This is a genomic window from Crenothrix sp., assembly GCF_043729335.1.
In the GTDB taxonomy this organism is placed as follows: Bacteria; Pseudomonadota; Gammaproteobacteria; order Methylococcales; family Methylomonadaceae; genus Crenothrix.
Genome location: NZ_JAYTLQ010000059.1, coordinates 1 through 40,743, shown reverse-complemented (window position 1 = coordinate 40,743; position 40,743 = coordinate 1). Strand labels below are relative to the sequence as shown.

Sequence of the window (40,743 nt, the reverse complement as noted above, 5' to 3'; positions counted from 1 at the left end):
CCGCTATTGCATATCAGGTAGTCCGTGTATAACTCGTGTTTATTTTTTCCATACGGAAATGATACGCTTATTTGCTGGGGGCTGCGTAACATCAGTTATTAAAAAACGTTGTATGGTTTTAGGCCATACAACGCTAAATAATTAACGATTTTTATAGGCGACTAGAAGATGGATGGGCACAAAATTAATCTATTTTTTTAATGTGACCATTGCCTTTAACTTCATTCTCTCTTTTGACGTCATTCTTATTCTGATGTTTAGCTTCATTTCGATTCACTTTTTGTTTATCAGCTTTATGCTCGTTTTTTACAAGCCTCAATAACGGGTTATCCTTTTTTACGCTATTGGAAAGATTGTCCCGGGCATTCAGAGCCGAGGTTATATTTGCTCGTATGGATGCCAAGGTACCGATTGTAGCGGGCAATGGGGCACTTATCATTCTAGCTAAAGCATTAATGGTAGCATTTTGTACAAACCAGTTTTGGGACACGCTTTCATCTCTAAAAGCAGTATCTAATCCCCAGACCCATTGTAAGCTTCCGGCTGCAAAAACGGTTGAGACACTATTTTTGCAAGGTGTAATTGTACAGGGCTGAGTATAAACAGTAGCATGCGATTTCGGTGCGGCGGGATTATAATTGGTGGATAGCGGGCTATCATGATCAACCACACCGAGCGGGACTGGTGATGCTGCTATAGTCTCAAGGCTTGAGGGTGTAAAACCGTTGTCGAACACTCTGTCAGCCTCATAACCTAAAAAACCTTGAAAGACTCCTGTCTCCAATGATCCTATAAGCGTACCGCTGGCTGTATAAATCCAGTTTGCATTGACAAGGGTTTGCCATGGGTCATTTTTGGATGCCAGAATATCACTATTAAGTTCAAAATTGCCTTTCGGCCCAAATGCGTACATAACACCGATTAATGCATTTTCAGGCCGGTTAGCATAGTCAGGATTCCTCCATCGAGAAGTAACCAAATTGTTATTAGTGACATTGGCATCAATAGCCAAAGGATCTTCTGCGGCTGCAAAATCTTTGTAGCCGACAATAGTGCGATTTTGTAGTGTGGTAAGCGGAGCGACGGCATTTTCCATTCTAATTTGCCAATAAGCATCGTTAGCACCGAAAAACCCAAGGCTGACTCCACGAGCCCTGGCATTTTCAAAATTATCACGCATGGCTTTGGTCCAGTATTCATCATGCCCTACAGACAATACAGCCTTATGATTTAAAAGCCCATTCCTCGCATGGGTATCAACATCAGTTTGATAAGTGACATCGTAACCTTGAAGCTCCATAAAATTGAGCATATTGATATCCCATGCCGTTAATGCACCTAAACCACCACCCGAATCGTAGGGTCGATTAAAAGAAACTTTACGTGCAGGTGCATTATTAGTGGAATTGAAGCCATACAATGATTTGCCGCCCCAGGCGTTATAAGCTTGCCACGTAGTGGTGCTGGTCTGAAACAGATAATCGGAGGTGCGGTTATCATCCCTAACCACAAAAGGAATGTATTGGGTATGGCCTGTCCAGACTCCGGTAAGACTGGCAATATAAATACCGCTGGCCCATGTGCTGGGTATGGCGAGAGTGTAAGGACTAGTCCAATTAGCTTGTATCAAACCCGTGGTGGCGTTAGGTGTAGGCAAGACTTGTTGGATGCTGTTTCGTAAAGGTGAGGCATTAACCTTCCTAGCTCCCAGACCGCCATACCAGCCTAATCGGTATACATTTATAGTATATTGAGGGTTGAGACTTGGAATAGCACTCACGTATAAATTAATAGACTGACCAACATTAACTGAATCTTTATCTGCATAGCCTTCTATTTCATGTATATTGTCGCCGGGATTGGATCCCAGCACATAAAGTTCGTACCACTCTGAGGTACCAGGCAGCGCATTTTCGGTTTGAATACGGTTGAGCGCTAACGCGTGTGTGTTTATGGCTAATAAACACACAAAACCGAGAAGCCTAGGTGCTAGTTTAGTAAAACGCGTTGGCAATGCAGTCAAAAGTTTCAACCTACGCTTTATCGCCAAAACTTTCTGGGAATGGCTGGTAAAGCGTAATGCCTGTAGCAAATTAATCATTAGAGCACTCCTAAGTTTTAAGTTATAAAAAGTTCCTTTCCATAGTCCTCTGGAAAGAGTGGGCTAAATTAAGACGTTAAATATTATTGACATTCTTACAGAACTTGCTTAAAAGTTGATTATCCATTATTAAACCATTACATATTAGTAGCATTATTTATCAAGCTGTAAATTAAAATAGCAACTTAGATATAGTTTTATCAGATTTTAGTATATATAAATATGTGGCCACAGCAATACGTATAAGTACCTATAGTATTGTGTAGTTAAGCTGTTAGTTTATGAATCAGGTGCTTTTAAAACTACTCTATAGAGGCGGTGCGTTATAATACCTACACATTTTTTAATGTCATTTAAAAACCGCAATTGTATGAATATTACCGCGCTTTACCCTGGCACTTTTGATCCCATCACCAATGGCCATCTTGATTTGATCATTAGAGCATCGAAACTTTATCCCAGAGTAGTGGTCGCAATTGCCAACAATGTGGGGAAAAATCCTCTGTTTTCTTTTGAAGAAAGACTGAGCTTAGCTACGGAAGTTACTAAAGCGTATGACCATGTTGAGGTAATCGGTTTTGAGGGTTTATTGGCAGAGTGCGCAAAACAACAAGGTGCCCAGGTTGTTTTACGGGGCATGCGCACAGTAGCGGATTTTGAATATGAATGGCAGATGGCAAGCTTAAACCGTCATTTGGCACCGGATTTAGAAACGGTATTTTTAATGCCTAGCGAACAGCATACTTTTATTTCTTCCAGCATGATCCGTGAGATTGCACGTTATAAAGGGGATGTTTCGCGTTTTGTTCCAAAAATTGTGCAACAACAGTTACACGCAAAATTTAATCAGGAGTAAGTGTGTCCCTTATTATTTATGATGAATGTATTAATTGTGATGTGTGTGAACCCGAATGCCCCAATGGTGCCATTTCTCAGGGTGAAGACATTTATGTAATTAATCCCGCCTTATGTACCGAATGCGTAGGCCATTATGATTTACCGCAGTGTGTAGAAGTGTGCCCTGTCGATTGCATTACCAAAGATCCACAGCATGTAGAAAACCAGGCCAGTTTGTATGAAAAATATGTCGCATTAACGCAATAAGCCTGGGGGTTTATTTAGAATTAAACCATTGCAAACTGTCAACCGTAGTACCTACAGGCTTATATTCAGCACCGACCCAACCTGAGTAGGCAGATGCGGCAATCGTTGCAAAAACCTGTTCAAAGTTAATATCGCCTGTGCCAGGCTGGCCACGTCCAGGGCAATCGGCAAACTGGATATGGCCAATTTTATCGCTGTAATCAACAATAAACCGGCTAACCTCTTCACCCATTTTGCTCATGTGATAAATATCGTATTGCATGAACAGATTGGGCTGTTTGAGTTCATCAAGAACAGCGCACATCTGTTCGCCACTGTGAATTATAAAGCCCGGCATATCATGAGTGTTGATAGCTTCAAAGACGGTTTTAATGCCCAGTGGCGCAAAGGCTTGCGCGGCAAAAATCAGGTTTTTTTTGAAGGTGTTCAAATATTCTTGATGCCGTTGTGGGGTCAAACAACGCCCAGGCAAGACATTAATCAGTTCGGGTTTTAAAACCTTAGCATACGCAATCGCCTGGGTTACGGCGTGTTGAAATTGCTGACGCTTTTCGGGTACACAGGCAAGGCCTTCGCCGCCTTGCAATAAATCATCGGCATCGATGTTAAATAACACTAACTTCAATTCGTTTTCTTCTAAAGCTTTACGCAAAATTTCAGGGCTTAAACTATAGGGAAATTGGATTTCCACAGCTGTAAAGCCATGCCGTTTTGCCAGTTTAAAACGTTCAAGCACAGGGACTTCGGTAAACAATACGCTGAGGTTGCCGGTAAATTTAAGCATCGGGTTGCTTAAACAAGTTGATTAACGTGGCGGGGTCTTGTTCCAGATAACCATTAAGTCCGTGTAATTGCAGCAGTTGTGCCGCCAAACCCGACATAGGAATGCTGTTGCCGTGTTGCTGGGCTATATCAACCGCCATATTCAAATCTTTTAATAGGATTTTAACGCGCCATTTGATAGGTTCAAAGGAATTTGTCGCCATTTGCGGGCCGACAATTTGTAACGGTTTGGAATCAGCAAAACCACCCGCTAAAGCCTGAGGAATTTTTTCGGCATCGACACCGGCTTGTTGTGCTAATGCCATCATTTCGGCAATCACCAGCACATTGCAACTGACAATCATTTGGTTACATATTTTAGTCACTTGACCGCTGCCCACAGCGCCCATATGGGTTAGTTGGCTATACAACGGCGCTAGCACGATACGTGCAACAGCAATGTTATCATCACTACCGCCCGCCATGATGGCAAGATTGCCCTGCTCAGCACCACTTACGCCACCGGATACCGGCGCATCGACCCAGCCCATGCCACAGTTTTCATGTAACTGTTGAGCCAAACGCTTTGTGGTTTCGGGATGAATGCTGGATAAATCTATGAGTAATTTGTCTGAGCTACCGGAACTCATTAAACCTTGATGCACTACATTTTCAACAGCTGCCGTGTCGGCTAAGCACAGCAGTATCACGTCTGATGTTGTCGTCAGTTCGCTAATAGTGTTACAGGCATGAGCACCGGCATCAAGCACTGAGGTTAATTTTTCCGAGCTGCGATTCCAGACATTAACGTTAAAGCCTGCGTTTAGTAGGCGCAATACCATCGGCTTACCCATTAAGCCGATACCGATAAAACCGAGTGTAGGGTTTGTTTCCATGGGTAATCTTAAACTTATCTAAAAAGGTCTTTAAGGGATTGCTTATTTAAGTCGGGATATGCCAAATCGCAAAAAACACTATGCCTGCATTTTACTGGCTGGTTAAGGCTTATCCAATTCCGCTATCAATAGTCATTCAAAGAAGTCATTCAAAGATTTTAAAGAATGCTCGAACAAATCAAAATCGAAAAGATCCACCTCAGCATCAAGCGTTTCCGGCTCTAGTGAATTTTCCATTTCGGTAGTCTTATTCACAAATTGATCAGCTAAAGCTAATGTACTGGATTGAGGGGAAATTGACTCTAGCTCTACCACAATGTTTTTCAATAAGCCGACTGCTATCGGCAATTGGAAACACTTGTGCGGCCTTCATAGCCGCTAGGTTTAAAACTTCAATCAACCCGTGTAACCGTGGAATTTGATCCGCATCAACTTCTACATGGATTGATTCAGGCCTTAAACCGGGCGGCTTTGAAAGTAGCACCGGCGGCTCCCAGTACCCACAAGCAGCCAGCCCATTGAAAAAGACACCGTGGTGGCGTTAAAACCAACCGTTTCCACCCAAGCACCCAAAAGCCCAAGCGCGGACATTAGCACGTCGCCAAGCGCTACAAATGGAAGGTGCTTTAAAAGTTCAAGAATGTTGTACAGGATTATTTTTTTACCGAGGCAAAAAATCCCGCGTTGTTCATAACTTTTAGTACAGAAGCTACATTATAGTTGCCTTTCACAAGACATGACTTATCGCTGACAGTAACTGATTTGACGCCATCAATCTGTTTAACAGCATCTTCTATAGAGGATGAGCATCCTCCACAGCAATTATGAAATCCAACAATTTCAGTATTTGACGATTTTTCATCGAGTACCGTAGCTTTCATTGCAATTTTATCATTGTCGCTTTTACCGTAGAAACCCGCCAAAGCAATAGCATCTACTGCTTGTTGTGCAACATTGTCGTCACTACCAGAGATGGTAGCGGTTTTGGCATCGCGGTCAACGTTGACGGTGGCTCCTTTTACTCCCAGAACTGCATGCTCTATAGCTTCTTGGCAAGTCACACAACACATATGAAGATTGCTAAGAGTAACTTTAGTAACAGCAAACGTAGCGTTAGAAAAAAGATAAAAAATAAGCAAAATAAAAGCTCTTAATATTAAACTCATTACGGTTTCTCCAAGTAACTATAAATACAACTTTATCTTCATTTTAATTCACATTAAAATTTAAGGCTTTTCTAGAAAAAGTCAAATACTTGCTTCCAAAACAAAATCATTCTGAGGGATTCATTATAATCGTGATAATTAATCGCTAACAGGTTTATAACCTCATTTTGGGTCTGATATGCGACAGCCCACCGTCCACGGCCCATATTTGGCCAGTAATCCAATCATTAGCAGGATCGAGCAAGAACACAATTGTCCGAGCGACATCTTTTGGTTCGCCTAGCCGCCCTAGAGCGCGCATTTCCTCGGAGTATTTTCGTGCGGCATCATTACTGGTAAGTGACAACGTGAGCGGCGTTTGAGTTAAACCGGGTGCAACTGCATTAAAGCGAATATTACATGATGCGTAAGTTGCTGCTGCGGAAAGTGTAAGTCCGATGATGCCAGCTTTTGCCGCAGTAATTACTTCATGATTGGCAAACCCGGCCATAGCGGCAGCTGAAGACACTAACACAACAGAGCCGCCTTTGTTCATGTTTTTTCCGGCTGCCCGCACAGTTGCAAACGCGGTGGTCAGCGAAGCGTCAATCACGCTTTGATACTGCTGCTTGGTAGTCAGGTGTGCTGATTTTAATAGTAATGAACCGCTAAAATTGACCACACCGTCCAGCCCCCCCCCCCGCTTGATGGAAGATACTTTCTACCGCATAAAAATCGGTGGCATCCAAGATTGCGTCGGGGTTAATTTTTGAAGTGTCACGCGCGGTGGTAAATACACTGTGGCCTGCAAATCTTAACATTTCAGTGGTTGCTTGTCCGATACCGCTGCTAGCTGCGATGATTAAACAATGTGCCATTTTTTTTACCTTTATAAAGATGCATTGTAAATGAGTAAGCTGCTTGTTTGCCATTTTTGTGCTGGCTAGAATATTGATTATTACTCAAACTGTAGTCAACCATAGGTAAGCTGTCTTGACTTTTTCCTTGTTTAGGGCACACGGTATAGCATGAACCGCAATAACGTGGCCTGTTCAATTTAGATAAAAATGATTTGCAGTTAGAGTGTATTTACCCTAATAATTCCAGTTGACCATTATTTTTTATAAGGATTAATGATGCCAAAAGAATTCAATACCCTGGTAATTGGAGGTGGATGTCTTGGTTGCGCCTGTGCCTTTTCAATTAGCCGACAACTGGGAAGACAGCAAAATAAAGTTGCGATTATCGAGAAAAAAGTATTGGCCGCTGGCTTAAGCTCACGGCATAGCGCGATTGTTCGATCTGCAAATGCATCTCCAATGGCTGCCAGAATGGCAAAAATAGCGACCGAACAATGGAAATCATTAAAAACAATTTGGGGTGTTGATATTCCCTTTGAACGGCCCGGAGCAATCTGGATTACTGAAAACTCGCTAACCAGTGCTACTAATAAATGGCAACTTCTTGAGCGTACGATGCAGAAAGAAAACATCGCCTTACAAAGGATTTCTAAAAATGAAGCCACTGATTTGTGCAATGGCGCAATCAGGGTTGATCACGATGAAATGTACTTTTATGAGCCGGATGTTTTACAGTTGAACTCTTCGGAGATTCTGAACGCATTGCAGAATGCGGCTAGAATTAATGGGGTCGAAATCATAGAACATTGTGAGGTTTACGATTTTGAACGTGACAGCCACGGCAATATTGTGGGCGTGCATACAAACCAAGGCAAGATAAGCTGCAAGAATATTGTTAACGCTGCGGGTGGCTGGAGCTCGGATTTATTTGCCACGATTGACATTCACATCCCGGTGGCACTTGAGCCTGTTTATGTGGCAAATTTTTTAGTGAGCTTCCAAGAGGTTCCTGAGTCATTACCTATCATTGCCGATTTCGTTAACGGGGCTTATTTCCGTCGATGGCTAGGCAGTATTTTGCATATGCATCAACCCAGATCCCGATCAGGCAAAGAGATTGCCCGCTCCTTTAGCCGGGCCTTGATGAATCCTGAAGGAGCTAATGTCATTTATGATGCCTTAAATTTTAGCGTTAACCCTCAAAAGCTGGATCATTATTTAAAAAAAGTAGAAAACCGTTTTCCCAAGCTTAGCAAAGCAATTTATGCGGGAGGCTACCAATCATTTTTTGATATAACCCCCGATCTTAAATTTATATTGGGCAAAGATGCACAGGTGAACAATTTGTTTCACTGCTTGGGTGCTGGCCAAGCATTAAAGTATGCTCCGGTGTTTGGTGAACTCATTGCCGATCTGGTAACTAAAGGCTCTACTCAATACCCTGATATTGATATCAGCGAGTTTTCTATAGGCCGGTTTCAGGATAAAGCCATGGAACAATTTTGGACGACTGATACCGATAATAACTATTTCCTTTAGGGGTTATTTAGCGTTTTGATAATCTCCTATTTAAAAAATTTTACGAATTTATCTAAATTTAAGTGCAATTTTATTTTGCAATCTAACTGACTGTAAAAATTGTCATTATTGACTAATCAATACAGTTGATATTTTATGTCGTATTATTTTTAAGATAATTTTTTAGCTCCCTTTATTTCTTGGCAAAACTCATGGGCATTTTGATTTTAAAAAAAATGATCGGTAAGTTGGGTTGCAGCAATAACGGAAACACAGGGCATGCCTAAACGGAGGTCAGGCTTTGCCTAATTGTCAAGGAGAGCCCGACCTCCAAATATAAAGTGTCGGCTGGAAAATAAGGTAGCCTAAAAGTTTAATCAAAACAGGAAATCCCACAGCAATGCCGTGGGATAACCGAGCAACCTTCTAGCTAGGGTAAATTAGAAACCTCAACAAATCTGTTAGCCACTGTGATTTATTAGTAGCTAAATTAATCATAAAATAGCATTTACAGAAAAATTAGCATTGTTAATAAAATCAACGCTCCGGCCTCGGCAGCGCCTTTTTTTGATCGCTAATTTGTCTGCCCACCAAACTTGAAACAAACAAACTGGCTTCTGCGATAGTATGCTCCATGGCCAGTATTAATTGCGAAATATCAATACTGATAACCTTAAATTCATGATGTAAAGCCGAAATCGCCTGGGCGTTAAGATTATGTTTAAGATATAACACCTGGTCTTTAAACGCTGCTAACACCGGATGAATTTTACTTTCTGCCAGCCGCATGGCTTTCATCAAACGGGTATAATTTTGTCGCGCCAGTCTTAATTGCTGCTTGCTACTAAAACGCAGACTACGGCTACTGTAATCATTAAGTTCATTTTCCCATTCCAAAAACAGCGCTTCACTCACGCCTTCTATGGCTTTAATACGGTTGCTAACCACATCTGATTTAGACCGACAAAATTGATATTGGCGGTTAAGCAAATTGTAACGCTGCTCCAATGGAGTCTCGTTAACACTGACTACGTTTTTAAACCGCGTTAACGCATCTTCAAATTCATCTCGGGTATGTTGTAAGTCCACGCAAACCTGCTCCACTTCGCGCACCATAATATCGCGCTTGTGTTCGCCTATGGATTCTTTGGCAGTGTAATAAGCATTTTTGAATTTTTTTGAAAAAAAAGGTGTAATTAAGGTGAATATTTTTTGCAGTAGATCGATTGGAGGATTATTGTCAGCCATTAGAATGTATGTGCATTAAAAATGTTTATTTTAAACGGTGCGTGTTGGGTAAAAAGGCAAAACGCATTATCGACAATAGTTAGCTCAGCGAGTTCAGATAAACTTAGCGCTGTATCGATAGCTACGGATTTTATAAGAACCAATTCTTTTGCCGTTAGTTTATGTGCCAACCATGCCGCAAGGCTATCTGAGGTGATATCCCAACTGGCTTTGATGTCGGCATTATCAAGTTCAACAATATCTGGAGACCAGATAATAATACGCTGGCCAAAATTTTGAATATCCGCAACTTTATGAGCAATAACAAGTCTGCCATTAAGACCTTTAAACAATAAGGCCATTTGCTGCATGGCTAAAATGGCCATGTGATGAGCCGTTTTGTCGTCAAACTGCCAGTGCTTTTGCGCTACTCTGACTTGCTCTGCAAAGCTGCCACCCCCTGGAACAATAACGGTAGCTGTGTTTTGGTAGCGGCTTTCAATCTTGTCCAGACACTGAAGTAACGTGCCGGATTCAGCTAAGCTCCCGCCTAATTTGATAACTAGCATTGTTAATACCAAAAATCATAAACAGGGATAGAATTTGTGTACAGTGCTATGCTCTGGTATATAAACATTTAGTGTCATTTTTTAACCTACTTACTTTTAGCGCCCATCATGCCATTATTTATTGTTTTGTGCCTCATCTTCAGTTTTCTGGTCCAAAGTGAACATCCTATTCAACATCTGCTTATAGCGCCGTGGCTGACTTATACGGCAGTAGGTTTAGCGGCGCTTATTATGCTTGGCACACTGTGCAAAAAATTAAAAGACCTTATGTGGTTTGATCTTTTTGCAAGCCTTATGTTAGTGGCGTGGTTCTCTTACTGGAAGCCATTATTTGTGGCGGATGCACCGATGTTTTTTTTCTTTCCGGTATATTTTATTGTCATTACCGCTTTCGTGTGGGTATTTTTTGTAGGACACAGAGATAGAATTGACGAGCAATCGTTTACCTATGTGCAAAAATTTGCGCAGCACCCTATGATGCAACCCTGGCTAATTATGCTGTATCTACTGATAAGTCTTGGTTTACTGGAGCATTTTTTACAATATCCTGTAGCGATGACTTTGTTAGTCCTCCGATTCGCGCTGTCTGGATGCGTACAACGCGAGACTTGAGTTACGAGACGGGCTATTCTGAAGGCCGAACACTTTTAAAAAGCCGTTTGTAATGAGTTTATCGAACTATGAACTACGTACCTTTCGATAAAATTAACAAACGGCTACACCTGTTAGATTATTGCCCGAAACGGACTTAGCGTGATGCAGTGCGCTGGGTAATAGAGCTTTCTGGACGGCTGACCGTACATTGAACGTTTTTTTGCCACAACGCTTTGCAGGCATCGCCCGCGGCATAAATGGAATCAAATCCAGTCCACAAGGCATGCCAACGCGATTCCTGGTTGAACATCTGGTGCTTAACCACCACAGGACGCGCAGGGCTTAGTGTTTGCGCCAACTGTAGGCTTGCTTTTCTATTGGTACTTTCTGCCGCAGTCTGGGTAACGAATGCACCTAAATCCACCGACCATTCTTGTGGATTACGACTGACAGAGGTTGTTAAAATATGACTTTTTCTAACCACGGTTTGATGAGCCAAAACGCTGGTGGCTTTAGGTGACCATTCTTTTGCCGGAGCACTTTTATACACGTAGGTAGCTTCTGGTTTGTTACCACAACCCAATTGATACGGCGGCGCGCCCGCGTAACCTGTAGGCATGGTTTTGATATGCGTTTGGCTACCATAACCCGAAGATTGGGCAAAGCCGGTATCCATCAAATCGTACATTAAATCGTAGCGCTCGCCGCTGGTCATACCGCCCAGTACCACGCCTATTAAACGGCGGCCATTTTGCTGGGCAGTCGCAATTAAATTATGCCCGGAACCACAGGTATAACCGGTTTTCATGCCTTCTGCACCGGGGTAAGAAGCCACAAACTTGTTGGTGCTGCGGTATTCTCTCCCATTGTAATAAAAACTGTGCGTAGAAAATAGGCGGTAATATTCAGGGAAATCATGTTGTACGTGCCAGGCAATTACAGCCATATCATGGGCTGTAGTCACTTGCCTGTCGTTAGGTAGGCCAGTGGCATTCATAAAGTTAGAATTGCTCATGTTCAACTCATGCGCCTGATGCGTCATTTTGGCCGCAAAGCGGTCTTCACTACCGCCTATTTCTTCAGCCAGCACAACCGCCGCATCATTCGCCGAACGGGTAATAACGGCAAGGATGGCATCTTCAACACTGATTCTATCCCAAGCTCTAAGACCGAGTTTACTGGGTTTTTGCTGGGCAGCATGGCTGGAGATGGTCATCATGTCGCTTAAATGCAGTCGACCTGTTTTTAAGGCATCAAAAGCCATATAAAGTGTCATTACTTTGGTTAGCGATGCCGGATACCAGGCTTGATTGGAATTGACCTGCTGCATTACGTTACCGGTGTTGGCATCAACCACAATGGCAGCGTAGCGCGCGTAGCTAAGGTCTGGTGCTAAAAGCAAGCATAAAGGGACAAGAAAGCGGTGCAGTGGTTTTACAGTAGTCATTTAAGTGTTTGTCTCAAAAAAACAGTTGTTACAAGGAGTTATATGGATTTCTATCCGTTTAAGCTTAAAAGAATATAAGAAATATTTTGGATCAATAATTTTTTCGTATTTTACAAGTAATTGCTTTTTAAGATTTATTCTTAAAATATTGCAGCAAATTACACGCCAACTTGAAAATTCAAAACAATTTTATTAAGACAAATTATTTTATTTATTAAGCATCTAATAAATATAGTAAAAAAAGCAAATATAATTTTATTTTTTTACTTTTAATGAAGGCAGCCGATGCTACCTTATAAAGGTGTAACTAAATCCGACAATATAGCTGTAAATCTTTCGGTTATGGTAGAAAATGTTCGCGAAACTTTACTCTCTCCAAGTATAGATCAAGCAACATTAACAAATGATGAATGAAAAATATTTTACAAGCCATTAAATTATATCTTTAATATGAGCTTTGATTATGCAGGGTTTAATAATCTATTTACCTATTGATTATAAATTCCGCCACACATCATTGTATTTTATTTTGACAACTGTACGACAAACAAGCGACTTCAACCAAAAACGTCTGCTTTAGCTCACTATCATGCTAAGTAGCATAAGAATATAATCAACACTTAGAGCTAGTTATGATATGCCGTTAATTAGCAAGGCTTTTCGCTACTTTTTCAGTGTTTTTTCTGAGCCGCTTTTCATTAAGCCATCCATGCAACCATAAGGCCACGCACCACGGCAAATTCCCCAAGAACCGCCAAAGTCGCCTTCATTACTGGGTTTCCAATTTTCTGAGAACGCTTCAAACACTACGCCGGACCAGTTTCGTTCCGCCAATTTTTTAAAAGTATCTTGTACCACCATTTTTTGATTATTACTGTTCGATACACCACAATGTTGGCCGGTATGGGTATTGGTTTCTGTGCCACCATCAGGTGCATTCGGCCAGCCAAATTCAGTGACAATAACGTCTTTTTTAGGATACGTTTTACGAATCTCTTCCAACCGTGCGATATGAAAATCAGCCGCTTTTTCGGCAGGCACACAAGGAAATAATGCCGAATTTTTGTTTTCCCACCACGGGAAAATATTAGTTCCTATCCAGTCTACAGAATTTGTAAAACTGTTTTGCTGGCACGGCGTAGAACGGTTACACCATTCCCACCAGATATCTATCGTAGTCACTGGTTGCTTAACACCGGCTTTATGTAGACTGTCGATACAACGGCTAATTTCACCGTCAAATTTATTACCATGACGGGTTCGTACTTCCGAGCCGCAACTGAGTTTTATAATCGTGTTGGGATAAGCCTTGGCGACTTCAATACCTTTACTGATGGATTGCGAATTGACGTCACTGTCTTTATCAATCCATAAAATAGCAATAACCTTGATTTTTCTGGCTTCTGCACTGGCAAAAATAGCATCTAAGCCATTCAGTACACCGTAAGTCATAATGCAGCGGAACGGCGTTTGCTCAATCAATTTATCCAACAATTCATTGATTAATTCCTTGGTAGGCGGTGTACCGTAATCCGGGCTCAGCTTGCCGACGTAGGGGCTAAAGGCTGCACACTGCAAAGCTTTGTTATCATTTTTGTGGCTAACCGCTGCTGGTTGGTGGTGCTTTGCCGATTTGCGGGCAAAGGCAGCATGGCAATCGATTAATGCGCTAATAGCAATTAAAATTAACAAAAAATGTTTCACAAAAACCTCTTTAAAAAACAAACAATGCTGGGGACTTAGGATAAGCGAATTTTTATATCGAATGACAGAGTTTATAGCAAGAACTTTGAAGATATAACCTTAACTTTAGCGGGTAATTTGTTGATTAAAATAGATGATTGAATTTTTAACAGTTGTCTCAATTGTAGCGTATCGGCTTTTAACAATCAAAATAAAAGATTGAAACCATGGCCGTGATTTTTAACCGTTCATGATGAATTGCTCGCCATGAACGGCTTAGGCTTGATTTTTTTGGCTAAAGCCAGGTGGTCTATTTCCCTAAAACATCAGCGCGTGCACCTTCTGCAATTGCAGTGACTTCACCAATTAATTCGGCAGGAACGTTTAGGTCAGTCAAGGTTGCTGTCAAATTTTCTATAACCGCATCAAATTGCATATTTCCCAAACCCATTTTGACAAAACGTGCATGCGCGTTACGCATATCAGTGCCAGTGTAATTATTGGGGCCGCCAAAAGCCATGGTAAAAAAAGCTTGTTGTTTAGCGATAAGCTTGTCCATGTCGGTATTATCAAAAAAACGTTTGATACGATAATCTTCCAGTACTTTACGGTAAAAAACATCAACCGCGGCATTTACCGCCGCTTCACCACCAATTCTTTCAAATAAGGGCGCAGGTGCAATTGCTGTGTTTTCTTCTGTTTCGCTCATGATTTATATCCTATGTTTTATAATTTTTATAGTGTATTGAGTCAACAAGTTTACTCAAAAACAGTTTATAACAAGATACACGCGTCGTGCTAAATTTATGAGAAAAAATCCAGTAACCAAGGGCTATCTTGTAAATTCACTGTAAAATCTAAGCCCATTAGCTCTAAAAAATATTCAACAGCCTGCTATAGTTGTGTGTGCGGCCATTATTTTTTGGCATTCATGGAGTACCAAACGCATAGCTGTCTTTCGCTATGGTGTTAATTGGGTACACTAAAAATAAATTTGTTATTTATTAAGGAGACTGTAATGGAAAAATTAGTGCGTTGGGTTTTGATAGGAAGTTTATTATCAACTACTGTGCCAGTGTTGGCTGAAAGTCCAGTTTTAATAAGCCCTACACCTACACCAGTGGTGAAGCCTCAAAACCGCGCGGTTAATATTAGCATAGGAAGTATGGGCGGCATGCTAGATGGCGCTGCTTTGCGTGCTGTGCGCCAAGTTGTCGGTTACGGTATTGCCAGTGGCGCAGTGGATACCTTCACTGTTTATAGCCCCAAAGCGGGCGCTATCCCTAAAGAAGGCGGCTTGACAGCGTGTGCCAATGCAGGATTTAGTGCAACACAGGGGAAATTTAACACGTTTATTCAAGATTTGAGAACGATTAAGACAAAATCCGGTAGCTTTTATAATGTGACACCTGCTATAAATTGCCCTATCGAGGGACAGGTGGCTTGCACTTTAGAACTTAAAATCTGTCCGGATGGAACTGGCGTTGGCCGCACAGGGCCATTCTGTGAGTTTCAACCCTGCCCTGTTTCACCAAAATAGAGTCACTAATTTCCAGAGCATGGAGCTCTGAAAACTTTTCTGCCTGAGTGTTATTTTTCAAAGTCATTGTAGAGTAGAGACGCAAATTTTGCGTCTCTACTCTTTATGGCAATCATTTAAAACAGCACGCTTACCGTAAAACCGGCAACCCAGAATCCACCCCAGCATTCTGCCCCCGATGCCGCAACAAATGATCCATCAACACAATCGCCAGCATCGCTTCAGCAATCGGTGTGGCGCGTATGCCGACACACGGGTCATGACGGCCTTTGGTGACCACTTCAATTTCCTCGCCACGAATATTGATGCTACGCCCAGGCAAATGCAAGCTAGACGTTGGCTTTAAAGCAATGCTGGCCACAATATTCTGGCCACTGGAAATACCTCCCAAAATACCACCGGCATGGTTACTTAAAAAACCTTCAGGGGTGATTTCATCACGAAATTGAGTGCCCTTAGTGTTGACGCAGTCAAACCCATCGCCAATTTCCACGCCCTTTACTGCGTTAATACTCATCATGGCGTGGGCAATATCGGCATCCAGACGGTCAAAAATCGGTTCGCCCAAACCTGGCGGCACATTGCTGGCCACCACCACAATCCGCGCACCGATGGATTCACCTTCTTTACGCAACGCATCCATATAGCGTTCCATTTCGGCGACTTTATCCACATCAGGGCAAAAAAATGGATTATTGCCGACTTCATCCCAATCAATTTTGTCAATCGTAATCGGCCCTAACTGCGACAAATACCCACGCACTTCTATGCCAGCGATGTGTTTAAGATACTTTTTGGCGATTGCCCCCGCTGCCACCCGCATCGCGGTTTCCCGTGCAGACGAGCGCCCACCGCCACGGTAATCCCGAAAACCGTATTTATGCTGGTAAGTATAATCGGCATGGCCGGGCCTAAAACTTTCGGCGATATTAGTGTAATCTTTGGAACGTTGGTCGGTATTTTCGATCAGCAAGCCAATTGGGCAACCGGTGGTTCTGCCTTCAAACACACCCGATAAAATCTTAACTTCATCGGCTTCGCGGCGCTGTGTAGTATGTCTGGAGGTGCCAGGTTTACGCCGATCCAGATCAATCTGCAAATCTTCTTCGCACAACGGCATGCCCGGTGGACAGCCATCCACAATCGCACCCAGTGCTAAACCGTGGCTTTCACCAAAACTGGTGACGGTAAATAATTTTCCTATCGTATTACCTGACATTACGCTAAAGCCTCTTCAAAAATGAGTTGAAATTCACGCACCTGCTCTGCCGTCAGCAAAAATACCCCATCGCCGCCACGCTCAAAACTCAGCCAATAAAACGGTACGTCAGGGAACATATTCTGTAAAGTTTCGGCGCTACTGCCGACTTCCACAATCAAAATGCCCTGCTCTGCCAAATATTCATCCGCATCCGCCAAAATGCGTATCACCAAATCCAGGCCAGAAGCGCCGCCTTTAAAGCCCATTTCTGGCTCAGCGTGAAATTCAGTTGGCAATTTTTCCCATTCATCCACACTCACATAAGGCGGATTGCTGACAATGACATCGTACTTGCTGGTGGGGAGATCGTTAAACAAATCGGAATGGTATAAGGTAACGAAATCCGCCATATCGTGTTTAGCGACGTTTTGCTCGGCTACCGCCAAGGCATCGGGCGATAAATCCACACCATCGACCAACGCATCGGGAAACGCATACGCACAGGCAATCGCAATACAGGCACTGCCGGTACACAAATCCAGTATGCGCTCGACATTATCCTCATTCACCCACGGCGCAAAGCGCTGTTCAATCAATTCGGCAATGGGTGAACGCGGCACTAACACGCGCTGATCGACAAAAAATGGCAGTCCGGCAAAAATGGCCTCTTGGGTTAAATACGCGGCAGGAACACGCTCATTAATCCGCCGTTCAATCATGGCAATCACTTCTTGGCGCTCATCCGGTGTCAACGTTGACTGAAAATAAGACTCGGCCAAATTGTACGGTTGGTGCAAGGTATGCAGCACCAACGCCGCCGCTTCATCCAGCGCCGATGAAGTCCCGTGGCCAAAACTGACCTTGGCGCGGGTAAACTGGCTGGCACCCCAGCGCACGTAATCACGGATGGTGGAGAGGCTGGTTAACACATCAAAACTGGTTTTATTCATAATGAATGCACACTAAAACTGATCGGTAAATAAGGGGATTGTCCTGAATAGCTGTCAGGTCAGACTCGATTGCGTTAAGCATACATGACAGACACACTTACCCACAAGACAGCACACTCTTGATGAAAATGATTTATTACGCGGGGAACGAAAGCCCGAAATGATACAGATCCAGAAAGCCGAACCCAATCAATCGCCCCGGCTTTGATAGTTAATGCGCCATCAAACAGAGCGAAAGAAGGTGAAGTTACTAGCCATCTGTTAAAACAAACGGCAATAATTAATCGACGATTTTATATTTGCTGCTAGAAAAGTCAACGCGATCGCGCAACTCTTTACCCGGTTTAAAATGCGGGACATGCTTTTCAGCCAACTCAACTGATTCGCCGGTTTTTGGATTGCGACCCATGCGAGGTGGACGTTTATGCAAAGAAAAACTACCAAAGCCACGAATTTCGATGCGTTCACCAGAAGACAGTGCTTGATTCATGTTTTCAATGATGCACTTTACTGCCAGTTCCACATCTTTGGCTGCTAAATGGGGTTGTTGTTTTGCAAGAGCTTCAATTAATTGAGATTTTGTCACATCGTATCCTGTGAAAAAAGTAAATGACGCAGGCACAAAGTAGCATGGCAAGAGGATGGATCGATCTTAAGCTAAGCTGCGATTTAACAAACAGAACGCGGGGTAAATCCTACTTAACTAAAAAAATTATACAACTGTCTTCTACTTATGTAAACCTGAAGAACCAGTAAATACACGTTTAACAGGGACATCTAAGATGTCCCCGCCGACAAACGTACTATTTTTCCATTTTTTTGAAGATATCAGCAAAGGTAGGCGATGCTGATGGCTGTTGTTGCACAACACTGTGATCTTTGGTGGTGTGAGTTTCTTCTTCGTAGTCTTTGGCTTTAATGGACAAAGAAATAGTCTTGCTCTTCTTGTCAACGCCAATGAATTTAGCTTCGACAGCTTCGCCTTCTTTCAACAAGGTACGCGCATCTTCTACGCGGTCACGTTGAATTTCAGAGGCGCGTAAGTAACCTTCCACGTTGTCTGCCAAGGTAATTACTGCGCCTTTAGCATCCACTTCTTTCACAGTGCCTTTAACAATCGCGCCTTTTTCATTAGCGGCCAAGAAGTTTTGGAACGGGTCTTGTTCCAATTGCTTAATGCCCAAAGAAATACGCTCGCGCTCAGAATCCACCGCCAAAATCACCGTTTCTAATTCATCGCCTTTCTTGAAGTCACGGACGGATACTTCGCCGTCATCTGCCCAAGAAATATCAGACATGTGAACCAGACCATCAATACCACCATCCAAGCCAATGAAGATACCGAAATCAGTGATCGATTTGATCTTGCCGCTGATCTTGTCGCCTTTGTTGTGTGTTGCTGCAAACTCATCCCATGGGTTGGTTTTACATTGCTTCATGCCCAAAGAAATACGACGACGTTCTTCGTCAATTTCCAAAATCATGATTTCAACTTCGTCGCCTAATTGCACCAATTTAGAGGGGTTAACGTTTTTGTTAGTCCAATCCATTTCAGAAACGTGAACCAAACCTTCCACGCCTTCTTCAATCTCAACGAAACAGCCGTAATCAGTCAGGTTGTTGACTTTACCGAAAGCGCGTGTTCCCGCTGGGTAACGACGGGCAATGTTTTGCCAAGGATCTTCACCCATTTGCTTCATGCCTAATGAAACACGGTTCTTTTCCTTATCGTATTTCATGACCTTGACTTTAATTTCTTGGCCAATCTCCACACATTCAGACGGATGACGTACACGACGCCATGCCATATCGGTAATGTGCAACAAGCCATCGATGCCGCCAAGGTCAATAAACGCGCCGTAATCGGTCAAGTTTTTAACGATACCGGTGATGATGGCACCTTCTTCCAGGGTCTTCATCAATTCTTCACGTTCTGCGCTGTATTCTTTTTCTACCACAGCACGACGAGACAGTACGACGTTGTTACGTTTTTGGTCGATTTTGATGACTTTGAATTCTAAATCACGGTTTTCCAGGAACGTGGTGTCGCGGATAGGACGCACGTCAACCAAAGAACCCGGCAAGAAGGCACGCAATGCGCCAACTGCAACCGTGAAACCACCACGCACTTTGCCATTGATACGGCCAACAATCGTGGTTTGTTTTTCGAAAGCGGTTTCCAGTTCAAACCAAGCCTTGTTTCTTTTCGCTTTGTCGCGGGAAAGAAGCGTTGCACCTAAACCGTCTTCAAATAAATCCAAGGCGACTTCAATTTCGTCACCGATCTGAACTTCCAATTCACCTTCATTGTTCAAAAATTGCCATTTTGGAATGACACCTTCTGATTTAGAATGGGTGCTAACGATAACCATATCGTTTTCAATGTCAATCACTGTGCCGATTAACATGGCACCAGGATTCATTTTGGTTTTACTCAGACTTTCTTCTAGTAATGCAGCAAAGCTTTCGCTCATCTTCTTATTTCCCAGACTTGTTAAACGACACAAATCTTTTCTTTATCAAAGTTAAAAAAAACCACAAGAAACCATTTTCTTGCGGCCACAAGAAATCCTTAACGGATTAAACTTAATACTTCTTCAATCACGGCAGTAATGCCCATGTCAGAAGAATCAATATACAGCGCGTCACTCGCCATGGCTAAAGGGGCGGCCTCCCGTTCCCTGTCGCGGCGATCACGTTCTTCTATTTCATTGGTTATGAGTGCAAGATTAGCATCAATTCCTTTTTCTTTCAACTGTTTATATCGCCTACCGGCTCTTTCTCCCGCACTGGCGGTCAAAAATACTTTGTACGCCGCATCGGGGAAAACCACAGTGCCCATGTCACGACCATCAGCGACCAGTCCTGGTAACCGGCGAAAATCTTTTTGTTTTTGCAATAACACCTGCCGCACTTGCGGCACTGCCGCCACCACCGAAGCTACCGCACCCGTACTTTCCAGTCCCAGTTGTGCGGTGATATTTTCACCGTTCAATTTAACGGTTAGCTCCTCGCCACAGTCAAACTCCAGCGCGAGATTTTGCGCTAGCTTGACGATTTCAGCGACATCATTCACATCCACCGATTTTTGCAGCACAGCAATCGCCAAGGAGCGGTAAATAGAGCCGCTGTCCAAATAATGCCAGCCCAGTTGTTTGGCGACTAATCGGCTGACCGTGCCTTTACCTGCACCGCTTGGGCCATCTATGGTTAAAACGGGGATTGTCATCAGTATTTTCCTTGTCTCACACGGCCACTTTAAATGGATTCAGCCGACGCTTCATGACACGTTAAATCCAGCCCCAAATTTTTTACCAAATCTTTAAACTCAGGAAATGAGGTATTAACGTTCAGACAGTCCAGAACGGTAATCGGTGCATCGGCACGCAATCCCGCTATAGAAAACGCCATCGCAATACGATGGTCGCCATGAGAAACCACTGTTCCACCGCCAATTGCGCCGCCTTGGATCACCATACCATCAGGCGTAGGCTCGGCATTTACGCCCAATATTTTCAAGCCATCCGCCATCACTTGTATGCGGTCAGATTCCTTCACACGCAATTCTTCAGCGCCGCTCAAGCGGGTTTGGCCTTCTGCACAGGCAGCTGCCACAAAAAGCACAGGGAATTCATCAATCGCCAATGGCACAAGGTCTTCCGGTATATCAATTCCTTTTAACGGGCTGTACACCACATGCAAATCCGCCACTGGCTCGCCGCCTACGGTGCGCTCATTCAGGACTTCAATCTTGGCGCCCATTAAGCGTAGTATGTCGATAACACCGGTACGGGTTGGGTTAATGCCGACATGCTGCAAAGTCAGATCAGAACCTGGTGCAATCGATGCACCCACCAAAAAGAACGCCGCCGAGGAAATATCGCTGGGCACATCTATATCACAAGCGGTCAACTTGCCATCAGCGGTGATAGACACTTTGCTGCCGTCTTGCTTGACCGGATATTGAAAACCACCCAACATGCGTTCGGTATGGTCACGGGTCGGTGCTGGCTCAGTCACTGTGGTTGTGCCTTGCGCGTACATACCGGCCAATAATAAGCAGGATTTCACCTGGGCGCTAGCCATCGGCATGGTGTAATCAATTGCATTTAGCTGCCCTGCCCTGCCTGTAATGTACAGCGGTGCAGTGCCTTTTTCGGTGGTTTTGATATCTGCGCCCATCGCTGCCAACGGATCGGTAACGCGTTTCATGGGACGACCTGACAAAGACTTATCGCCAGTCAACACACAATCAAAGGCTTGGCCTGCCAATAAGCCACTCAACAAACGCATAGACGTACCTGAGTTGCCTAAATCCAGCGGTTTTTTCGGCGCTTGCAAACCGTGCTTGCCAACACCGTGAATGGTCACTTCACCGTTAACCGGACCTTCGATGGTCACCCCCATATCGCGAAAGGCCTGCAAGGTGGCCAGTGCATCTTCAGCTTCTAAGAAACCTTTGACGTGAGTTATGCCATCCGCCAGCGAACCCAGCATAATGGAGCGGTGTGACATGGACTTATCGCCCGGCACCCGCGCCGAACCTTGTAATGAGCCACCGGGTTGAATTTTAAATGTTATTGATTTTGACATAGTTAATTTAGGAACTGATCCAGAAAGCGTTGCCGTGCCTGACGTGCATACGTAAAGGTTTCAAAAAGCTGCTCGCCATCATCTTGCGCCAGCAAACCTTGCATTTTATCTAATTCTGCCTTGAACTGCTCAATTAATGGTATCAACTCATTTTTATTGGCTGAACAAATATCACGCCACATGGTGGGATCGCTGGATGCGATACGGGTAAAATCCCTGAAACCACCAGCGGCGTACTTAAAAATCTCGTTTTGTTCGTCTTTTTGGCCGAGCATATCGACCAATGCAAAGGCCAAAATATGCGGTAAATGACTGGTTGCGCCCAGCACGGCATCGTGTTGTGTCACTGTCATCAAGTCAACAATAGCGCCCATCTGCTGCCAAAATTGCTGAATTTTTTGTATTGCATCAAATTGCGATTGACTGGTAGGCGTGATAATCAGGCGCTTATTAACAAATAAATTATCAACCGCCGCTTCTACGCCGCTATTTTCTGCACCCGCGATGGGGTGCGCGGGAATAAAATTATTCGGCACCTCACCAAATACAGCTTGTGCAGCGGCTACAACATTACCTTTGGTGCTGCCGACATCGGTATAAATCGTCTGTGCATTCCAAAAAGGTTTGAGCTGCTCAAAGACCGCCGCCACTGCCGCAACCGGTGTTGCAATAACCACACAATCCGCGCGATTGATGGCAAAATCTATATCCAAATAGTATTGGTCAATAATCCCTAAGCGTTTGGCAGATTGCAGATTTTGCAGGTCAGCCTCACGCCCAAAACCAATTATCTGCCTGGCCAAACCACGCGATCTTGCCGAGCGGGCAATAGAGCCACCGATTAAACCTACACCAATAACACACAGGCGGTTAAACATCAGCCAGAATGTCTTTTAGAGCGTTCAGAAAAGTTTGGTTTTCCACTTGCGTGCCGATGCTGATCCGCAAATAGTTGGGCATTTCATAATTACCCACCGGACGTACAATCACGCCCTTACGCAGTAGCGCATCGTAAATCGGCTGCCCAAGCTGTTTTAAATCCACCGAGACAAAATTACCTGCCGATGGAATCCATTCCAGACCCAAGACTTTAAAGCCGTCAGTTAATTGTTGCATGCCTTGCGAGTTAACCAACAAAGTTTGCTGCAAATGTTCAACATCGCCCAACGCCGCTTCTGCCGCCGCCAACGCCAAAGCGTTATTATTAAACGGCTGGCGCACCCGATTTAAAATATCCGCCATCTGCGGACTGGACAATCCATAACCTACACGCAACCCCGCCAAACCGTATGCCTTGGAAAAAGTACGGGTAATAATTAAATTAGGGTAAGATTTTAGCCAATCGATGGAATTAATGGCTTCAGCCGTTGAATCAGCCAGCGCTACACCGCTGACAAACTCAAAATACGCCTCATCCAATACACAGATCACCGTATCCGGCAACGCAGCAATAAAGCGCTGTACATCGGCTTGGCTAAGCAAAGTGCCGGTGGGGTTATTGGGGTTGGCAATAAAAATAAGCCGTGTGTGTTCGGTGACGCTGGCCAGCATGGCATTCAAATCGTGGCCGTAATTAACCGCTGGCACCACCACGGCTTTTGCACCCACCGCCTGGGTCACTATCGGGTACACGGCAAACGCATGCTGGGAAAAAATCACTTCATGTTCGGGCGTTAAAAATGCTCGTGCCAACAATTCCAGAATTTCGTTGGAGCCATTGCCCAAAGTAATCTGGCTAGCCTCCAACGTATATTTTTCAGCCAACGCCTGTTTTAAGCGATAGCCGTTGCCATCAGGATACAACGCCAAATCTAGCGATGCCTTTTGGATGGCCGCCAAGGCTTTTTGGCCAATGCCAATAGGGTTTTCATTAGAAGCCAATTTAACGATATGGCTTAAACCCAGCTCGCGCTCCAATTCTTCAATCGGCTTGCCGCCCTTATAAGGGATCAGGCTTTGTACGCCGGCAACTGCCAGCTGGTAAATGTTATCGGTCGTGTTCATGGAGTTAAGTGCGGGCAATCAAAGTTAAATAACGGCTTTCGGGTAAGATCCCAACAGCTTGAGCATACTGACATTGGCATTGAGCAACACCAAGGCTTGCGCTACCTTGTCATCTTCGCTGTGGCCGTCGATATCAATAAAAAACACATAATCCCACACGCCCTGCCGAGACGGTCTGGATTCAATATTCACCATGTCCACGCCCAACTTGGCGAAAGGCTCCAGCACCTTGTGCAAGGCACCTGGCCTATTGCCGGTAGATACGACGAGTGAAGTCTTATCCCTGCCGGTAGGGCTGGCGATTTGCTGACCGATGATAATAAAGCGCGTGGTGTTATTGGGTTCATCTTCAACATTTTTGGCCAATATGTCCAATTCGTAAATTTCAGCGGCGACGCGGCCTGCAATCGCTGCCACCTGATGGTTGGCGGCGGCCATTTTCGCCGCTTCGGCATTGCTGCTGACGGCGGTCAATTTGGCGTGTGGCAGATTTTTATCCAGCCATTTGCGGCACTGCGCCAACGATTGCTGGTGCGAAAACACTTCGGTAATGTCATCCAGATTGGCGACATGCCCCATCAGGTTTTGGTGGACACGGATTTCCACTTCACCGCAAATCTTTAAATGCGAATTCAGCAACCGGTCCAGCGTATGGCTAATCACGCCTTCGGTAGAATTTTCCACCGGCACGACACCAAACTGGCACGCGCCACCCTCGACCACGGTAAAAATTTCATCGATGGTTGCCGACGGCATTGCCTTAACCGCATTACCAAAATGCTTGACCACCGCTTGCTGGGTAAACGTGCCTTCCGGCCCCAAAAAAGCCACGTTCATCGGCTTTTCCAGCGCCAAACACGATGACATCAATTCCCTGAAAAAGCGCACGGCGGTGTAATCCGGTAACGGGCCTTGGTTCATGTCTTTAATACGCCGTAGCACCAAAGATTCACGGTCTGGGCGATAAAACGTGCCTTGCTCACCCTGGGCAATCTTGGTTTTGGCCACTTCCACGGCACAGGCCGCGCGTTCATTAATCAAGCGCAACAAGTCTGCGTCAATGGCATCAATTTTTTCTCTTAATTCGGCTAGTGAGGTGATGGACGACATTTTTCTTCTCGATTAATTTCGGTGTGACCGTGTGATACAGTGCGTTTGTTAATGATTGCGTTCAAATTCCGCCATAAATGCAATCAGGGCATCGACACCGGCATCTGACATGGCATTATAAATACTGGCACGCATACCACCCACTGAACGGTGGCCTTTCAGCTCATATAAACCAGCGGCTTCAGAGTCTTTAATAAACGCCTTGTCCAGATTTTCATCGGCTAAAATAAACGGCACGTTCATGCGTGAACGATACGCCTTTTCCACCGGATTACGGTACAGGGTGGATTGGTCTATCGCTTGGTACAATTTGGCGGATTTGGCAATATTAAATTGCTCCATTGCCGCAACGCCGCCACGGGCTTTCAGCCATTTCAACACTAAACCAACCAGATACCAGTTATAGGTAGCAGGGGTATTGAGCATAGACCCGTTCTTAACCTGTTCTGCGTAATTGAATACACCCGGCACTTTTTTATCGGCATGGCCAATTAGATCATCCCTGACGATAACCACAGTAACGCCAGCAGGCCCCATATTCTTTTGGGTTCCAGCATAAATCAAACCGTATTGGCTGACATCCACCGTGCGTGACAGGATATTTGACGACATATCCGATACCAAGGTTAAACCTTTAGCATCCGGCACGTTTTGAAACTCCACGCCGTGGATGGTCTCGTTGGAGGTGTAGTGCAAATAAGCCGCCTCGCTGTCCAATGCCCAGTTGGCGACATCGGGAATCGTGGTGAATTTGGACTCTTCCGAACTGGCACTCACAACCACATCACAATACGCCTTGGCATCTTTAATGGCCTTTTCTGACCATGCGCCGGTATTGACGTAACAGGCTTTGGTTTTGCCGTTTAAGATATTTTGCGGGATAAACGCGAACTGTGCCGACGCGCCGCCTTGCAAAAACAACACTTTGTAGTTTTCAGGAATCGCCATTAACTCACGCAAATCGCTTTCCAGCTCTTCGGCAATCAAGGAAAAATGCTTGCCGCGATGGCTCATTTCCATCACTGACATACCGCTACCGCGCCAATCCAGCATTTCTTGCTGGGCTTGTTGCAAAACAGACTCGGGGAATGCCGAGGGACCGGCGCTAAAATTAAATACTCTGGACATTAGGTTCTCACTGTTTTGGATAGTTATTCGTATAATTTAATTATTTAGGAAGCGAATGGTGCGGATTTGCTTTGAATGATTCGGGTTACGCATTTAGACAGGGACAAAAGCTAGGTTGGTGGTGACGTTAAGAAACCGAACGACACCGTGCGTCATGTGTTGGGGTTCGTTACCTCACCCCAATCTACCCTACTACCCACTAAGCCTTTTTAACAAATTCCGACTTCAATTTCATAGCACCGATACCGTCTATTTTGCAGTCGATATCATGGTCGCCTTCGACTAAGCGGATGTTTTTAACTTTAGTACCCACTTTAACCACATCTGATGACCCTTTCACCTTTAAGTCTTTAATAACCGTGACGCTATCACCGTCCTTAAGAAGGTTGCCGTAAGCATCATTGACAACAAGTTCATTGCTAGACACTTCATCTATCGCGTCTTTGCCCCATTCGTGCGCACACTCAGGGCAAACATACATATCACCGTCTTCATAAGTAAACTCAGAGCCACATTGTGGGCAATTGGGTAAAGCGTTCATACAGCCCCTGTATTTTAGTACGTTCTTAAGCGGTTCTGGCGTATTGAGTAGCGGTAAAAATCACCGAAAACTATTCTTCACTTGGCTCAGCAACATCAGTTGCAGTATCGTCCGAAGCGACATCGACATCATCAGCCAACTCACCGTCCAACACCGCATCAGCATCAAGATCGTCTTCCTCTTCACCCGCCAAACCTTCGATACGGTCAACGCCAATCACTTTTTCTTTCTTATCCAGACGGATAATGGTCACGCCTTGGGTGTTACGGCCAACCACAGAAATACCATCCACGCGGGTACGCACCAAGGTGCCGCCATCAGAGATCAGCATGATTTCATCGTTATCATTCACCAGCACTGCACCCACTACCGCACCGTTACGCGCCGAGGTCTGGATAGCAATCAAACCCTGGCCGCCACGCTTGTGGCAGGTAAACTCTTCCAGCTTAGTGCGTTTGCCATAACCGTTTTCGGTAATGTTCAATACCGTGCCTTCGGTGGAAATAATCAAGGAGATTATCTTTTCGCCGTCTTTTAAACGCATGCCACGCACACCGGTGGCATTACGCCCCATAGAGCGCACGTCTTCTTCATTAAAGCACACCGCTTTGCCGGTGGAGCTGAACAACAGCACATTCTGCTGGCCATCGGTTACTGCAACGCCCACCAAGCTGTCGTCATCACGTAAATCAATGGCGATTTTACCGGTGGTGCGTGGCTTTTCAAACTCATTTAACGGGGTCTTTTTGACCGTGCCTGTGGAAGTCGCCATAAAGATGAACTTGTTTTCGGTAAATTCACTGATCGGCAACAAGGCGTTGATTTTCTCGCCCGCTTCCAATGGCAGCAAATTGACAAACGGCTTGCCACGCGCCGCACGGCTAGCCACCGGCAATTGGTAGACCTTAAGCCAATACACCTTACCTAATGACGAAAAACACAACACGGTATCGTGGGTATTGGCAACAATCAATTTGTCGATATAATCGGTTTCCTTCATCGCAGTGGCTGATTTTCCCCGCCCACCACGCCGCTGCGCCTTGTAATCGCCCAACGGCTGCGCTTTTACATAACCCTCGTGCGACATGGTAACCACCATATCTTCCACAGTAATCAAATCACCATCCGATAAATCAGAATGATCCTGGACAATTTCGGTACGGCGTTTGTCCGAATACTCGTCCTTAATCGCAACCAACTCTTCACGGATGATTTCCATCAAACGGGTGTCGTTGGCCAAAATAAACAAATATTCATCGATTTGTGCCAGCAACTGCTTGTATTCGTCGACGATTTTGTCTTGTTCTAAGCCGGTTAAACGATGCAAACGCAAATCTAAAATAGCGTGCGCCTGGGTTTCGGACAAGCTGTACTCGCCGCCATGAATACCAAACTGTTCGGCCAAATCTTCCGGCCTTGAGCGCGTGGCATCGGCGCTTTCCAGCAAACTGGACACTAAGCCTGCATTCCAGGATTTTTCCAGCAAACCGGCTTTGGCTTCTTCACGATTTTTTGAGGCGCGGATCAGCTCAATCATCTCGTTGATATTGGCTAACGCCACCGCCAAACCTTCCAGGATGTGCGCACGGTCACGGGCTTTGCGCAATAAATACACCGTCCTGCGTGTGACAATTTCACGGCGGTGGTCAATAAACGCATCGAGAATCTCTTTAAGATTCATACAATACGGACGACCACCGAGCAAGGCCACCATGTTGATGCCAAACACAGTCTGGAACTGGGTTTGCTTGTACAGGTTATTCAACACCACTTCGGGCATTTCACCGCGGCGCAGCTCAATCACCATGCGCATACCGTCTTTATCGGACTCATCACGCAGTGCGGAAATACCTTCCAGCTTGGCTTCTTTAATGAGTTCGGCAATTTTTTCCAGCAATCTGGCCTTATTGACCTGATACGGTAATTCAGTGGTGATAATAGCCTGGCGACTGGTATCGCCAATGTCTTCAAAATGGCAGCGTGCGCGCATATAAATCTTGCCACGGCCTGTGGTGTAGGCGCTGTAAATGCCGGATGCGCCGTTAATAATGCCTGCGGTAGGGAAATCCGGCCCTGGAATATGTTCCATCAATTCCAAAATACTGATGTCGGGTTGGTCAATCACCGCCAAACACGCGCTGATAACTTCGGACAAGTTGTGCGGCGGGATATTGGTTGCCATGCCGACGGCAATACCGGATGAGCCATTGACCAATAAATTCGGCAACCGTGTCGGCAATACATCGGGCTGTACTTCAGACTCGTCGTAGTTGGGGATGAAGTTGACGGTCTCTTTATCCAAATCAGCCAGCAACTCGTGGGCGATTTTAGACATCCGCACTTCGGTATAGCGCATGGCCGCTGCGGGGTCGCCATCGACCGAACCAAAGTTGCCCTGCCCGTCTATCAACATGTAACGCAAGGAAAACGGCTGCGCCATGCGCACCATCGTGTCATACACAGCGGTATCACCATGCGGATGGTATTTACCGATCACGTCCCCAACGATACGCGCGGATTTTTTATAAGGCTTGTTCCAATCATTGCCCAGTTCGCTCATGGCGTATAGCACCCGGCGATGCACCGGTTTTAAACCATCTCTGACATCGGGAAGTGCTCGGCCAACGATAACGCTCATGGCGTAATCAAGGTAGGACTGCTTCATCTCGTCTTCGAGATTGACAGGAATAATTTCTTTAGCGAAGTTTGACATTGATCCCTATAACCCTAATGAATGCCACTAAAACATACGGTGGCATGATTTTTTAACCAAATGCAAACGCACCACGCAGTTTCTGTGGCAGCGGTGCTATTTATTGTCATTAAATCAGCCGCATATTATAGCAAAAAAGTGGTTATAGAGTCGAAGGGGTTGATGGTTTTTAAAATCAATAAGAAGCGCTGAACTCTTAGCATGCATTCCATTGACTCAATCTGACGATAATTGTCACTGAGTGACAAGAAAAATCAGCTGTGAACAAGAAAAAACGAAATTTAATAGTACTGCAAAGTTCAATTCCACATTTAACCGCAAAAATTACCAGCTAAAGTTAAGCTCGAAAATATAAAGTAAAATATTAAATATCAATAATTTATTGTAAATATATTCAACATTTAGGGTTAAATTTAAAGCGATATTTTGATTAACTGCTTATCAAAAACAAAAATTATAAAAACTGGCGCAATTTATGCTGATTATATTTTGAGAGGGCCGTATATCTACACATTAAAACGATATCGGCGTTAGCTCATACTCAGTTAATTTTATTAAAACATAGAGATTTTAGCCATGAAAAAAATGATACCGGCAGCAGCCATGCTCTGCTTTACAATGGGATTTTCAATGCAAGCCCAATCTTCTCATCTTATGATCACCGATATTTCCATTGAAGGTATTGCGCTTGACAGTATTTCTGGACCAACTACTCCAACTTTCAACCTGTTTACAGGAGATTCATTAGATATACTCGCCGGATTTTACGATCATCAGGGCGGCACGGTTGCAACAAGCTGGACTATGCATTTCAACCCAACCAGCTCATCATTTGGACTGAACGACATATCCACTTTCATTACTCCTAGCGGTGATTCGTTGGCTCCATCGTATGTATCTTTTAGCCAAATACTGTCAACTGCAGGCACATGGACGGGCTTTTTAGAACCCATTCAGAGTGAAAGTTGCCCAAGCTACAGTGACCCTAATGGAAATGAAGGCGGCGGTGGATGCGGGGACCCTTCAGTAAGCTTGGCTTTCAATTTGAATGTTCAGAATGTGCCAGAGCCCACTTCTATTGCAATTATAACGCTTGGGCTTTCTGGCTTAGCCTTTTCTCGTCGTCAACGAGGAAATTTGAAAACAGAAACAAATAAGGCTCAACTTGCCTAATCGTTTTTATTTTTGAGCTAACTCTCTTGCACGGTATAGTGTAGCCCTCACAAGCTGTGAGCCGCGTGAGGGCTTTCATGTAACTCCTTCAATCTCTTTGGATTTTTTGAAAAATCATTACCACTGCTTAGGAATGTGCATACAAACTTGATTAAATTTCGGCGTAGGTACGGATTTACCGAACAATACGAAAAATCCGCACCTCCGTTATTCAAGTGCGTCATTCACGCTACTTAGAATCCTTTTTGGATTTTTTAACAGCCTTCTTTTCTTTAGGGCTCATCGCTGGTTTTTTCTTGTCTTCTTTATTACTTTTTTGTTCTTTGCTCATGACATTTACTCCAACAGATTAATAAGTTTTAAATAAAAATTCATGCACCTGCCACTGAATTACAGTGCAACTATCCATGAATTCAATTAGCACTAGACCACATTTATACTCTTTTACCTGAACCACTTTCAAGTAATTTTAATAGCACTTAAATTCACCATGCCATTCGGTGTATTTTTGCTACTACTTGGCATAATGTTATCGCAAATACAGCTCAAAGCATCATCTCCAGAAAATTGCCTTACGTTGCCAAATAGCTTTGATTTCCTTGCTTATCACCGCCCCACTACTGCCGCCGCAGCCATTTTTTCAGCCAACAATATACCCATAATAACTTACAAAAATTGTCAGTTACTGACAAAAACCAGACCTACCCTATAAAAAATACAACACCAGTCATTTAATAAAAACCCTTTGAAATACAATAAAAAAAATAAATTTAAATCCACAAGTCTATTTGTAAGGTGTAGGTCAAAGTAAGACTTTATATAGCAAGTTCTCTTTAAAGTTGGCATAGCTTCTGCTTTGTTTATTTCAAGGGTGTCCTGTATCAGCGCATTGAAATGACTTTGGCTTTGACTAACCCTGATTATTTTATTAAACATAGAGAGATATAATCATGAAAAAAAATACAAAATTAGTTAAAGCAATATTGGCTATTGGTGTAGTTGGTAGTGCGCTTTTTGGCTCAGGAAATGCACTAGCGAATGTCATTCCATTTACAAATTTTTTGACGAATAGTGATTTCCAATCAGGATTGACTGGCTGGCAAACAAGCCCAACATCTACTACTGCCATAAATGTGCGTAACGCCAATGATTTGATTAACACAACAACGGGAAATTCAGGATTTTCTACAAGCAACTCAGGTACAACAGGAACAGGATTTTTCAATAGCCGCTTTGCTGTATTGGGAGATATTTCCGGAACAATTACCGGCACGGCAGTTGGTGAACCAACATCAGGCACCTTCAGGCTTTTTCAGGATTTCACCCTGAACTCAACTTATAACGGTCGAGCTGTCATAAGCTATGACCTTAACTTTAGCCTTCAAGCTGTGTTTGATGGCCTTGATTCTGCAAGTACTAGTCAAAACGACCTATTTACCGCTACGCTCATCAACCTTGCCGACCTGAGTGAAAATTACCTGATAGCAACAAATTCCAATGGCCTAAGGAACACTTGTTTGGGAAATGCAACTACTTGTGCTGACACAGTTTTGTTACATCAATCTGACCTCACTACAAATATCGATTTTACCAATTTGCTCCCTGGAGACTATCGATTAGAATTTAAATTAAACGAAATTGCCACAGGGACGGGGACGATTACCAATACCGCCGTGGGTATTGGTAATATAGTATCGTCCGGAACTATTAATGTTCCTGAACCTGCCAGCTTGAGTTTAATGGGTCTAGGTTTAGCTTACCTTACGGTTTCCCGTAAAAAAAGAACCCCTTACTTAATGGCATAAAACTTAATGGTAAAAACTGTTCTTTAGAGCAGTTTTTATACCGAATCCATACTCAGCCTCACCAACATAATATCAGGTGAGGCTTTTTAATTATTTTAGCAAATCAAAACCCGCTAACAACACCGCTTAATCCCATTCCACTTTTCATCTTGCCACTGTTTAAAAAAAGCCTGCTTATTAAGTGGCGCATGATAAACGCATTCAGGATGACTTTGATGGTAACGGGCATAGTGCTGCAAATACCGTTCATAAGCATCATCTCCAGAAAGTTGCCGTATGGTTTGCCATGCCAATTTAATTTTTCCCCGCATCAACGTCCTACCCGCTCATCAAGCAACTGAGTCATCACATAAGGTGTATCGGTCAACAGCAATACCGGCTTTCCTGTTACCTGTTTAAAACACATCCGCAGCATATCAAACACAATCAACCATAACATACTGACTAAAAAAATAATTATTCCGGCATCTAAATGCAGATTGAATATCAATTTAGGCGCGGCAGCGATTTTTTCTGCGGGCAATGTGCCCATTGCCAATTTACTGGTCAAATCATTAGCACCTGCTAAAAAACCAATACGGATATCCTCACTGAATAACTTCTGCCAAGCGGCAGTAGTGGTAATAATCACCAGCCACAATAACGGTACGGCAGTAATCCAGGCATAGCTTAGTTTTTTAGACTTGACTAAAATACCGGTGGCGACAGATAACGCAATAGCAGCTAACATTTGGTTGGCAATTCCAAATAACGGCCACAAAATATTTACCCCGCCATTGGGATCAATTACACCGATATACAGAAAATATCCCCACCCCATCACCACCACAGCACTGGTGAATATGACTGACGGCATCCACGAGGTTTCGCCCATTTTTGGCCAGATATTACCCAACATATCCTGCAACATAAACCGCCCTACGCGCGTTCCGGCATCTAGCGTCGTTAAAATAAAAATCGCCTCAAACATAATGGCAAAGTGATACCACAAAGCCAGCAAGCTTTCCCCAAAAGCACTGCCAAAAATACTCGCCATGCCGACGGCTAATGATGGCGCACCACCCGTACGCGCAAACAAAGTGGTTTCACCCATTTGCCGCGCCAGGGTTTGCATTTGCTCCACCGTTACCGGATAACCCCACGATGAAATTTTAGCTACCGCATCGGTAGCTTCTGCACCAACAATGCCTGCCGAACTGTTAATGGCAAAAAACACACCCGGATCCAGCACCGTTGCCGCCACCATCGCCATAATCGCCACAAATGATTCCAGTAACATACCGCCGTAACCAATCATGACAATATCGCGTTCATTGGTCAGCAATTTGGGTGTCGTGCCAGAAGCGATTAAAGAATGAAAACCGGAAATAGCGCCGCAGGCAATGGTAATAAACACAAACGGAAATAATTTACCGCCAAAGATAGGCCCAGTGCCATCTATAAATTGCGTGACCGCCGGCATTTTCACATCCGGCCTAAGCAAGATAATCGCCACTGCCAACAAGGTAATCGTACCCAACTTCATGTAAGTAGATAAATAATCACGCGGCGCTAACAACAACCACACTGGAAAAATAGCCGCGGCAAACCCATACGCCATCACCGCCCAAGCCAAGGGTAAACTGTCGTGATCAAACCAGCCGCGTAAACTTTCATTGGTATCAACCCAACCACCGGCCGCCACTGAAAACAACAGCAAGAATACGCCCAGTATAGATGCCTCCAATACCTGTCCTGGACGCAAATAACGCATATAAATCCCGACAAACATGGCAATCGGTATGGTTGCCGATACCGTAAATGTTGCCCACGGGCTGTGCTTCATGGCATTGACCACCACCAAACCGAGTACGGCAATCAAGATAATCATAATGGTAAACGTACCGATCAACGCCGCTGTGCCGCCAATACGGCCAATTTCATCACGTGCCATTTGCCCCAAGCTTCGGGCATCGCGGCGGGTGGATATGAACAAAATAATCATATCCTGCACACAGCCGCCCAATACCGCGCCAAACAATATCCACAACGTACCCGGCAAGTAACCGAATTGCGCAGCTAAAGTAGGCCCAACCAAAGGTCCAGGCCCTGCAATGGCCGCAAAATGGTGGCCAAAAACTACCCATTTGTTGGTCGGTACAAAATCACGGCCATTATCCAGGCGTTCTGCAGGTGTCGCACGGGTTTCATCGACCATTAGCACCGTCGTCGCTATCCATGCGGCATAAAACCGGTACGCCAGCGTATAAATGCACAAGGCCGCAGTGATAAACCATAAGGCATTAATGTGTTCACCGCGATTAAGTGCAATGCCGCCTACAGCGGATGCCCCCAAAATAGCGATGCCTAGCCAGAGTATATTTTTTGATAGGTTATTCATGTGTATTTTCCAAACCCCGTGTTTATTCCAATCAGCCGTCAAACTACGCCATTAGCCTTACGATGAGCCGCTTGGTTTTTTTGCAGACTGTAAACAAATCAATCACCAATATCAAGCGGGATACTTTTGGCTTTCTACAAATTTGAAAACATTATGATGTAAATTAGGAATGATGGATCGAACTTAAGTCGAACTCCGGCGTTTCAAGGCTGAAATACCGATTTTTGGTGATCAAAACGATACAACTACACTGTAGAGACGCAAAATCTTGCGTCTCTACACCACAAAGGACTTGATACTTGAGGAGGTGTATTTATGGCCAGTTACCTAAAAAGATATACTATTGATAATACTTAGCATTCTCGGCTTTTTGCGTTGCTTTTAATAACTCCGCCTCTTTGGCTTCTATCATGGCGGGCGTTTCAATAATTTCTTCCGGCTCTGGTTGTTTAGCTAACGATTCAATAAATGCCACAAACCACTCTTGATCTTTAACGCTGGCCATATCAGGATCGTTGGTAATATCCGCTTCATCTGGCAAGCTGGCTTTATTCTTGGCACTTTGCAGCGCTTTTAAACAGGCATCATTATCGCCACGCAATCCATAAATACACGCCAAATTATAAGAAGCTGTATCGGCCTGAATAGCATTGGCACGTTCAAACTGCTTTTTGGCTTGATCGTATAAATCATCATCAGCAGCCGCATTTTTAACCCGCGCCATATCCATATACGCGACACCACTATCAATTGCGGCTGCCAAATACGCAGGTTGCAGCAATAAACAAAATTCAAACTTACTAATAGCATCTTGGTAAAGCGCGACAGCTTCATCGTCTTGCTTAACTTTTGCCTGATATAACAAAGCCGCTCCCCAATTATATAAAGCTTGGGCACGCATAGGCTCATCGCTGACCACGTCCGTAAAAGTCTTATAGATATGTTTGTATAATTGATCGGCAGTACCACTTTCATCGTTACGCGCTTGAGCGATTTGTTTTATGGCAGTTTCCATCTTAGATTTTTTCTGAAACGATGCAATCAACGACATAGTGATTTCTCCTGATAAGTGAGTGTATGAAAAAAAACATAGGATAACAGCTGGATTGCTGACGATAACATTAAATAGCTTAGCGACAGCGTGTTTGCAACAATCTATTTCACGTCAATTCGTTTTGTGGGCTCAGGCGGCGTGTAGATATGATCCAAATCGGCATCCATTTTTGAGGCAAATGTTTCGACGGCTTTTAAGGTCAGCTTTTTATCCCCGCCTTTAGTTTCTACCGTATAACTGCCTAACAAGTTAGCCGTTTTGGTATTAACCAAATGCCCCATCAAATACGCGAATAAAAAGCTGGGTTTATGCAACTTACCGACCAAAACATAATCAGCCCCAACTTTTTTAGCCAGTTCAGCAGCCGTATCGCTGTGATCAAAAAGATAACCCACACCGCCGTTGGCTTCATGCTGATTGTTTAAGTTAACCGATATAATTTTATACCCAGCCCTTGCCAACTCACCTTCCAGCATAGCTTTTATACTTGCCGTTCTTTGAATTTCCGCAGGTATGCCAGGCGCAAGCGTCACATCGCTTAATTCAAAATCCAAGATGGCAATACTTGTTTGGGCACAGGTACTCATGCTGACCCAACCTAAACATACCGCACCTATTATTTTACGTAACATTTGATTTATTCTCATCTTGAAAGTAAATACGGAAGAATTCATAAGGCTACAGCTCCACAGCTTGGATAATATACGCAAAATGTAGCACATCCGGAGTGTATTTAACACGCATAAAAAAGGCATCCTAAGATGCCTTTTTAGCGTAAAAGTCAGCGATTAACCGTGGTTATAATGCTTACGCAATGGCTTAACCACTTCCCACATACTGTCCAAGCCTACTGGAAATACCACCAAATCACCTGGTACGATACGCACTGGCTCACCACCAACTGGAGTAACAATAATTTCCCCTTCCAAGACATAAGCCGTTTCTTTTTCATCGAAATCAAGCGGGAATTTAGAAATTTCTTTTTCCCAGATAGGCCAGCTAGCAACACCCAATTCTTTCAAACGTTCTGGGCTAGGGTTATGTTCAATCGTAATTTGGCTCATATTTTCCTGTTATTTAAATAATTTATGAGGCGTTGATTGTAGCATTTTTACAGATCGTATAGGTAATGTGCCTACATCAAGCAGCCTTGTTACAAAATGCGGCTCCGGCACCAGCGATGAGAGTAGTTAATTGGCAATTTCAAACAAATGCTGAGAGTTGGCTATACTTTACTATCGCGTATTAATGGCTCCACGGAAACCATTTTGAGGTTAGCGACAACTTTCAATTGAGAAAAAATACCTTTTAATTCAACTATATAATTTTTTACCGAAAAGGTGTTATTTTATAACTAATTGAATTACAGTGTAATATTTTTAAATTGGGACTTAGGATGGCTGTTAGGCATTTAGAAGAACCCTATACAGATTTTAGCTATAACTCTCTGGGGACGCAGCAGAAAATACAATAGGACTTAAAATCATAAAAAGCAACATGAACAATGTGACCTGCCCACATGAAGATGGTAAGAACCATTGGTCATTTACAAAATATTGCTCTTCGACTCATTTACATTTAACTTTCAGAGGTAAAAAAAATAATATGGTGGATATTCACAAGGCAAGGATTCTTGTAATAGACAATGATCCAATCAATCCCGCATTAATAAGTGACTTGTTGCAAGGACTCTGCAAGCTTGTCAAGGTTGCCAACGATGGCAAAAATGCATTAAAGATAGCGTATTCTGATTCGCCACCCGATATTATTCTGCTAAACATCAAGATACAGAAAATAGATGGCTTTGAAATTTGTAAACAATTAAAGGCAAACCCGAGTACTCAAGATATTCCAGTCCTTTTCCTAACAGAAAAAGATGCCATTATAGATGAAGCCTATGGCTTACAAATAGGCGCTGTAGATTATATTGCCAAGCCAATCAGCCCGCCTATTCTTTTGGCACGTGTTAAGACACACCTAGAAATGAAGGCTATGAAAGCTTCTTTGCAAACGCAGAGCAACACTTGCCTTGAGAATCAAAAATCAAAACATGATGTAGAAATGAAGGTCACTAAAAATGCCACTATTCATGCCATGGCTTATTTGTCAGAAACCAGAAATTACGTTACCGGAAATCATATTCGCCGCACCGAACAGTATGTCAAAATTCTGGCAGAAAAATTACGCTTTCATCCGCGCTTCACGCATTATCTCGACAATGATACTGTTATTGAATGGTTGTTTAAGACGGCGCCCTTACACGATATTGGCAATGTGGGAATTCCTGAGCGGATTCTCCTTAAACCAGGGCGCTTAACGCCGGAAGAATTTGAAATTATAAAAAGCCACACCTATTTGGGTCGGAACGTTATTCTTCAGGCTGAGCATGAACTAGGAAAAGAAGTGCCTTTTTTAAAATATGCCAAGGAAATCACTTATAGCCACCACGAAAGATGGGATGGGACTGGATATCCTGAGGGTATTGCGGGAGACGATATTCCTGTATCAGCACGCATTATGGCCATAGCAGACGTTTATGATGCGTTGATAAGCCGACGGGTGTATAAACTTCCAGTGCCTCATGAACAAGCGGTAAAAATTATTGTAGACGGCACGGGTACACAGTTTGACCCTGATATGGTAGATGCATTTTATGAACTCCATGAAGAATTCCAGCGCATTGCACATGAATACGCAGACGATGACAAGGACTTCAAAAAAAGTATCGACTATTTGGAACAAGCCATTGCTGAAGAGCCTTAACTGCTGATTGATGCAAAGTTAATCATGAAGCTCGTATTGTTTTTAATATTGCCAGATCATTGGCGTGCCAACACTTTCCAGGACAAAAAATTAAACTGCTTTTTGCAGTATTCGTAGTCCATTAGGGTCAAATTAACGGTGTGTTTTTAAAAAACAGACCGTTAATTTACCTTTAATCGTGAGGAATAATTTTTTCTTCACAAAACTTGAACTGAATAGCGTTTATCAAAGACAAATACAGCAGAAAACTTATTTATTTATTATTAACAGTAAATAAGTCAAAATATAGTCTAAGTATATCGCCTGAAATTTATCCCGCCTTTTATTTCCCGCCAACTACTTTATTCCACAACCGTTTTCGGTTTTTGTTCGCTTTAAATAGGACTGTTCTTAATTGTATTTTTATAACGGCCTGAGAATTTTGCTGTCACTGTCCCATTTTGATAGCTATTGCCTCATGAAAAGCCCAGTCATCTTTTATACTTCACTTCTTTTTTTCGTATGCCACAGACATTAAACAATCCAGAACCAGCACCAGCAAGCGCCAAAAACATCGCCCCTAATCGTAAAGAACTGATCCAGACGTTATCCCTGTACGCAAAACCAGACCATCGAAAAGCTTTATATCAAATAACTAATACGTTTATCCCTTATATTGGCCTATGGGCATTAATGATTTACAGCGTAGTGCAAGGTTTTTCTGTGTGGATAACCTTATTGTTATCGGTGGCAGCAGCCGGTTTTTTAGTGCGCTTATTTGTACTTTTTCACGATTGCTGTCACAGTGCATTTTTCCCTGGCCGCACAGCAAATCGATTATTCGGTTACATAGCCGGCATATTGACGTTTACGCCTTTCGAGGACTGGAAGCGCACCCATGTCATTCATCACGCCAAGTCTGGAGATTTAGACAATCGTGGTGTAGGTGACGTTTGGACATTGACTGTAGATGAATATTTATCCGCCCCCGTATTTAAACGCTTAGCCTACCGAATCTTTCGTAACCCGTTAATCCTTTTTAGCATTACGCCCATGGTTCTTTTTTTAATAGTGCATCGGTTTCCAAGTCCGGGGGCTAAAAAAAGTGAAAATTTCAGCGTCATCTTTACCAATGCCGCGATTGCTATCCTCATTATCGTTATGAGCCTCACCGTGGGCTTTCAAAACTATCTACTGATTCAATTACCCACTATTCTAGTAGCAGCCAGTATCGGCATGTGGCTATTTTATATTCAACATCAGTATGAAGATGTTTATTGGTCGCGCAGTAACGATTGGGATCTTACCCGTTCCGGCTTGGAAGGTAGCTCATACTACAAATTACCTGCTGTATTGCAATGGCTAGTCGGTAACATTGGCTTGCACCATATACACCATGTCAGAGCCAATATCCCCAACTATAATTTGCAACGCTGTCACAATGAAGTCCCTACATTACATGGGGTTACACCGCTCACTTTGCGTAAAAGTTTCCAATCACTGTGGCTCAATCTTTGGGATGAAAAAGCCCAAAAACTGGTGAGTTTTGCATCTATTCGTGGCATACCGCGCGGGAAAATCCCATTATAAATTTGCTATGAAATAACGTAATCAAGTAGGTGAGGTGCAGATTTTTCCGCACCTACAGTTGTTCAGCTTATTTCATGCATGCCTACATTATTGGTTCCGCCTAAAAATGGTATATCAAAAAACAATGCGCTCATACTGCCATTAACAGACACAAGTAGTATTCCAAAACGCAATCGGTGGTATAGTCCGCAGTGCGATGAATAGGCTAGCAAACCCTAGTACTCAGTCAATCTTATTTTGTCAGTCAGATATTTTAAAAAACCGTTCGTGGTGAGCTTGTCGAACCATGAACTACAAGTCCTTCGACAGGCTC

General features: G+C 43.8%; 38 protein-coding genes. 9 read left to right on the top strand and 29 right to left on the bottom strand.

Annotated features, from left to right (window positions below):
- Nucleotides 1-184 precede the first annotated feature (184 nt).
- The gene (locus ACHZC4_RS14495; protein ID WP_394754580.1) at nucleotides 185-2,101 is read right to left on the bottom strand and encodes a N,N-dimethylformamidase beta subunit family domain-containing protein; all 1,917 of its coding nucleotides are present in this window, start codon (nucleotides 2,099-2,101) and stop codon (nucleotides 185-187) included.
- Between the two features lie 370 nt (nucleotides 2,102-2,471).
- On the opposite strand from ACHZC4_RS14495, the gene coaD reads away from it, so the two are divergent.
- Both coaD and ACHZC4_RS14485 read left to right on the top strand, forming a co-directional pair.
- Nucleotides 2,472-2,957 (top strand): pantetheine-phosphate adenylyltransferase, encoded by a 486-nt coding sequence (coaD, locus tag ACHZC4_RS14490; protein ID WP_394754579.1) that lies wholly within the window; start codon nucleotides 2,472-2,474, stop codon nucleotides 2,955-2,957.
- A 2-nt stretch (nucleotides 2,958-2,959) separates the two neighbouring features.
- Nucleotides 2,960-3,205 carry a YfhL family 4Fe-4S dicluster ferredoxin gene (locus tag ACHZC4_RS14485; RefSeq protein WP_394754578.1) on the top strand — a complete coding sequence of 82 codons (246 nt, stop codon included), beginning with the start codon at nucleotides 2,960-2,962 and terminating at the stop codon, nucleotides 3,203-3,205.
- Between the two features lie 10 nt (nucleotides 3,206-3,215).
- Here the strand turns inward: ACHZC4_RS14485 and ACHZC4_RS14480 are convergent, their stop codons facing one another.
- The 6 genes from ACHZC4_RS14480 to ACHZC4_RS14455 all read right to left on the bottom strand — a co-directional run bounded on the left by ACHZC4_RS14480 (nucleotide 3,216) and on the right by ACHZC4_RS14455 (nucleotide 6,886).
- Entirely contained in the window at nucleotides 3,216-3,989 is a 774-nt protein-coding gene (locus tag ACHZC4_RS14480) for a hydroxypyruvate isomerase family protein (protein ID WP_394754577.1), read from the bottom strand.
- Nucleotides 3,982-4,863, bottom strand: coding sequence for an NAD(P)-dependent oxidoreductase (locus ACHZC4_RS14475; RefSeq protein ID WP_394754576.1), 882 nt, complete (start codon nucleotides 4,861-4,863; stop codon nucleotides 3,982-3,984). Before ACHZC4_RS14475 ends, ACHZC4_RS14480 begins: the two co-directional genes overlap by 8 nt.
- Nucleotides 4,864-5,125: 262 nt before the next feature.
- Nucleotides 5,126-5,347, bottom strand: a complete 222-nt coding sequence (locus ACHZC4_RS14470; protein WP_394754575.1) for a hypothetical protein — start codon at nucleotides 5,345-5,347, stop codon at nucleotides 5,126-5,128.
- A 169-nt stretch (nucleotides 5,348-5,516) separates the two neighbouring features.
- Nucleotides 5,517-6,029, bottom strand: coding sequence for a cation transporter (locus ACHZC4_RS14465; protein ID WP_394754574.1), 513 nt, complete (start codon nucleotides 6,027-6,029; stop codon nucleotides 5,517-5,519).
- 154 nt (nucleotides 6,030-6,183) lie between these two features.
- Complete coding sequence (locus tag ACHZC4_RS14460; RefSeq protein ID WP_394754573.1) at nucleotides 6,184-6,690, bottom strand: SDR family oxidoreductase; 507 nt, start codon at nucleotides 6,688-6,690, stop codon at nucleotides 6,184-6,186.
- The gene (locus tag ACHZC4_RS14455; protein WP_394754572.1) at nucleotides 6,677-6,886 is read right to left on the bottom strand and encodes a hypothetical protein; all 210 of its coding nucleotides are present in this window, start codon (nucleotides 6,884-6,886) and stop codon (nucleotides 6,677-6,679) included. The genes ACHZC4_RS14460 and ACHZC4_RS14455 overlap by 14 nt, the downstream gene beginning before the upstream one ends.
- A 258-nt stretch (nucleotides 6,887-7,144) precedes the next feature.
- On the opposite strand from ACHZC4_RS14455, the gene ACHZC4_RS14450 reads away from it, so the two are divergent.
- Complete coding sequence (locus ACHZC4_RS14450; protein ID WP_394754571.1) at nucleotides 7,145-8,407, top strand: NAD(P)/FAD-dependent oxidoreductase; 1,263 nt, start codon at nucleotides 7,145-7,147, stop codon at nucleotides 8,405-8,407.
- A 516-nt stretch (nucleotides 8,408-8,923) separates the two neighbouring features.
- Here the strand turns inward: ACHZC4_RS14450 and ACHZC4_RS14445 are convergent.
- The gene (locus tag ACHZC4_RS14445) at nucleotides 8,924-9,634 is read right to left on the bottom strand and encodes a DUF2959 domain-containing protein (RefSeq protein WP_394754570.1); all 711 of its coding nucleotides are present in this window, start codon (nucleotides 9,632-9,634) and stop codon (nucleotides 8,924-8,926) included.
- Nucleotides 9,634-10,182 (bottom strand): uridylate kinase, encoded by a 549-nt coding sequence (locus tag ACHZC4_RS14440; RefSeq protein ID WP_394754569.1) that lies wholly within the window; start codon nucleotides 10,180-10,182, stop codon nucleotides 9,634-9,636. Before ACHZC4_RS14440 ends, ACHZC4_RS14445 begins: the two co-directional genes overlap by 1 nt.
- 108 nt (nucleotides 10,183-10,290) lie before the next feature.
- Between ACHZC4_RS14440 and ACHZC4_RS14435 the strand changes: the two genes are divergently transcribed.
- Entirely contained in the window at nucleotides 10,291-10,794 is a 504-nt protein-coding gene (locus tag ACHZC4_RS14435) for a hypothetical protein (protein ID WP_394754568.1), read from the top strand.
- A 136-nt stretch (nucleotides 10,795-10,930) separates the two neighbouring features.
- On the opposite strand, the gene ACHZC4_RS14430 is transcribed toward ACHZC4_RS14435, so the two are convergent.
- The 3 genes from ACHZC4_RS14430 to ACHZC4_RS14420 form a co-directional block, all read right to left on the bottom strand.
- Entirely contained in the window at nucleotides 10,931-12,223 is a 1,293-nt protein-coding gene (locus tag ACHZC4_RS14430) for a D-alanyl-D-alanine carboxypeptidase family protein (RefSeq protein WP_394754567.1), read from the bottom strand.
- 663 nt (nucleotides 12,224-12,886) lie between these two features.
- The gene (locus ACHZC4_RS14425; protein ID WP_394754566.1) at nucleotides 12,887-13,927 is read right to left on the bottom strand and encodes an exo-beta-1,3-glucanase; all 1,041 of its coding nucleotides are present in this window, start codon (nucleotides 13,925-13,927) and stop codon (nucleotides 12,887-12,889) included.
- Between the two features lie 289 nt (nucleotides 13,928-14,216).
- Nucleotides 14,217-14,615 (bottom strand): group 1 truncated hemoglobin, encoded by a 399-nt coding sequence (locus tag ACHZC4_RS14420; RefSeq protein WP_394754565.1) that lies wholly within the window; start codon nucleotides 14,613-14,615, stop codon nucleotides 14,217-14,219.
- 309 nt (nucleotides 14,616-14,924) lie between these two features.
- Between ACHZC4_RS14420 and ACHZC4_RS14415 the strand changes: the two genes are divergently transcribed.
- Nucleotides 14,925-15,446, top strand: a complete 522-nt coding sequence (locus ACHZC4_RS14415; protein ID WP_394754564.1) for a hypothetical protein — start codon at nucleotides 14,925-14,927, stop codon at nucleotides 15,444-15,446.
- 130 nt (nucleotides 15,447-15,576) lie between these two features.
- Here the strand turns inward: ACHZC4_RS14415 and aroC are convergent, their stop codons facing one another.
- The 12 genes from aroC to gyrA form a co-directional block, all read right to left on the bottom strand.
- Entirely contained in the window at nucleotides 15,577-16,665 is a 1,089-nt protein-coding gene (gene aroC, locus ACHZC4_RS14410; protein ID WP_394754563.1) for a chorismate synthase, read from the bottom strand.
- On the bottom strand, nucleotides 16,665-17,597 hold the full coding sequence (gene prmB / locus ACHZC4_RS14405; RefSeq protein ID WP_394754562.1) for a 50S ribosomal protein L3 N(5)-glutamine methyltransferase: 933 nt from the start codon (nucleotides 17,595-17,597) through the stop codon (nucleotides 16,665-16,667). Before prmB ends, aroC begins: the two co-directional genes overlap by 1 nt.
- Nucleotides 17,598-17,877: 280 nt before the next feature.
- Nucleotides 17,878-18,183: an integration host factor subunit beta gene (locus ACHZC4_RS14400; protein ID WP_087142558.1), complete on the bottom strand. Its 306-nt coding sequence runs from the start codon at nucleotides 18,181-18,183 to the stop codon at nucleotides 17,878-17,880.
- A 217-nt stretch (nucleotides 18,184-18,400) separates the two neighbouring features.
- Complete coding sequence (gene rpsA / locus ACHZC4_RS14395) at nucleotides 18,401-20,071, bottom strand: 30S ribosomal protein S1 (RefSeq protein ID WP_087142557.1); 1,671 nt, start codon at nucleotides 20,069-20,071, stop codon at nucleotides 18,401-18,403.
- A 98-nt stretch (nucleotides 20,072-20,169) separates the two neighbouring features.
- A complete protein-coding gene (gene cmk, locus ACHZC4_RS14390; RefSeq protein ID WP_394754561.1) occupies nucleotides 20,170-20,826 on the bottom strand; it encodes a (d)CMP kinase in 657 nt (218 codons plus the stop codon).
- A 29-nt stretch (nucleotides 20,827-20,855) separates the two neighbouring features.
- Nucleotides 20,856-22,190 carry a 3-phosphoshikimate 1-carboxyvinyltransferase gene (aroA, locus tag ACHZC4_RS14385; protein WP_394754560.1) on the bottom strand — a complete coding sequence of 445 codons (1,335 nt, stop codon included), beginning with the start codon at nucleotides 22,188-22,190 and terminating at the stop codon, nucleotides 20,856-20,858.
- 2 nt (nucleotides 22,191-22,192) lie between these two features.
- Entirely contained in the window at nucleotides 22,193-23,068 is an 876-nt protein-coding gene (locus ACHZC4_RS14380; RefSeq protein WP_394754559.1) for a prephenate dehydrogenase, read from the bottom strand.
- Nucleotides 23,061-24,194: a histidinol-phosphate transaminase gene (gene hisC, locus ACHZC4_RS14375; RefSeq protein WP_394754558.1), complete on the bottom strand. Its 1,134-nt coding sequence runs from the start codon at nucleotides 24,192-24,194 to the stop codon at nucleotides 23,061-23,063. The genes ACHZC4_RS14380 and hisC overlap by 8 nt, the downstream gene beginning before the upstream one ends.
- 24 nt (nucleotides 24,195-24,218) lie before the next feature.
- Nucleotides 24,219-25,304, bottom strand: a complete 1,086-nt coding sequence (gene pheA, locus ACHZC4_RS14370; protein WP_394754557.1) for a prephenate dehydratase — start codon at nucleotides 25,302-25,304, stop codon at nucleotides 24,219-24,221.
- A 48-nt stretch (nucleotides 25,305-25,352) separates the two neighbouring features.
- A complete protein-coding gene (serC, locus tag ACHZC4_RS14365; protein ID WP_394754556.1) occupies nucleotides 25,353-26,432 on the bottom strand; it encodes a 3-phosphoserine/phosphohydroxythreonine transaminase in 1,080 nt (359 codons plus the stop codon).
- Nucleotides 26,433-26,631: 199 nt separating this feature from the next.
- Nucleotides 26,632-26,973 (bottom strand): zinc ribbon domain-containing protein YjdM, encoded by a 342-nt coding sequence (locus tag ACHZC4_RS14360; protein WP_394754555.1) that lies wholly within the window; start codon nucleotides 26,971-26,973, stop codon nucleotides 26,632-26,634.
- Between the two features lie 70 nt (nucleotides 26,974-27,043).
- Entirely contained in the window at nucleotides 27,044-29,686 is a 2,643-nt protein-coding gene (gyrA, locus tag ACHZC4_RS14355) for a DNA gyrase subunit A (protein WP_394754554.1), read from the bottom strand.
- 576 nt (nucleotides 29,687-30,262) lie between these two features.
- Between gyrA and ACHZC4_RS14350 the strand changes: the two genes are divergently transcribed.
- Both ACHZC4_RS14350 and ACHZC4_RS14345 read left to right on the top strand, forming a co-directional pair.
- Entirely contained in the window at nucleotides 30,263-30,859 is a 597-nt protein-coding gene (locus ACHZC4_RS14350) for a PEP-CTERM sorting domain-containing protein (RefSeq protein WP_394754553.1), read from the top strand.
- Between the two features lie 950 nt (nucleotides 30,860-31,809).
- Complete coding sequence (locus ACHZC4_RS14345) at nucleotides 31,810-32,664, top strand: PEP-CTERM sorting domain-containing protein (protein WP_394754552.1); 855 nt, start codon at nucleotides 31,810-31,812, stop codon at nucleotides 32,662-32,664.
- Nucleotides 32,665-32,777: 113 nt separating this feature from the next.
- Here ACHZC4_RS14345 and ACHZC4_RS14340 read toward each other — a convergent pair whose 3' ends face one another.
- The 5 genes from ACHZC4_RS14340 to ACHZC4_RS14320 all read right to left on the bottom strand — a co-directional run bounded on the left by ACHZC4_RS14340 (nucleotide 32,778) and on the right by ACHZC4_RS14320 (nucleotide 37,162).
- The gene (locus ACHZC4_RS14340) at nucleotides 32,778-32,975 is read right to left on the bottom strand and encodes a CstA-like transporter-associated (seleno)protein (RefSeq protein ID WP_394754551.1); all 198 of its coding nucleotides are present in this window, start codon (nucleotides 32,973-32,975) and stop codon (nucleotides 32,778-32,780) included.
- On the bottom strand, nucleotides 32,975-35,044 hold the full coding sequence (locus ACHZC4_RS14335; protein WP_394754550.1) for a carbon starvation CstA family protein: 2,070 nt from the start codon (nucleotides 35,042-35,044) through the stop codon (nucleotides 32,975-32,977). Before ACHZC4_RS14335 ends, ACHZC4_RS14340 begins: the two co-directional genes overlap by 1 nt.
- A gap of 340 nt (nucleotides 35,045-35,384) precedes the next feature.
- The gene (locus ACHZC4_RS14330; protein WP_394754549.1) at nucleotides 35,385-36,095 is read right to left on the bottom strand and encodes a TPR end-of-group domain-containing protein; all 711 of its coding nucleotides are present in this window, start codon (nucleotides 36,093-36,095) and stop codon (nucleotides 35,385-35,387) included.
- Between the two features lie 104 nt (nucleotides 36,096-36,199).
- On the bottom strand, nucleotides 36,200-36,730 hold the full coding sequence (locus ACHZC4_RS14325; RefSeq protein WP_394754548.1) for a DUF2380 domain-containing protein: 531 nt from the start codon (nucleotides 36,728-36,730) through the stop codon (nucleotides 36,200-36,202).
- Nucleotides 36,731-36,886: 156 nt separating this feature from the next.
- Nucleotides 36,887-37,162 (bottom strand): cupin domain-containing protein, encoded by a 276-nt coding sequence (locus tag ACHZC4_RS14320; protein WP_394754547.1) that lies wholly within the window; start codon nucleotides 37,160-37,162, stop codon nucleotides 36,887-36,889.
- A 433-nt stretch (nucleotides 37,163-37,595) separates the two neighbouring features.
- On the opposite strand from ACHZC4_RS14320, the gene ACHZC4_RS14315 reads away from it, so the two are divergent.
- Nucleotides 37,596-38,861 carry an HD-GYP domain-containing protein gene (locus ACHZC4_RS14315; protein WP_394754546.1) on the top strand — a complete coding sequence of 422 codons (1,266 nt, stop codon included), beginning with the start codon at nucleotides 37,596-37,598 and terminating at the stop codon, nucleotides 38,859-38,861.
- A gap of 501 nt (nucleotides 38,862-39,362) precedes the next feature.
- Nucleotides 39,363-40,430: a fatty acid desaturase gene (locus ACHZC4_RS14310; RefSeq protein WP_394754545.1), complete on the top strand. Its 1,068-nt coding sequence runs from the start codon at nucleotides 39,363-39,365 to the stop codon at nucleotides 40,428-40,430.
- The last annotated feature ends 313 nt before the right edge of the window (nucleotides 40,431-40,743 follow it).

Excerpts from the sequence above, each read along its gene's own strand:
- ACHZC4_RS14495 (WP_394754580.1), bottom strand. The coding sequence starts at position 2,101 with ATGATTAATTTGCTACAGGCATTACGCTTTACCAGCCATTCCCAGAAA.
- coaD (WP_394754579.1), top strand. The coding sequence starts at position 2,472 with ATGAATATTACCGCGCTTTACCCTGGCACTTTTGATCCCATCACCAAT.
- ACHZC4_RS14480 (WP_394754577.1), bottom strand. The coding sequence starts at position 3,989 with ATGCTTAAATTTACCGGCAACCTCAGCGTATTGTTTACCGAAGTCCCT.
- ACHZC4_RS14475 (WP_394754576.1), bottom strand. The coding sequence starts at position 4,863 with ATGGAAACAAACCCTACACTCGGTTTTATCGGTATCGGCTTAATGGGT.
- ACHZC4_RS14465 (WP_394754574.1), bottom strand. The coding sequence starts at position 6,029 with ATGAGTTTAATATTAAGAGCTTTTATTTTGCTTATTTTTTATCTTTTT.
- ACHZC4_RS14455 (WP_394754572.1), bottom strand. The coding sequence starts at position 6,886 with ATGGCACATTGTTTAATCATCGCAGCTAGCAGCGGTATCGGACAAGCA.
- ACHZC4_RS14450 (WP_394754571.1), top strand. The coding sequence starts at position 7,145 with ATGCCAAAAGAATTCAATACCCTGGTAATTGGAGGTGGATGTCTTGGT.
- ACHZC4_RS14445 (WP_394754570.1), bottom strand. The coding sequence starts at position 9,634 with ATGGCTGACAATAATCCTCCAATCGATCTACTGCAAAAAATATTCACC.
- ACHZC4_RS14440 (WP_394754569.1), bottom strand. The coding sequence starts at position 10,182 with ATGCTAGTTATCAAATTAGGCGGGAGCTTAGCTGAATCCGGCACGTTA.
- ACHZC4_RS14435 (WP_394754568.1), top strand. The coding sequence starts at position 10,291 with ATGCCATTATTTATTGTTTTGTGCCTCATCTTCAGTTTTCTGGTCCAA.
- ACHZC4_RS14430 (WP_394754567.1), bottom strand. The coding sequence starts at position 12,223 with ATGACTACTGTAAAACCACTGCACCGCTTTCTTGTCCCTTTATGCTTG.
- ACHZC4_RS14420 (WP_394754565.1), bottom strand. The coding sequence starts at position 14,615 with ATGAGCGAAACAGAAGAAAACACAGCAATTGCACCTGCGCCCTTATTT.
- ACHZC4_RS14415 (WP_394754564.1), top strand. The coding sequence starts at position 14,925 with ATGGAAAAATTAGTGCGTTGGGTTTTGATAGGAAGTTTATTATCAACT.
- aroC (WP_394754563.1), bottom strand. The coding sequence starts at position 16,665 with ATGTCAGGTAATACGATAGGAAAATTATTTACCGTCACCAGTTTTGGT.
- prmB (WP_394754562.1), bottom strand. The coding sequence starts at position 17,597 with ATGAATAAAACCAGTTTTGATGTGTTAACCAGCCTCTCCACCATCCGT.
- rpsA (WP_087142557.1), bottom strand. The coding sequence starts at position 20,071 with ATGAGCGAAAGCTTTGCTGCATTACTAGAAGAAAGTCTGAGTAAAACC.
- cmk (WP_394754561.1), bottom strand. The coding sequence starts at position 20,826 with ATGACAATCCCCGTTTTAACCATAGATGGCCCAAGCGGTGCAGGTAAA.
- aroA (WP_394754560.1), bottom strand. The coding sequence starts at position 22,190 with ATGTCAAAATCAATAACATTTAAAATTCAACCCGGTGGCTCATTACAA.
- ACHZC4_RS14380 (WP_394754559.1), bottom strand. The coding sequence starts at position 23,068 with ATGTTTAACCGCCTGTGTGTTATTGGTGTAGGTTTAATCGGTGGCTCT.
- hisC (WP_394754558.1), bottom strand. The coding sequence starts at position 24,194 with ATGAACACGACCGATAACATTTACCAGCTGGCAGTTGCCGGCGTACAA.
- pheA (WP_394754557.1), bottom strand. The coding sequence starts at position 25,304 with ATGTCGTCCATCACCTCACTAGCCGAATTAAGAGAAAAAATTGATGCC.
- serC (WP_394754556.1), bottom strand. The coding sequence starts at position 26,432 with ATGTCCAGAGTATTTAATTTTAGCGCCGGTCCCTCGGCATTCCCCGAG.
- ACHZC4_RS14360 (WP_394754555.1), bottom strand. The coding sequence starts at position 26,973 with ATGAACGCTTTACCCAATTGCCCACAATGTGGCTCTGAGTTTACTTAT.
- gyrA (WP_394754554.1), bottom strand. The coding sequence starts at position 29,686 with ATGTCAAACTTCGCTAAAGAAATTATTCCTGTCAATCTCGAAGACGAG.
- ACHZC4_RS14350 (WP_394754553.1), top strand. The coding sequence starts at position 30,263 with ATGAAAAAAATGATACCGGCAGCAGCCATGCTCTGCTTTACAATGGGA.
- ACHZC4_RS14345 (WP_394754552.1), top strand. The coding sequence starts at position 31,810 with ATGAAAAAAAATACAAAATTAGTTAAAGCAATATTGGCTATTGGTGTA.
- ACHZC4_RS14340 (WP_394754551.1), bottom strand. The coding sequence starts at position 32,975 with ATGCGGGGAAAAATTAAATTGGCATGGCAAACCATACGGCAACTTTCT.
- ACHZC4_RS14335 (WP_394754550.1), bottom strand. The coding sequence starts at position 35,044 with ATGAATAACCTATCAAAAAATATACTCTGGCTAGGCATCGCTATTTTG.
- ACHZC4_RS14330 (WP_394754549.1), bottom strand. The coding sequence starts at position 36,095 with ATGTCGTTGATTGCATCGTTTCAGAAAAAATCTAAGATGGAAACTGCC.
- ACHZC4_RS14325 (WP_394754548.1), bottom strand. The coding sequence starts at position 36,730 with ATGTTACGTAAAATAATAGGTGCGGTATGTTTAGGTTGGGTCAGCATG.
- ACHZC4_RS14320 (WP_394754547.1), bottom strand. The coding sequence starts at position 37,162 with ATGAGCCAAATTACGATTGAACATAACCCTAGCCCAGAACGTTTGAAA.
- ACHZC4_RS14315 (WP_394754546.1), top strand. The coding sequence starts at position 37,596 with ATGAACAATGTGACCTGCCCACATGAAGATGGTAAGAACCATTGGTCA.
- ACHZC4_RS14310 (WP_394754545.1), top strand. The coding sequence starts at position 39,363 with ATGCCACAGACATTAAACAATCCAGAACCAGCACCAGCAAGCGCCAAA.